Annotated in this window: 35 protein-coding genes, 1 tRNA gene and 1 CRISPR repeat array; of the genes, 12 read left to right on the plus strand and 24 right to left on the minus strand. The window is 39.3% G+C overall.

The features are described 5' to 3' along the window. Positions 1 to 4 precede the first annotated feature (4 nt). A tRNA-Met gene (locus AC4IF5_RS19980) sits at positions 5 to 77 on the minus strand. 101 nt (positions 78 to 178) lie between these two features. Here AC4IF5_RS19980 and AC4IF5_RS19985 point away from each other — a divergent pair. The 7 genes from AC4IF5_RS19985 to AC4IF5_RS20015 all read left to right on the plus strand — a co-directional run bounded on the left by AC4IF5_RS19985 (position 179) and on the right by AC4IF5_RS20015 (position 6,295). Next, entirely contained in the window at positions 179 to 790 is a 612-nt protein-coding gene (locus tag AC4IF5_RS19985) for an L-threonylcarbamoyladenylate synthase (RefSeq protein ID WP_490737645.1), read from the plus strand. Positions 791 to 838: 48 nt separating this feature from the next. Continuing rightward, the gene (locus AC4IF5_RS19990) at positions 839 to 1,540 is read left to right on the plus strand and encodes a CPBP family intramembrane glutamic endopeptidase (RefSeq protein ID WP_490737647.1); all 702 of its coding nucleotides are present in this window, start codon (positions 839 to 841) and stop codon (positions 1,538 to 1,540) included. Positions 1,541 to 1,544: 4 nt separating this feature from the next. Further along, complete coding sequence (yaaA, locus tag AC4IF5_RS19995; protein ID WP_490737649.1) at positions 1,545 to 2,303, plus strand: peroxide stress protein YaaA; 759 nt, start codon at positions 1,545 to 1,547, stop codon at positions 2,301 to 2,303. Continuing rightward, entirely contained in the window at positions 2,304 to 3,161 is an 858-nt protein-coding gene (prmC, locus tag AC4IF5_RS20000; protein ID WP_490737651.1) for a peptide chain release factor N(5)-glutamine methyltransferase, read from the plus strand. It begins immediately after the preceding gene. A 43-nt stretch (positions 3,162 to 3,204) separates the two neighbouring features. After that, positions 3,205 to 3,564: a DUF4180 domain-containing protein gene (locus AC4IF5_RS20005; protein ID WP_490737653.1), complete on the plus strand. Its 360-nt coding sequence runs from the start codon at positions 3,205 to 3,207 to the stop codon at positions 3,562 to 3,564. A gap of 603 nt (positions 3,565 to 4,167) precedes the next feature. Next, positions 4,168 to 4,746 (plus strand): phage tail-like protein, encoded by a 579-nt coding sequence (locus tag AC4IF5_RS20010; RefSeq protein ID WP_490737655.1) that lies wholly within the window; start codon positions 4,168 to 4,170, stop codon positions 4,744 to 4,746. A 7-nt stretch (positions 4,747 to 4,753) separates the two neighbouring features. Next, on the plus strand, positions 4,754 to 6,295 hold the full coding sequence (locus AC4IF5_RS20015; RefSeq protein ID WP_490737657.1) for a hypothetical protein: 1,542 nt from the start codon (positions 4,754 to 4,756) through the stop codon (positions 6,293 to 6,295). Between the two features lie 56 nt (positions 6,296 to 6,351). Here AC4IF5_RS20015 and AC4IF5_RS20020 read toward each other — a convergent pair whose 3' ends face one another. From AC4IF5_RS20020 to AC4IF5_RS20050, 7 genes are all read right to left on the minus strand, one after another. After that, a complete protein-coding gene (locus AC4IF5_RS20020; protein WP_490737659.1) occupies positions 6,352 to 7,323 on the minus strand; it encodes an NAD-dependent epimerase/dehydratase family protein in 972 nt (323 codons plus the stop codon). Continuing rightward, a complete protein-coding gene (locus tag AC4IF5_RS20025; RefSeq protein WP_490737661.1) occupies positions 7,320 to 8,105 on the minus strand; it encodes an SDR family NAD(P)-dependent oxidoreductase in 786 nt (261 codons plus the stop codon). The genes AC4IF5_RS20020 and AC4IF5_RS20025 overlap by 4 nt, the downstream gene beginning before the upstream one ends. A gap of 159 nt (positions 8,106 to 8,264) precedes the next feature. After that, positions 8,265 to 9,353, minus strand: a complete 1,089-nt coding sequence (locus AC4IF5_RS20030; protein WP_490737663.1) for a helix-turn-helix domain-containing protein — start codon at positions 9,351 to 9,353, stop codon at positions 8,265 to 8,267. 32 nt (positions 9,354 to 9,385) lie between these two features. Further along, positions 9,386 to 10,027: a rhomboid family intramembrane serine protease gene (locus AC4IF5_RS20035; RefSeq protein WP_490737665.1), complete on the minus strand. Its 642-nt coding sequence runs from the start codon at positions 10,025 to 10,027 to the stop codon at positions 9,386 to 9,388. 42 nt (positions 10,028 to 10,069) lie between these two features. Beyond that, positions 10,070 to 12,661, minus strand: coding sequence for a DNA gyrase/topoisomerase IV subunit A (locus AC4IF5_RS20040; protein ID WP_490737667.1), 2,592 nt, complete (start codon positions 12,659 to 12,661; stop codon positions 10,070 to 10,072). An 8-nt stretch (positions 12,662 to 12,669) separates the two neighbouring features. Next, a complete protein-coding gene (locus AC4IF5_RS20045) occupies positions 12,670 to 13,146 on the minus strand; it encodes a hypothetical protein (RefSeq protein WP_490737669.1) in 477 nt (158 codons plus the stop codon). A gap of 26 nt (positions 13,147 to 13,172) precedes the next feature. Beyond that, positions 13,173 to 15,059 carry a DNA topoisomerase IV subunit B gene (locus tag AC4IF5_RS20050; protein WP_490737670.1) on the minus strand — a complete coding sequence of 629 codons (1,887 nt, stop codon included), beginning with the start codon at positions 15,057 to 15,059 and terminating at the stop codon, positions 13,173 to 13,175. A 222-nt stretch (positions 15,060 to 15,281) separates the two neighbouring features. Between AC4IF5_RS20050 and AC4IF5_RS20055 the strand changes: the two genes are divergently transcribed. From AC4IF5_RS20055 to AC4IF5_RS20065, 3 genes are all read left to right on the plus strand, one after another. Beyond that, entirely contained in the window at positions 15,282 to 18,140 is a 2,859-nt protein-coding gene (locus AC4IF5_RS20055) for a sensor histidine kinase (RefSeq protein WP_490737672.1), read from the plus strand. Continuing rightward, a complete protein-coding gene (locus AC4IF5_RS20060; RefSeq protein WP_490737674.1) occupies positions 18,109 to 18,834 on the plus strand; it encodes a LytR/AlgR family response regulator transcription factor in 726 nt (241 codons plus the stop codon). Before AC4IF5_RS20055 ends, AC4IF5_RS20060 begins: the two co-directional genes overlap by 32 nt. Before the next feature lie 112 nt (positions 18,835 to 18,946). Then, entirely contained in the window at positions 18,947 to 20,095 is a 1,149-nt protein-coding gene (locus AC4IF5_RS20065; protein ID WP_490737676.1) for a methionine aminotransferase, read from the plus strand. 243 nt (positions 20,096 to 20,338) lie between these two features. On the opposite strand, the gene AC4IF5_RS20070 is transcribed toward AC4IF5_RS20065, so the two are convergent. Continuing rightward, complete coding sequence (locus tag AC4IF5_RS20070; RefSeq protein ID WP_490737677.1) at positions 20,339 to 21,103, minus strand: SDR family NAD(P)-dependent oxidoreductase; 765 nt, start codon at positions 21,101 to 21,103, stop codon at positions 20,339 to 20,341. Between the two features lie 86 nt (positions 21,104 to 21,189). Further along, positions 21,190 to 22,128 (minus strand): helix-turn-helix domain-containing protein, encoded by a 939-nt coding sequence (locus AC4IF5_RS20075; RefSeq protein WP_490737679.1) that lies wholly within the window; start codon positions 22,126 to 22,128, stop codon positions 21,190 to 21,192. 144 nt (positions 22,129 to 22,272) lie between these two features. On the opposite strand from AC4IF5_RS20075, the gene AC4IF5_RS20080 reads away from it, so the two are divergent. Then, positions 22,273 to 22,515 carry a bacteriocin gene (locus AC4IF5_RS20080; RefSeq protein WP_490737681.1) on the plus strand — a complete coding sequence of 81 codons (243 nt, stop codon included), beginning with the start codon at positions 22,273 to 22,275 and terminating at the stop codon, positions 22,513 to 22,515. Between the two features lie 156 nt (positions 22,516 to 22,671). On the opposite strand, the gene ychF is transcribed toward AC4IF5_RS20080, so the two are convergent. From ychF to AC4IF5_RS20125, 9 genes are all read right to left on the minus strand, one after another. Continuing rightward, positions 22,672 to 23,763, minus strand: a complete 1,092-nt coding sequence (gene ychF / locus AC4IF5_RS20085) for a redox-regulated ATPase YchF (protein ID WP_490737683.1) — start codon at positions 23,761 to 23,763, stop codon at positions 22,672 to 22,674. A gap of 188 nt (positions 23,764 to 23,951) precedes the next feature. After that, positions 23,952 to 24,503 (minus strand): ferritin, encoded by a 552-nt coding sequence (locus AC4IF5_RS20090; protein WP_490737685.1) that lies wholly within the window; start codon positions 24,501 to 24,503, stop codon positions 23,952 to 23,954. Positions 24,504 to 24,821: 318 nt separating this feature from the next. Beyond that, positions 24,822 to 26,063, minus strand: a complete 1,242-nt coding sequence (dctA, locus tag AC4IF5_RS20095) for a C4-dicarboxylate transporter DctA (protein ID WP_490737686.1) — start codon at positions 26,061 to 26,063, stop codon at positions 24,822 to 24,824. Between the two features lie 46 nt (positions 26,064 to 26,109). Further along, positions 26,110 to 27,327, minus strand: a complete 1,218-nt coding sequence (locus AC4IF5_RS20100) for a hypothetical protein (protein ID WP_490737688.1) — start codon at positions 27,325 to 27,327, stop codon at positions 26,110 to 26,112. A 4-nt stretch (positions 27,328 to 27,331) separates the two neighbouring features. Further along, positions 27,332 to 28,885 carry a M14 family metallopeptidase gene (locus AC4IF5_RS20105; protein ID WP_490737690.1) on the minus strand — a complete coding sequence of 518 codons (1,554 nt, stop codon included), beginning with the start codon at positions 28,883 to 28,885 and terminating at the stop codon, positions 27,332 to 27,334. Between the two features lie 13 nt (positions 28,886 to 28,898). Further along, positions 28,899 to 30,197, minus strand: coding sequence for a porin (locus AC4IF5_RS20110; RefSeq protein WP_490737691.1), 1,299 nt, complete (start codon positions 30,195 to 30,197; stop codon positions 28,899 to 28,901). 6 nt (positions 30,198 to 30,203) lie between these two features. Further along, positions 30,204 to 31,346, minus strand: coding sequence for a beta-aspartyl-peptidase (iadA, locus tag AC4IF5_RS20115; RefSeq protein WP_490737692.1), 1,143 nt, complete (start codon positions 31,344 to 31,346; stop codon positions 30,204 to 30,206). Positions 31,347 to 31,348: 2 nt separating this feature from the next. Continuing rightward, positions 31,349 to 32,704, minus strand: a complete 1,356-nt coding sequence (dcuC, locus tag AC4IF5_RS20120; RefSeq protein ID WP_490737693.1) for a C4-dicarboxylate transporter DcuC — start codon at positions 32,702 to 32,704, stop codon at positions 31,349 to 31,351. A gap of 9 nt (positions 32,705 to 32,713) precedes the next feature. Further along, positions 32,714 to 33,325: a lamin tail domain-containing protein gene (locus AC4IF5_RS20125; protein WP_490737695.1), complete on the minus strand. Its 612-nt coding sequence runs from the start codon at positions 33,323 to 33,325 to the stop codon at positions 32,714 to 32,716. Positions 33,326 to 33,461: 136 nt separating this feature from the next. Here AC4IF5_RS20125 and pdxR point away from each other — a divergent pair, with 136 nt between their 5' ends. Then, positions 33,462 to 34,961, plus strand: a complete 1,500-nt coding sequence (gene pdxR, locus AC4IF5_RS20130) for a MocR-like pyridoxine biosynthesis transcription factor PdxR (RefSeq protein WP_490737696.1) — start codon at positions 33,462 to 33,464, stop codon at positions 34,959 to 34,961. A 98-nt stretch (positions 34,962 to 35,059) separates the two neighbouring features. Here the strand turns inward: pdxR and AC4IF5_RS20135 are convergent, their stop codons facing one another. The 5 genes from AC4IF5_RS20135 to AC4IF5_RS20155 form a co-directional block, all read right to left on the minus strand. Further along, a complete protein-coding gene (locus tag AC4IF5_RS20135) occupies positions 35,060 to 36,688 on the minus strand; it encodes a glycoside hydrolase family 10-like protein (RefSeq protein WP_490737698.1) in 1,629 nt (542 codons plus the stop codon). Positions 36,689 to 36,818: 130 nt separating this feature from the next. Continuing rightward, positions 36,819 to 38,624: a translational GTPase TypA gene (typA, locus tag AC4IF5_RS20140; protein WP_490737700.1), complete on the minus strand. Its 1,806-nt coding sequence runs from the start codon at positions 38,622 to 38,624 to the stop codon at positions 36,819 to 36,821. A gap of 233 nt (positions 38,625 to 38,857) precedes the next feature. After that, positions 38,858 to 39,112 carry a DUF1294 domain-containing protein gene (locus AC4IF5_RS20145; RefSeq protein WP_490737702.1) on the minus strand — a complete coding sequence of 85 codons (255 nt, stop codon included), beginning with the start codon at positions 39,110 to 39,112 and terminating at the stop codon, positions 38,858 to 38,860. Between the two features lie 98 nt (positions 39,113 to 39,210). Then, complete coding sequence (locus AC4IF5_RS20150; RefSeq protein ID WP_490737704.1) at positions 39,211 to 39,759, minus strand: type 1 glutamine amidotransferase domain-containing protein; 549 nt, start codon at positions 39,757 to 39,759, stop codon at positions 39,211 to 39,213. 148 nt (positions 39,760 to 39,907) lie between these two features. Beyond that, positions 39,908 to 40,585, minus strand: coding sequence for a YceI family protein (locus AC4IF5_RS20155; RefSeq protein WP_490737706.1), 678 nt, complete (start codon positions 40,583 to 40,585; stop codon positions 39,908 to 39,910). Positions 40,586 to 40,904: 319 nt separating this feature from the next. After that, a CRISPR array of direct repeats spans positions 40,905 to 42,746; the repeat unit is 48 nt; unit sequence GTTGTGAATTGCTTTCATTTAATCACTAACTTTGTGATTATACACAAC. Positions 42,747 to 42,748 lie beyond the last annotated feature (2 nt).

A 42,748-nucleotide genomic window follows, 5' to 3' on the forward strand; every position in this document is an offset into this window, starting at 1 on the left:
TTAGTAGCGGGAACCGGACTCGAACCGATGACCTTCGGGTTATGAGCCCGACGAGCTACCTACTGCTCCATCCCGCGATATTGGATTGCAAAGGTACGAATATTTTTCAAAAATCCTAATTTTTCTTTTAAATAAAGGACTTTTATAAAAACTATTTTATTATTTGTATCTTTGTTTTATGGCAAAAATATTGAAAATTTATCCGGACAACCCACAGGAAAATCTTGTGAATGAGGTTATTAAAACATTAAATAACGGCGGGCTGATCATCTATCCTTCAGATACGATCTATGCCCTTGGCTGCAATATTTTTGATATAAAAGCCATGGAAAAGCTGGCTCAACTGAAAAAATTAAAGCTGGAAAAGGCAAAATTCTCAATAATCTGTAATGATCTGAGCCATCTTTCTGACTTTACAAGGCCTATCGAAACTTCGGTTTTCAGATTCCTGAAAAGCCATCTTCCGGGCCCGTTCACCTTTATTCTCGAAGCCAACAAAAGTTTACCTTTAGCTTATAAAGGTCATAAAACAATCGGTATCCGTGTTCCGGATCACCCGATCCCACAGCTTATCGTAGAAAAATTAGGGCATCCTATCGCTTCAACGTCCATCAGGGATGATGATGAGATCATCGAATATTCTACAGACCCTGAGCTCATCGCTGAGAAATATGACCATCTGGTAGACATTGTCATTGATTCAGGATATGGGGATAATATAGCGTCTACCATTGTGGATCTTACTTCAGGAGAACCGGAAGTGATCCGCCAGGGGAAAGGAGTTATTTAATTCAAGGGGATAAAGTTAGAATTTAAAGTACGGAGACGGAATAGGATTATGGAGCTTAATGGGAAATATTCTTTAGGAATTTTACTCACTTTTGTACTTTTGGCTGCAGTGATGCTTTATGCTTTCCCTGTTATCAGCATGATTACCGGTATAAAAAGTATTACCGCCACCAGCTTTTTATTGAGCAGAATTGCTATATGGGCTGTTTTAATCAGTGTTTTTCTCTACAGTCTGCTTATTGAAAAAGGTTCTTTTCTGCTAAAAAAGGAAACTCAGCATTCTTTAGCATTCTATATAAAAGCTACCTTGTGCTTATATCTGATCTGCACTATTGGCGGTGCTTTTCTGAATGCCGTGATCCAGCTTCTGTTTCATGAAAAAATGAGTGGTAAACTTTTTGAACTCACTTCAATTTTTAAAAACAATTATTTTTTAATTATTTTTACATCCTTTACGGCTGGTGCTGTAGAAGAGTTTCTCATGCGGGGTTATATACAGCCCAGAATTGAAAAGGTCTATAACAGTCCGTTTTTAGGAATCGTTATTTCAGCTATTCTGTTCGGAATTCTGCACAGCACTTACGGAACCATAGGTCAGGTAGTGATCCCTTTCTTTATTGGAGTCGTTTTCGCCTTATTTTATAAATTATATTCAAATATTAAAATTCTGATCATCTGTCATTTTATGATCGATTTTATATCGCTGATGGTCATGAATTTTATTGATATTAAACATTTATCTGCATTTTAACATTATGAAAATTATAACATCTCCTGCAAAATTAATGAACGTAGAAAATACAACAGATCTGTTGAAATCTACCACTCCAAAATTCATTGAAGAAGCAGCTTTTATACAATCCTATTTAAAAGAAAAATCCCCGAAATATCTTTCCGAGCTGATGGAAATATCATCCAAACTGGCTGATGAAAACTGGGAAAGAAATCAGAAATGGAAATCCAGGCCTACTGCCAAAGAATCTGCGCCGGCCATGTTTGCTTTTACAGGTGAGGTTTACAGAGGGCTGGATGCCAAAACACTGGATAAAGACGCCGTGGATTATCTGCAGAAAAATTACAGAATGCTTTCCGGACTCTATGGCCTGCTGAAACCGTCTGATAAAGTAATGCTTTACAGGCTGGAAATGGGGCGCCCTTTTCAGTTTGACCAATATAAAAACCTGTATGAATTCTGGAGAGAAAAGATCACGGAACAATTGAACTCTGAAATGAAAAAAGGGGAAATTCTGCTTCATCTTGCCAGCAATGAATATGGAAAAGTCATTGACAGAAAAAAACTGAACCATAAAGTCATTGATTTTGATTTTTACGAGCTCAAAGACGGAAAGCTTAAAACCATTGTTGTTTATACCAAACATGCGAGGGGGCTTGTCGTAAGATTCTGTGCTGAAACGAAGGCAAAAACGCTGGATGACGTGAAAGCCTTCAATTACGAGGGATACAGAATTGACGAAGAAAAATCTACCGATACAAAACTGGTTTTTACAAGATAGATGACGATTTCAGCATTTAAAAAATATTTCAAAACAGAGCTTTCCGGTCTTTATACTGAGTCGGAAAGCGCCTTTTTGTCCTCTTTGCTTGTCCATAAGATCGTAGGATTTGATCATTTTCAGCAAAGAAGGTTTTCTGACCAGGAGCTCCTGACTGATGATGAAAAGCAGCTGGAGCAGCTGGTTTCTGAGCTGAAGACCGGAAGACCTTACCAACAAATTCTGGGTGAGACCGAATTCTATGGAATGAAATTCTTTGTAGATGAAAATGTATTGATCCCCCGTCCGGAAACGGAAGAGCTCCTTGAAATGGCAATCCGGGAAATTAAAAAGGTCCAAAATTCAGGATCTGACGGTCAAGGTTTAAAGATATTGGATATTGGAACCGGAAGCGGAGTAATTCCTTTAGTTTTAAAAAAGCATTTCACTGAGGCTGAAGTTTCTTCCATAGATTTTTCATCAAAAGCACTGGAAACCGCTAAAAGAAATGCGGAATATCATCAGCTGTCCATCAACTTCATTCATGCTGATTATCTTCATTCTGAACTGAAGGAAAAATATGATATCATCATTTCAAATCCGCCATATATAGGAAGAGAGGAAGAGATTGAAATTGCCGATTCTGTGAAAGAATTCGAACCTAAAATGGCTCTTTTCTCCCCTACTTCCGATGCACTGATCTTTTACAGAAAGATTGCTGAAGACGCTAAAAAGCACCTGAATGACGGCGGACTTCTTTTTCTGGAAATTAATCAGAAACTGGGACCTGAAACATTAGATCTGTATAAGCATTTTACCCATGTCCGATTATTGAAGGATCTCTCTGAAAATGACAGGTTTATTTATGGAAGAAAATAGGTGATTTTAACTTCTATAGTGATATCTATAAAAACCATTAACTATGATTATCAAATCACATCATATTGACGATACGAAAATTGCAGAAGTGATTTCCGATGAAATTATCATCCGGTCTGCTCAGGACGGACTGGATCTCATGGGTAACATCTATTATCAGGGATTTGATAAAGTTGTTCTCTACGAAAAAAATATTACTCCCGATTTTTTTGATCTGAAAACAAAAATCGCCGGGGAAATTCTTCAGAAATTTTCAAATTATCGGATCGGATTGGCTATTGTAGGTGATTTCAGCAAATATGAAAGCAAAAGCATGAAGGACTTTATTTTTGAAAGCAATAAAACAAAACATGTCAATTTTGTGGAAATGCTGGAAGATGCCCTAAATATTTTTTCAAAATAAGCTCTTTTTAATGGTTTCTATGAAAGCATTAAAACTAAAAAACATTCTTTTTTAACTATCAGCAGGTCTATCAATCTATTTTTACGGCCTTATTCTCCAAAATTCACTGATTTTCATATCTTATTTTGTTTAAAAATAAACTAATTTATTCATCTAATTAATAAAAATTTAAACCAAAAACAACAATTCGATTAATAAATAAAACCAAATTAAAACTTAATTCCCTCAAAATAAGGAGTTAAGCAAATTATTCGTATATTTGCATCAAACACAAGGATTATGAATTTTACTTATTTAATAGCCATACACCCCATATAATAAGGCTATTTTACTCACCTTATTTTTTTGATTTTTTAGAACAGACATAGAATGCTCCTCTTATGTGGCGCATGCCTGTTATAGCTGCTATTGGCTTTTGGAGCTGAGGATTTCCTTATACCGCTCTATCTAAATAGTACAACTAATCATTCAAATAAATTGTTATAAGCACTTATTTCCTCTGGAATTAAGCTGTACAGAAAATATCCTTTAGAAAGAAACTTAACCATCAAACACAAACTATACAAATGATAAAAACATTATTAACGTACAATAAATTACACTATGATTAAAAATTTTTTCTTACCCATCGTTTTTTTCTTAATAAGTTCTTTTTCGTATGCTCAGGTAGGTATTAACACCCCTACACCAGACCAAAGCTCCGCTCTGGATATTTACAGTCAAAGTAAAGGGATGCTGATTCCGAGACTTACTACTGCTAAAAGAGATGCTATTTCCAATCCGGCCAACTCACTTATGATTTATGACACGGATAAAAAATGTTTAAGCCAGAATATCGGAACCCCTTCCAAGCCGGACTGGCTATGTATCAGTAGTAATACTGTAAAAATGTTTTACATGCCAAGCGTTTCTTTTGATACTTCCAAAAACGCGAATGCTCAAACTAAAGATTTGTATACATTATATAAAAATCAGTTCGGGTCTCCAAAAGCGAAGAGTAACAGCGCTCCTGCGTCGATTCCCTTTTTTCCTTCAAGTCAGGACCTTTATTATTATGTAACTGATGCTGATCCTAATGTATTCAGCAATATTTCTATTTCTGACAATGGGGTAATGACGTATGATGTGAAAGCAGCAGCAACAGATTGCTCTTTTATTAATATTGTTTTTGTTGTCAAATAATTGAGTTATGATAAAAAGTACCCCAATTATACAACACAGAAGATTTCTGTTTATTTTTTCATTGTTTATTTTCTTTCAAAATATCCAGGCACAGAATGAGCAAGGAACCGGCTACCCGTATTTCGTCAACTTTACACAGGGATTACAGCCTCAGGAAGCCTATAAAGTAACGACGAGCGGTGTCCAAAATGATGCAACCTTTACTACAGATGGTTTACGACTTACCCGAAATGTGAATAATATTTCCGGAGGGGTTATACTGGCTGATAAGATATTCAAAAGTGACCAGGGAATTAAGTTTGAGTTCGAATATGCCATCTATGGAGGAGATCCTAACGGAGGAGATGGTATTTCTATATTTTTAGTAGATGGATCTATTCCTAAACAACAGCTCAATCTCGGATACTTTGGTGGTGGATTAGGCTATACTTTTATCCGGGGAAGCCAGAGCATGGAAGGGTTGAGAGGAGCGTATCTGGGAATAGGTCTGGATGAATTCGGAAATTTTAAAACCAGATTTCTCCAGGGAGACAGGATTAGAAATGGAATTTTTGGTGTTTCATTAGCCAATGGCCGAAGCAATGTTACTTTAAGAGGTAAACGCGGAAACCAAAATCTTTCATCAGCTGAGCCGGCAGGATACAATGGTTATCCGTTGCTTTATAGTACGGCTACAAATGCTGCACCTTCCAGTAATAACCGATCCGTTTATTTAGATGTTCAGACAGGGAAGTATGTCGGTATTAAAAATCCGAATCTTAAGCAATTCACGATTGAAAGCGGAGGAAGTACAATTCCTCAGAATGACTCTGATACGAGATTCCGTAAAGCATATGTCACATTGGTACCCAATCCTTCCGGCGGTTACAACATAACCTTGGAAATACAGCATGGGGATGTGAGAGAAAAGGTTATTGACAATTACTATTATCCTACTTCTCTGAGATATACAGAAAACACATTATCCAATAATCCGGTAAGAACCCTGGATACTTCACCTCCTTCTACTTTTAGAATAGGTTTTGCCGCCTCAACCGGGGATGCCAGAAATATACATCTATTAAAAAATTTAGGGGTTACCAAACCTTATGCTGCTGAAGTAACAGATGATCTGTTTGCAGGATGTCCGGGGATAAAGTCTACCTACTCCCCTTTACTGAATGATGTTGCTTATTCATCAATAGGTGGTCAAAACCCTCCGACATCTTCTTATGATAACCTTGACTTCAATTCATTCAGGTTTTTAGACATCAATGGTAATGTGATTCCGAATATTACAAACGGTGTTTATACAAATAATGAGGGAACATGGACCTATTCCTCTTCTACAGGAAGGCTTTCTTTCAAACCGGCCAATGGATTTACCGGAGTTGCCCAAATAAGATATGACATCAAAGGAGGTGGAAGAAATGGTACTGAAAGCCCTTACAATAAGGAAGACTACAGATCAATGCCGGCACTGATACAGGTTAATATTTCAAATTTGAATAACTGCAGCAAGGCTTGTGTTATTTCTAATAAAAATGTAACCCAGAAAATAGAAAAATAAGATGATAAAACCAGCACTAAAAAGCTGGTTTTTCTTATTTCTAACGGTATTGAAGATCAATGCTTATTATTTTTAATAAAATACTGAATAGCATCTTCTATTGCCTTATCAATGGATTGGTACCGGACCCCCAGTTCCTCTGCCGATTTCTGATTGGTATAATAATTACAAACCTGAAGCGCTTTCATATTAGAGGTGCTAAGGTTTGTTTTTATATTCAGCTTTCTTATACCATCTCCTATCCATCCTAAAATGTTCAGAACAGCATTGGGAATCGGGATCATAACAGGTTGTTGACCTGTACTATTATTTATTTTTCTAAAAAAATCTTTATAGCTCAGGTTTTCATGGGCCAAAAGATATTTTTCACCGTTTTTTCCTCTTTTAATAGCCTTCACTACTCCATCGGCAGCATCTTCTGCATGAACAAAGTTTTTACCGCCTTTCGGATAGAAAATCAGTTTCTTTTTCCAAGCCCAGAAAATGATCTTTCCTGAACTGGGTTTATTATCATAAGCTCCAATCATAAAGGTAGGATTAAGGATGATAACATCCATATTTTGATGATGCCGCAAAAGGTAGTTCTCTGCCTCCAGCTTGCTTTGGGCATACATCGATTTTGTAAAAGGATAATGCTGTAGTTTCTTTTCGCTTCCCAGGCTCTCCCCATTTCCATGTCCAAGAGTGTTCGCCGAACTTATAAACAGAAATCTTCTTACCCCGGATATTTCGGCCTGGTTAAATAAACCCAAGACCATGTCATAGTTTACTTTCCTGTACTCTTCATAGCTGAGGAGATCCTGGCGTGTCTCTGCTGCAATATGAATGAAGCTGTCAACGTCTTTAAGAAATGATGAAATATCGGCAGACAAATCACCTTCAATTACCTTCAGATTCTCGCTTTTTTCACCCATATAGCCGCTTTCCTTACGCACCAGAGCAATAACATAATAACCATCTTTTAATAATTTAATAATAACATTAGCACCCAGAAGCCCAGTAGCTCCGGTTACAAAAACTTTTTTCATGCTTCAATTTCTCTTTTTATGGCCTGGGTCATCAGCGGAAGCTTTATCCAGATCGGTAAAATCTTCATCACAAGCCAGCTTATTGGATTCACCATAATTACGGAATCTTTTTTAAATAGCTGGTGAATGCTGTATGATGCTACTTTATCAGGATTTAAAAGGGTTAATTTCCCCCAGAAACCCTGTTTTTCAATCCTTTTACAGACATCGGTATTGGTTTTCATCGCTCCCGGGTTCACAACACTTACAAAAACATTGGTATCCTTCAATTCTTCATGCAGACCTCTGGAAAAAGAATGAATAAATGTTTTGGAGGCCGGATATACCGTTTTGAATCCTATCGGCGAAAATGCCGCCATGCTGGAAACATTCAGAATATAAGCCTTGGGCTGTCTCAAAAGATTGGGTAAAAGCTGGTGGGTAATGAGTGAAGTGGCCGTTACATTGACCTGCAGGATGGCATTGATATAATCCGGTGTCGCTTCTGTAAATTTTTTAGTGCCTCCCAACCCGGCATTATTGATCAGGATATGGACTTCAAAAGACCGGTTAAGCCATTCTGTAAGTTTCATCACATTTTCATTCACAGAAAGATCCACTTCGTAATAATGAGATTTTATGTGATACTTTTCTTTGAGCTCTTCGGAAAGTTCTTTCAGATTCTGACCAGGAAGGCTCACCAGGATAACATTGATATTTTTCTTCGCCAGATGTTCAGCAAACGCTTTTCCCAAACCCTGACTTGCTCCTGTGACCACAGCATATGATTCTTTGGTATCCATAAGATTAAATTTTATGGTACAAAGCTATCATCACAATGCTGTTTTAATGTTCCGTATTATCTGAACGAACCTATTTTGGAACAATGACAGCAGAAACAGCAACAATCTGAAAATAAGCACATTAAAAATTTAAAAAAGTAAAACTTTATAAATCGGAACCTATTTTTTGAATTCAGATGGAGTTTGTCCGGTCAGTTTTTTAAAGGTAGTGTTGAAAGACGTTTTGGAATTGAATCCTGATTCGTAGGCGATCCCCAGAATTGACAGTTTACTGTTGGGCTCCTTAAGAAGTTTTTTGGCGTGCTCAACCCTGAATTCATTAACGTACTGGAAAAAGTTCTTACCAAAACCTGTATTGATCACATAAGACAGATGATGGGTAGAAACCGAGAGCATCTCAGCCAGTTTAATGAGATTCAGCTCACTGTCCAGATAAGGCTTCTGATTTTCCATCATATTTTCCAGATTTGTCCTGATCTTTAGCAATTCCTCATCAGAGATCAGCTTTCTTTTTACCTCTTCCGAATCTGAATCTTCATCAATTGAGATCAATTCTTCCCGCTGTTTTTCTTCCAGAGGATAGATTTCTTTCTGCTTCAGTGAATAATAGCCTACGAAATAAATAACCAGCAAAAAGACCGTATTGATAAAAAAGTTCAGAGATTGGGGATCATAGAACAGGTTGTAGATCACATAGATGATATTTACGATAAAAACAACCAGAATGATATATTCCAGCCAGTTCAGGTCAATGCCTTCTGTATTGGATGAAAACTGCTGGATCTTCCGCTGGTGTTTTCTGATTGTAATATAAGACAGTCCTGTATAGAATAATGCCTGAACCAGGATAAGGATAATACTCAGATATTCGAAAGGGCTATCATACCCCAAAGCAACACAACCCAAACAGATCAGGAAAGCTAACGGAAACAGAAGGAACTTAAGATCGGTAATTCTGAACTTAAAAGATGGATTGGTATAGAATAATACACTGAAATAAAAGAAAAGCGGTGTCAGAAACTGTACAAAGCGGACAGCAGATAAAGAATGAAATTCTACCTCTGAACCTGTAATTAAAAACAGAACCTCATCCATCCAGAATGTAGACCACAGGAACAGAAAGATCCCAAACCAGAAATTGGCCTTTCTGTTTACCTTTAAAGGGTTGGCCAGCTTCAGCAGAGACAGCAAAACCAATGAACCATAGATAAGTATCACGATGAAACTGTTGAATTCTGATGTGTTCATTGGTTTTGATATTTCATTAAAAATAGTCTTTTTTATCCTATCCGTTTCCTGACAAAGATCTGATATCCCAGATAGATCAGCGGAAGTGACATAATGCCCAGGAAAAGCATATTGCTCATCGCCTGTTGCGGATGCATAGCAATGGAATAAACAAGCCCAAAGAACGCTCCTCCCAGGTGAGCAGCATGCCCAAGGTTATCCCATTGTTTCGGGTTCAGCATCATATAAACGGAATACCCGAAATATAATGTCCCAAAAAGCCATCCCGGCAAAAAGTTGACACTGATCTCATTCGGTGCCATGGCTATGGAAGCAAAAATGATTCCTGAGACAGCTCCAGATGCCCCGATAGCGGAATACCAGGGCTGATTCTTATAGATCTGTAAGCTGAACAAATTCCCCAGGATCATCGATCCGAAATAAATGATCAGAAAGCCTGTTTCTCCAAAAAAGCCAATGACCACTCCCTGAAAAAAGTACAGGGAAAGCATGTTAAAGAACAGGTGCATAAAGTCTGCATGTAAAAATGCGGAACTGATAAGCCTTACATATTCTTTACGGTTTATAATGGAACCTACATTGAATTTATATTTTTCAAATAATGCCGTATTGTTGAAACCCATGTAACTAAAAATACAGGTAACCGCAATGATGATCAAAACAACTATATTCATCTAATATTTTTTATTTTTATTCTTTATCAGATATTTCAGGATCTATTCGGTTTCGTTACTTCCGTCACCCTGGAACAAATCTCCGATAATGCCTCCGTCCTCATCCGCTTCTCCGGTTGGCTCCGGATCTTCATATGCTTCAGGCTCCTCTTCTACAGGTTCAGGAATGGTAATATTGATCGCTTTTACCTTAAATTTCGTAAACTGATTACCGATCGCTTTTATCCCTTTTACAGCTATGAATTCATCAATATTCACCGTTTCAGGCTCACGTTCTTTTCCTTTATCCTTGGCAAAAATGATTTCTGCTGTAGCCTCATTGGCAACAATCACATTTTCAATGAATGACTTCGGATGCTCGGATGGCATGAACGTCTGTACATTGACGGTATTTTCCAGCAGGAATCTCTTGATAAAGTAGATATCTTTCTCGCCGTCATAGTAGATGCAGGTGATCGGCTGTGCGGGTTTCCATTTTTCCAATATCAGATATTCATCATCAAAACGGTTGCCCAGATCAAACGAAACCAGCTTCACCTCTCCATTGGTATTAATGGTCAGAATCTTGTCATCTCCCTTAAAGCTTCCCAGTAATGTACCTCTGCCATCAGCATTCAGTCTTCTTACCGTATCATCAAACCAGATTTTTCTTGGAGCCAGCGTAGAAACACCTTCTTCTTTCAGATCTACCTTTTTCACGGCATATTTGGTCACCAGGTTTCCCTTGGAATCACGTCCTTTGATCGCAAGATCAGAGAAACTGATCTCCATTTTATTCTTTCTGATTCTCGGATTAGGTTTTAAAAGCACGGTTACTGTTTCAGCTTCTCCATTGGGGTTTGCTGAAAAATATAATGTTTCTGAACCTTTTTTATCTGAAGCCAGCGGATAATCGGTATTTCTTGTCACCCCTGTTACAGAAAAACGCTTCATATAGTATGGACCTTCCCTGCCTTCTCGATAGATCATATTATAGACCGTTCTTTTATCATTCTTCTTCCATACGGCAACGTGAAGGATATCTTTTCCGATAAACGTTTTCGCCTCCACTTTTACGACTTTCATACTTCCGTCTTTCCTGAAAGTAATGATATCATCAATATCTGAACAGTCAAACAGGTACTGGTCTTTCTTCAGTGAGGTTCCGATAAAGCCTTCTTCAAAATTCGCATAGAACTTCTCATTGGCTACAGCAACTTTCGTAGCATCAATGGTATCAAAAATTCTAAGCTCTGTTTTTCTCTGCTTGTCTTTTCCGTATTTTTTCTGGATATTTAAATAATAATCGATCGCATAAGCTATCAGATTGGCCAGATGGTGCTTCACCTGTTCTATTTTACCTTCCAGTGCGGCAATATTTTCTTTGAATTTATCAAGGTCGAATCTTGAAATTCTCTTGATCCTGATCTCCGTCAGCTTTAAAATATCTTCTTCCGTTACAGCTCTTAAAAGATGTCCGGTGTGAGGCTTCAATCCTTCATCGATCGTTTTCAGGACATCTTCCCAGGTTTTTACCTCTTCTATATCGTGATAGATCCTGTTTTCGATAAAGATCCTTTCCAGCGAAGAAAAATGCCAGCTTTCCTGAAGCTCATGAAGCTCGATCTCCAATTCTTTTTTCAGCAATGAAACGGTATGGTCGGTATTCATTTTCAGAATATCGGAAACATTCATGAACATTGGCTTATCTCCTACGATCACACAGGCATTCGGGGAAATTGTCACCTGACAGTCTGTGAATGCATACAGCGCATCAATGGTCTTGTCAGGAGAAACATCATTATGAATATGGATCAGGATCTCCACTTTATCTGAAGTATTATCTTCGATCTTTTTGATCTTGATCTTCCCTTTTTCGTTTGCTTTTAATATGGAATCGATAAGGTCACTGGTAGTCTTCGAATACGGGAGTTCCGAAATAACCAATGTATGTTTATCGGTCTGGGTAATTCTGGCTCTTGCTCTTACTTTACCTCCTCTGTGACCGTCATTATATTCTGAAACGTCCAGATAGCCCGCCGTCAGGAAGTCCGGATACAACTCAAACTTTTTTCCTTTCAAATAAGCTACTGAAGCATTGATCAGCTCATTGAAATTATGAGGAAGTATTTTGGTAGAAAGCCCTACCCCGATACCTTCCACTCCCTGTGCCAGAAGCAAAGGAAATTTTACAGGCAGGTCGATCGGCTCATTATTTCTTCCGTCATAAGATTTTGTCCACTCCGTAGTTTTAGGATTGAAGACTACTTCCAGGGCAAAAGGAGTAAGTCTGGCTTCGATATACCTTGCAGCAGCAGCAGAATCTCCCGTATAGATGTTTCCCCAGTTTCCCTGAGTGTCTATCAGCAATTCTTTCTGTCCTATCTGCACCATCGCATCTGTAATGGAAGCATCCCCGTGAGGGTGATATTTCATGGTATTTCCCACGATATTGGCCACCTTATTGTAACGGCCGTCTTCCAGCTCCCGCATAGAGTGCATGATTCTTCGCTGAACGGGCTTTAACCCATCATATACCGAAGGAATAGCTCTATCCAAAATTACATAGGAGGCATAATCCAGAAACCAGTCTTTATAGAGACCGGAAACTTTCTTCAGGCTTTCCCCCTCATGCGAATATTCTTCTGTCGTCATCTGTTCTTTTAATCTTTTTTCTCTTTATTAGCTTTCACTACTTTGTTCAGAGAGAGTTTTAAATCGTTTACTTCTTTTCTGGTCAAATAAGAGATCTGGTACTTCAGCATAGTAGAACCATTATTCTTACTTGAAACGGTAATATATAGTCTTTTGATAAAGAAAATACTGATTATCTCATATTTTATCAGCTTATATTTTGGAAACTCGTCATGGAGCGGCTTGCTTAAAAAAGGAATGATATTCCTGTTTTTAAAGTTCAGCGCTTCACCATCACTGTCATACTCAAAGATCTGTCTTCCGTTGAGATAAAAGATCACCAGCAGCAGAACAGGGATAATAATCAGCAGATAGCTTTCTATCCCTAATGCCTTGAATCTGTATTCATTGACTACAAATCCGACTGTTCCGAACACTACCAACATCAGAAGGAGTGTACTTAAGGAATTATAAACTGAGGTTTTATTACGGTTACTTAGTCTCATTTAATTCTTTTGTTAACATCAGTTTATTACCCTTCTACTTCATCCAGGATTTCCTTTTTGTCAATATCCGTATCGTCTTCCACTACCAGATTCTCAAGAATGAATGTCTGTCTGTCCGGAGTATTTTTCCCCATATAAAATTCCAGAAGCTGGTCTATTGTCTGATCTTTTCCTACCACTACAGGCTCCAGACGGATATCTTTACCGATAAAGTGCTTGAATTCGTCAGGAGAGATCTCTCCTAACCCCTTAAATCGGGTGATCTCAGGATTTTTACCCAGTTCGTTCAATGCTTTTACCCTTTCTGCTTCTGAATAGCAGTATCTCGTTTCTTTTTTATTTCTAACCCTGAATAACGGAGTCTGAAGAATATAAAGGTGACCGTTCTTGATCAGATCCGGGAAGAACTGCAGGAAGAATGTGATCATCAACAGACGGATATGCATCCCGTCGACATCGGCATCGGTTGCAATAATGACCTGGTTGTATCTCAGGTCCTCCAGACTTTCTTCAATATTCAATGCTGCCTGAAGAAGGTTGAATTCCTCGTTTTCATATACTACTTTCTTAGTAAGGCCATAACAGTTCAGAGGTTTCCCCTTCAGAGAGAATACAGCCTGTGTTTCTACATCCCTGGATTTTGTAATAGATCCTGATGCGGAGTCTCCCTCGGTAATAAAGATTTGGGTATCTCCTTTTCTTTCCGCTTTCTGATCGTTATAATGCTGCCTGCAGTCACGAAGTTTTTTGTTGTGAAGGGATACTTTTTTGGCTCTTTCTCTGGCCAGCTTCTGAATTCCGGAAAGTTCTTTTCTTTCTCTTTCAGAAATTAATATTTTTCGCTGAATGGCTTCTGCGATTTCCGGATTCCTGTGTAAGAAATTATCCAGTTTACTTTTAAGAAAGTCAATGATAAAGGTCCTTACGGTAGGTCCGTTAGGTCCCATATCGTTAGATCCCAGCTTTGTTTTGGTCTGTGACTCGAAAACGGGTTCTTCAACATTGATGGAAATTGCGGCTATGATAGACTTTCTGATGTCGGAAGCATCAAAATTCTTATTAAAAAACTCACGAACCGTTTTCACATAAGCCTCACGGAATGCATTAAGGTGGGTACCTCCCTGCGTTGTATTCTGCCCGTTTACGAATGAAAAATAGGTTTCTGTCTGCGATTTGTCTGAATGGGTGATCGCTACTTCAATATCATCATCCTTCAAATGAATGATCGGATACAGGATATCGCCTTCCAGCTCTTCTTCCAGGAGATCTTTAAGACCGTTTTCAGAGAAATAGGTTTCTCCGTTGAAAAGGATTTTCAGTCCCGGATTCAGGTATGCATAGTTGCGGAGCATTCTTTCGATATACTCTTTTCTGTATTTGAAGTGCAGGAATATCTCTCCATCCGGAATAAAGGAAATCTCTGTCCCATTTCTGTCAGAAGTATCTTTTTCTTCAAAGTTTTCTTTGATGATACCTCGGGAGAATTCTGCAGCCTTCATCTTCCCGTCACGGAAAGATCGCACCCTGAAATAATCGGAAAGTGCATTCACCGCTTTGGTACCGACCCCGTTCAATCCCACAGATTTTTTGAACGCCTTACTGTCGTACTTACCTCCGGTATTCATTTTGGATACGGCATCCACGACTTTTCCCAAAGGGATTCCACGTCCAAAGTCACGGATGGTAACTTTACCGTCGTCAAGTTTTATTTCAATTCTTTTACCTGCTCTCATCCTGAACTCATCAATAGAGTTATCCAGGATTTCTTTAAGCAGAATATAAATACCGTCATCAGCAGAAGACCCGTCACCAAGCTTCCCGATGTACATGCCGGGACGCAGACGGATATGTTCCTGCCAATCGAGGGTTCTGATATTATCTTCTGAGTAGGTTGGATTTATTTCTTGTGACATATATGATTTCAGCAAACATACAAAAGTACGAAATTGTATAAAATTATCCGAATTTTTTCGATCTGTTTTTTAAAACATTTTCCCGGAAATATTGCAGTATTATCAACCAAATTCTATATTTACATAATTATTCTAATAAACGTGAAAAAAATAACATCCTTCTGTTTATTTTCCTTCATATCATTATTATCTGTTTCATTTTTCTATGCACAAATTCCCGGAATGGTACATTATAATGAAGGAGATGGGCTGAACAGTGCCTATACCTACGGGCTGAGCCAGGATGAGGATGGATTCATCTATGTAGGAAGCGACAATGGCTTTTTCAGGTTCGACGGTACGGAATTCAAGCAGTTTGGGAGCAAAAACGGGTTGAAAAACATTGAAATCCTGTATTTTTCTCCAATTCCCGGTGGTGGAATGTTTATCATTTCCTTTCTGAACGATTTCTCTTATCTGAAAAAAGGAAAGATCATCAATTCGGATCATAATCCTGGATTAAAAAAAATAAAATTCACCTATGCTTCAACCGGTTATATCCATGGGAAAACCCTCTATCTGTATGAAGGCGATACTCCCCAAAACATCACAGTTTACAAAAATGAAAAGATCAGTACAATACCGCTTTCGTACAGCAATAATGCTTCAGATCGTTATTATGCTTTCGGACTGAACATGGATAACGGGCTTCTTTATCTCTCTCATAAAAACAAAAATAAGAACATTGAAGCATACAATATTTTTACTCAAAAGAAGACCCTGTGCAACATTTCAGTTAAAGAAAACTCAACAATAATAAGAAAAGGAGATTTCTTTATTATTAACAGCAGAAACCGGATTGATGTGTACAAGATCCACCATCAATTTTATTTCAAAAAGATCCATTCTTACACCACTCAGGAAAATATACACCGCCTGGCCATTGACAAAAATTCACGGATCTGGGCTTGTCTGGAAAATGGGGGTGCCCTGTACTTCGGAAATCCTTTCATGGAAGAAAACGGGTTATCAGATCCTGTCAGATTGATGAACGGCTATATCATCCACGATGTACTGACAGATAAGGACAACAATCTTTGGTTTTCTACCCGGAACAACGGTCTTTTCTTTATTTCAGACCTGTTTTTCAGAAACTATATTCATTTGCCTGTTAAAAATAATTCATCCTACATCACCGCTATTGCCAAAAACAGAAACCGGATTTACCTGGGCTATAATGAGGCAAAAGGAGGAATGTATCATAACGGAGCTATCAAAGACTTCGTACTGGAGGGAAACTCCAAAATGGAAAACAAAGCTATTTTTTCCGAAGACAATACCATCATCTTCGGACTCACCAAAGATCCGGTTCTGTATAACACGGTGACAGGGAAAAAACATATCCTGCAGAGAAATTCTCTTAAAAACATTGTGCCTTACATCCCCGGGTCTGCGCTCTTATGTACTCTGGAAGGTCTTATTGCTTATGATTACCATACAGGAGTTTACAAAAAGCTTCTCACAGATGACCGGATTTATACAGCGCTGCCCTACGCCAGAGACAGTATCTTTGCAGGAACATTCAAAGACCTGTATAAGCTGAACACCGTTACACGGAAGAAAAAACTATTCCTGGAAGGGTATTATTTCACAGATATAAAAAAGCTCAGCCATAACCTCTATGCAGGAGCTACCAATCTTAACGGGATCATCCTGTTCAATAATTCAGGGATCATCAAAAAAATTTCTGAAAACAATGGTCTTTCAACAAGACAGATAAAAAAAATAGAAATAGAGAACGAGAAAGTATTCTGGGCAGCTACAAACTATGGGCTCAGCAGAATAGAGATCAGCGGTGACGCATTAAAGATCAACAATTTTACCCGTATGGACGGTCTTCCATCCAATGTTGTAGCGGGTTGCATTATTTCCGGAGACACCATCTATGCAGGAACCTCAAAAGGTTTGGGAATTCTTTCTGTTAAAAGTCTGCTCAGCCAGCAGAAAGCCATTCATAAAAAAGTGATCATTAATTCTGTAAAGATCGGAAATAAGATTTTTTTTGACCCCGATACCCCGTTAGAAGGTAAGACTCCCGATAACAGCCTGACCTTTAATGTCAGTTTTCCGGATTTTGCTTCGGAGGGAAAAATAAGCTATCAATACATGGTCGAAGGGCTGAGCGAAGGATGGCAGACCGGCAGTTCACCGAATATTACTTTCAATTCTATCCCACCGGGAAATTATACTTTTAAAGTTTTCGGGCTGGGCTATAACGGAAGAAAGTCTTATGTTTCTACTGATCTGGGTTTTGAGATCAAACCTGCATTCTGGCAGACCTGGTGGTTCAAATTCCTGTTGCTCTTCATTGGAGCTTCCGTGCTATCTATCCTGATCATATTTTACTTCCAGAAAAAAAGAAATAAAAAACTGGAAACCCTGTATTATGAGAAGAAGATTGCCGAGCTGGAACTTCAGGCCATCAAAGCGCAGATCAATCCACATTTTATCTATAACTGCCTAAACTCTATACATTTTCTTCTCTATAAAAAAGATTATGAAGAAGCAGAGAATTACCTTGATACCTTTTCCCGGATGATCCGGAAAACCCTGCATTATTCTGAAAAAACCTTCATGCCAATAAAAGAAGAAGCGGAATATCTGTCATTGTACCTGAATATGGAAAAGCTGCGCCTGAAAGATCTTTTTGATTATAAGATCATCATTTCTGAAAATGTCAATGAAAACTGGACTGTTCCTTCACTGCTGATCCAGCCTTTCGTAGAGAATGCCATAAAACATGGTGTCGCGAATCTTCAGGACAGAAAAGGATACATCGAAGTACTGGTTCAGCATACCGGAAATGCTCTCTGTATTATCGTTGAAGATAATGGTACTGGCATTGGGAAAAAGCGTCATTCCAAAGAGGATTCTTTCGGTGTAAAATTATCTGAAAAGAGAATTGAAACATTCAGGCAGCTTTTTGAGACTAATATCATATTAGAAATAACCGATCTTCAGGAGAAAGAAAAAAGACCGGGAACCCAGATCAAACTTTATATAACCCCCTATGAAAACCAAAATACAAGCCTGCATCATTGATGATGAGCAAGACGGAAGAGATTACATCTCCCTCCTGCTGGAGAATGAATTTCCAGAAATCCAGAATGTACACCAGGCAGCCAGTGTAGAGGAAGCCTATATTTATCTTTCCAGGAATTCACCTGACATTCTGTTTCTGGATATTCAGCTGAAGGACGGCACAGCATTCGATCTTCTTTCAAAGTTCAGAGAGGTTGATTCCAGGATTATTTTCATCACTGCTTTCGAGAATTTTGCGATACAGGCCATTAAGAACGGGGCTGCCGATTACCTGTTGAAACCTATTAAAAAGATGGATTTTATTATTGCAGTCAACAAAGTTCTGGACACCATCAGAAAAAATAAAAATACGGCAATTCTTCAGAACAATAAGATCAGTCTTCCGACGCTTCAGGGATTCAGGCTTACAGACATCAACGACATTATTCGCTGTGAAGCAGATTCCAGCTATACCACATTTTATCTTACAGATAAGACCAAGATCATTGTTTCCAAAACCCTTCACGAGTTTGAGGAACAGCTTTCAAAATACAGTTTTTTCAGAATCCACCATAAGCACCTGATCAATCTGTCTCACCTTAAAGAATATATCAAGGGAAAAGGTGGCCAGGTAGTCATGGCAGACCATTCTGTATTGGATGTTTCTGTTCGCAAAAAGATTGACTTCCTGCATAGGATAGATGATCTGGATTAAAAAAAGGGGTTTTTTGTATAGTCTTAATCTTTGTCTCAGCCTAATTTTTATTCCTGCCGCTTCAAATCTTTTAAATATTTCATTAAATTCGGACAAACAAAAAATTTTCCGCATGATACAGCTTCCTTTGTCTAAACTTTCCAATGTAGGAACTACTATTTTCAGCCAGATGACCCAACTTGCCAATGAGAATGAGGCCATCAATCTTTCGCAGGGATTTCCGGACTTTATGCCGGATGAGGAACTGCTGAACCACGTAGATCATTTTATTAAAAAAGGATTTAACCAATATGCTCCGTTAGGGGGAATGATCAGCCTGAAGGAAGAGATCGCAAGGAAAATTGAAAGCAGCCATCAGGCTGTTTACCATCCGGATTCGGAAATTACGGTAACTGCAGGAGGTACCCAGGCCATATTTACGGCTATTGCCGCTTTTGTAAAAAAAGATGATGAGGTCATTATTTTTGAACCTGCTTATGATTGCTATGAACCCACTGTGGAACTTTTCGGGGGTATTGTAAGACGTTTTGAAATGAAAGCTCCGGATTATGAAATCGACTGGAAGGCTGTAAAAAACCTTGTGACCGGAAATACCAAAATGATCATTCTCAATAATCCGAACAATCCGTCAGGAAGGATCCTGAAAGAAGAAGATATACAGGAGCTTATTCAATTGGTAAAAGGAACTTCCATCCTTATCTTAAGTGATGAGGTATATGAAAATATTGTTTTTGACGGGAAAAAGCATTTAAGCATCTGTAAATATCCTGAGCTTAAAGAGAGAAGCCTTTTGGTAGCTTCTTTCGGAAAGCTCTTCCATGTCACAGGCTGGAAAGTCGGTTACTGCGCCGCACCCAAAAACTTAACGGATGAATTCAGAAAGGTACATCAGTTTAATGTCTTCTGCGTCAACACTCCCATTCAGCTCGCCCTGGCCGAATACATGAAAAATGATTCACATTATACGCATCTGAACCAGTTTTTCCAGGAAAAAAGAGATTTTCTGAGAAACGGACTATCAGGAACCTCTTTTGAGCTGCTGGATTGTGAAGGAACTTATTTTCAGGCTGTAAAATATGATAAGATCTCAGATAAAAATGATTTTGATTTCGCTACAGAACTGACGGTCGGTCATAAAGTGGCTAGTGTCCCTTTCTCTTCATTTTACAAGAACAAGCTGAATGAAAATGTGATCAGGCTGTGTTTTGCCAAGAAGCAGGAAACATTGGAGCGAGCGATCGAAAACCTTTCAAAAATTTAAGGCTTTAAGATTAGGGTTTATTCTTAATATAGCTCCTATCTATAAGGTCTCTTTGCAGGATAAATCCCATCAGTAATTAAAACTATAATATATGGGCCCGGGCTGTGCGGAACCTGAATGCCAGCTTCCGATTCCTGTTGATCCTATTGATTAAACCGAAAAATAAAAAGAACCAACCGGATAGATTCCAGTGGTTCTTTTTAGTTTAATAGGCAACAGAGTCGTTTTTATGAATCTGAGCAATTATAAAAACATGCCTCCGGAAACTTCGATCCTCTGGCCATTGATCCAGCCCGCATCTTTGGTACACAGGAAAGCGACTACTCCACCTATATCATCCGGCAGCCCAACTCTTCCTAAAGCTGTAGCCCCTGCCACCATTGCATTGATCTCTTCATTATCCCTTACTTTTCCACCTCCAAAATCAGTTTCCACAGCTCCCGGAGCAATAACATTGGCTTTGATTCTTCTTGGCCCCAGTTCTTTCGCCATATATTTTGTGAGCATTTCCACCCCAGCCTTTATAGATCCGTATACCGATGATCCCGGCGTTGTAAATCTGGCTAAACCTGAAGATACATTGATGATCCCTCCTCCATCATTGATGAAAGGCAGCAATTTTTGGGTCAGGAAGAAAACGCCTTTGAAATGGATGTCTACCACATCATCAAGCTGCTCTTCAGTCACTTCCGTAATGGGTGAATAGAGAGCTGTTCCGGCATTATTGACAAGGTAATCAATCTCAGGGCTTCCGGTATTTTTCAACACGTGTTCTGTCACTTCTTTTACAAAAGCATCAAAACTTTTAATATCCTTTGTATCTAACTGAAAAGCAACAGCGTTTCTTCCCATAGCTTTGATTTCACTTACTACTGCCTCCGCTTCTTCTTTGTTGCTTCGGTAAGTAATAATTACATCTAATCCTTTTTGAGCGATTTTAAGGGCTGCATTCTTTCCCAAACCACGGCTTCCTCCGGTTACCAGTGCAATATTTGTTTTTGTATTCATTTTTGTTTTGATTTAATGATACAAAATTGGTACATTTTCCTGGTGATCTGTTTGCCCGAATCAATCTGAAATTTGCAAAATTCAAATCACGATCGAAATTCTAAAGGAGTAAAGGAGGTTTTCCTTTTGAAGAAGTTTGAAAAATGGGCTATTTCCTCAAAGCCCAAAGCGTAAGATATTTCAGAAACGTTCCATTTCGTTTGTTTTAAAAGTATTTTTGCTTCCTGAACAACACGGTCTGAGATAAGTTCTGTGGTGGTTTTTCCCGTACTTTCTTTTAATCTTTTGTTTAAATAATTGACATGAACGGCTAATCTTTCGGCATAGTCCTTTGCTGTTTTCAGCTGCAGCCGCTGTTCCCATGATTCAATAGGAAACTGCCTCTCCAGCAATTCTATAAACAAAGAAACTACTCTCATGGAAGCATCGTTCGAAGTGGAGATTTTAGTTGCAGGCTGCAGCTTCTGCCCATAATGGATCAGCTCCAGTACATAATTCCGGATCAGGTCATATTTAAAGATATAATCTGAATCGATCTCTTTTTTTATTTTATTAAAAAGCGTCTCTATTTCATCTGCCAACTCTTCATCAATTTCAAATACAGGAACTCCTCCCGGCTGAAAAATAGGAAGATTGGCAAGACTGGTATAGGATTTATCTTTAGGAAAAAAATCTTCTGTAAATACACAAAAGCTACCAGACTGCTCAGAGTCTTCAGGAATCCAGTGATAAGGTACTTTTGGAGTGGCAAACAACAGGGCATTCTTTTTTATCGAAATTATCTTATCTGCATATTCAGCTCTGTTCCTTCCTCTGATAAAGCTTATCTTATAATACTTTCTCCTGTTATAGGGCATCTCGGAAGTCGCTTTTGATTTTTCTATAGTCTGTGCAATATCGAACACATTGAAATGTCCGATATCTTTATGAAGACCTTTCGGGAAAATACTTTCGAGATCTTTACCCAGTTTGGCCGCCATCTCTCTGTAGAAATCTTCAAGTGAAGCATGGGCCATCTTTTCCATAGCAGATGATTTGTAAAATTCAAATATACAAAGTTGTTCCTTAATAAAAACAAAATAATTTTCTATTTTTTTTCTAACTTAAGTGATATATTATGATTATTTTGCAATATATTAGTAAAAACTAAACCATTAAAAATCAAAAAAATGAAAAATCAAAACCTAAACAAAGGAAAAAAACTTAGCAAAAAAGAATTAAAAACCATTGCCGGTGGAAAGAAGATCTGCTCTTATAATGGCGGATGCGTTCAGATTCATCCTACCTGTGCAGAGTTGGAATGCCGCCCCGGAGCTACAGAGATATGTCTGAATCCTGCCGGCCCGGACACCTGTCTGAAGATCTCTTTAACCTGTGAAGAGTTTATGTGCAGGCCGCAGATAGAATTTTAATCACATGATAAACTAAAATCGCTTCCTTATGGGAAGCGATTTTTTATGCAGATCATATCATAGCTATTGTATTTAAAAATCGCTCAAGAATGCAAAAAACGCTCCCAAATACATGGAAGCGTTTTTCTATTACAAACTAACTTTAATATTTTTCTTTTATACGTTGAATCTGAAGTGCATGATGTCGCCATCCTGAACTACATATTCTTTACCTTCTACAGAAAGTTTTCCGGCTTCTTTTACCTTTACTTCTGAGCCGTAATTGATATAATCATTATACTTGATCACCTCAGCACGGATAAATCCTTTTTCGAAATCCGTGTGGATCACACCTGCTGCCTGTGGAGCTGTCCATCCCTGTCCGATAGTCCATGCTCTTACTTCTTTTACTCCGGCAGTAAAGTAGGTTTGAAGCTTTAACAGGTCATACGCTTTTCTGATCAGACGGTTAACTCCCGGTTCTGTAAGACCCAGCTCATCAAGAAAAATTTCTCTTTCTTCGAAAGTTTCCAACTCGTTGATATCAGCCTCGATCTGAGCGGCCAAAACAACAACCTCAGCCCCTTCATTTTTAGCCATCTCCTCAATCTTTCCAATCCACTCATTTCCGTTTTTGATAGAATTTTCATTTACATTACAAACGTAAAGTACCGGTTTGTTTGTCAGTAACTGCACTTCGCTGATAATGGATCTCGTAAGATCATCTACTGCAAATTCTCTTGCATTTTTTCCATCTTCAAGGAATTTTTGCAGGTTTTGAAGTGTTTCATAGGTAAGGATGTCTTCCTTCTTCCCTGATTTGATGAATTTTTTAGCTTTTTCAACTGCTTTTCCTACTGTTTCAAGGTCTTTCAGCTGTAGCTCGATATCAATAATTTCTTTATCTCTTAGCGGATCTACCGAACCTTCAACGTGAACAATGTTTCCGTTATCAAAACATCTTAAAACATGGATGATCGCCTCACACTCACGGATATTCGCCAGGAACTGGTTCCCCAATCCCTCTCCTTTGCTGGCTCCTTTTACAAGACCTGCAATATCAACGATTTCAACTACAGCCGGTAAAACTCTCTCAGGCTTTACGATTTTCTCCAGTTCAAACAATCTCTGATCCGGTACGGAAACCGTTCCAAGGTTCGGTTCAATCGTACAGAAAGGATAGTTGGCCGACTGGGCTTTTGCGTTGCTCAGACAGTTAAAAAGAGTTGATTTACCTACATTCGGCAGGCCTACGATTCCACATTTCATATTGTAAAATTCAAGTTTAAGGTTTAGGGTTTAAAGTTCAGTGTTTAAGGGATAAAGTTGTATTCCTTATGGTTGAACCTTGAACTTTCAGCGTGCAAAGATAGTGATTTTTAGAAGAGTTTCATAATAAAAAAATCTGTCAGCATTCTGACAGATTTTTAAAAGGTTTTGTGTGACCTGATATATTTTTATGGATTGTCTCCGGTAGCATCCTGAGCCAGCGGAACATCATTAGGGGCTTCCTGCATGACCCTATCGAGTGTAAATAATGATTCGTCTGTAGCACGGTCACCACCCGCAATTTTTAATTTATCGATCAGGTTCTGAGCCAGTGTTTCTTCCTCGATCTGCTCCTGTACAAACCACTGCATAAAATTCCAGGTTGCCCAGTCTTTTTCTTCCAGAGACAGGTCTACAATTTTATAGATCGCCGTCGTATTGTCAACTTCATGCTTGAAAACACCATCAAAGCATGCAGATAAGGATTCCGGATCGGCCGGAGGAGCTGGGATAGCGTTTACTTTTGGTTTTCCACCCCTGTTTAAAATATATTCCATGAATTTGATCGAATGGTTTCTTTCTTCCTGGGCATGTCTGTACAGGAAATTGGCAATTCCCTGATAGCCTTTGTCATCCGCCCAGATTCCATACGACAGAAAAACGTGTGATGCATGAATTTCCTTGTTCATCTGGTCACTCAATACTTTTTCCATGTTCGTGGAAAGTCTGTTGGTATTCATAATGTTATATTTTGGTGATTATGGGATTCATCATGCAAAAATGGTTCCGATAAACTATACATTTTAAATAAAACCAGACAAAACGCATTTGTATTCAGTTGAATTTCAAAACTTTAAACTAATAATTTATAGTTATTCTAAAATATGATGCAAGGAAGAGGGAAGTTACTGAAGTCTGAAAAAACAGCTGAAGCTCAATTTTATTCATATTTTAAGGCATGCTTAATCAAATTTTACTCTAAGTTTATACAATACAACTTCCAGCTTCCCTCTTCCAGCTTCCTGACTTAACCCTTCGTTTTCTTATCCGAACTCAGACTATTTCAGCTTTTTAAACAAAATGGTCTGATCCAGGTTTTTTTCAAATTTCGCAACGATGATTGTCGCAGCTGTATTTCCTACTACATTGGTCAAAGCTCTGGCCTCACTCATAAAGCGGTCTATCCCCAAGATCAGAGCTACCGACTCTACCGGAACATGTCCTACAACAGGCAAAGTAGCCGCCAGCGTGACAAATCCGCTTCCTGTAACGCCTGCCGCCCCTTTGGAAGTAAGAAGAAGCACCAACAGCAGAGTGATCTCCTGCTGCAGTGTGAGATGCATATCCAAAGCCTGGGAAATGAATACGGCTGCCATGGTCAGATAAATGCACGTCCCGTCCAGATTAAAGGAATAGCCTGTAGGAATCACCAGTCCCACAACAGGTTTGGAACAGCCTGCCTGCTCAAGCTTCTGCATGATAGCCGGCAATACCGACTCGGAAGAAGATGTTCCCAATACAATGAACAGTTCCTCCTTTATGTATTTAAGAAGCTGAAAGATGCTGATCTTAGCATAGAAATAGAGAATCCCACCAATCACAAAGACAACAAAGAATATACAGGTAAGATAAAAACTCACCATAAGCAGTCCCAAAGAAGACAGGGATTCCCACCCATATTTACCGATTGTAAAGCCCATCGCACCCATAGCGCCCAACGGAGCCAGATACATGATCATTTTAATAATGGCAAACAGACCTTTCAGAAAAGATTGAAGCACATTAATAACGGGGGCTGCATTTTTCTCTCCTATTTTCGTAAGGGCAACCCCAAAAATTACAGCAAAAAAGAGCGCCTGAAGCAGGTTGTCGGAAGCTATTACATTTTCAGGAATAATATCCAGCAGCCATTCAACCGTACTTTTGGTATGTTCAGACTGTTTGATATAAGAAGAAACGGATGAACCGTCCAGACTTTCCGGTTTTATGTGCATTCCGTCGCCCGGTTTGATCCAGTTCACAAAAACAAGACCTATAAACAGGGCAATACTTGTCATGATTTCAAAATAAATGATGGAAGTAAGTCCTATTTTCCCTACTTTTTTGATGTCCTGCATGCCTGCAATCCCTATAACAATAGAGCTGAAGATCAGCGGAGCAATCACCATTTTGATCAGCTTGATAAACCCATCTCCCAAAGGTTTGAGCTTTACAGCTAAATCGGGGTAAAATATACCCAGTACAATTCCTGTCAGGATACCTATGATAACCTGAAAATATAAACTTTTTATGATTTTCATTGCTTAAAGATAAATGGCTGCCAAAAACAACCGTAAGAAGTCAATTTTAAAAAACGATCTGGAAAACAAGGTCAGCTCTTAGCTCATCAATATCTCCCTTATACTCCATTTTGGAAACGGCTGCCTGTATTTTTAGATTATTTCCTTTAATATATTTGGTCAGACCCAGGGTATATGCCGAAACATCCTTCATCACGGAATTTTCAAAATCTTTAAACTCCGGAGACATTCTGGAATAGCGAAGATCTGCTCCCCAGCCGTTTAGCGTAACATATCCCAACTGAACATTATATGCATTTCCCAATACCAGATACGAGCTGATTTGCTGCGGCTGCAACAGATCCGTAGCAGCAGGATTGGTATAAATTCCGTTCAGGCGTGTAGCATTCGTATTCGCATATTCTCCCAACAAAGAAAATCCCTGGTATTTAAGAAGAAGATCAGCATAAAACTTACGGTAATCCGGATATTTCAGCTTTTGTTCACTGTCATAGAGACTAAAATCTCCATGACCTTCTCCCACCTGGCTGCTCACTCCTTTATTATAGGATGCTGCCGCTCCTGCCGCTATTTTGAGGCTTGGCTCATGAAGCAAATCTGCAATCGCTTCTTCATTGCCTTTACTGAAAAAGCCCAGCGGATATAGATCCAGCCTTGCTCCGTATTTAAGGTCTCCCCGGTCCGTATCCCTCGAATTGCTTCCAAAAGAGTTCCTTCCGTCTCCTGAGGTCACAGCCAGCTGTGGAGCTAATCCGAAGCCTCCCACCAGGAATCTTCCATCCGCAAACAATCCGAATTCTCTTCCGGTATTGGTCAGTGAGGTGCTTAAAATGCTTCTCTCCGTAAACTGGAACTGGCTCTCATTGATATTCATCTCTTTATTATTCAGCGGAGTTCTTTTCTGTCCTGCCGTAATGGATATGGTTTCGGTAGGATGATACGCCAGCCATGCATCCAGCAAAGGTTGGCTCAGGCTAAAATCCGTCTGGATAAAGAAGCTTACCTTTTCTTTTACAGCTTTTCCACTTAGTGAAAAGTAAGCCCTCCGCACATTAAGCTCATTGGTTCCTTTCTTATTTGTCATTTTACTGTAACCGTATGACGGCTGCAGAAGCCCTCCCATATTAAACTGGTAGTTATTGTTTTCAAAGCTGAAATTGAGTCCGGAACCCAATTCAAAGTTCGCTGTATTCTCAGCTTTCTTTTTCTGTGCATCTACGGTGCAAAAGAAAATCAGAGCTATATAGATTGCTATTTTCTTCATTTCATTAGTTTGATAAAAGTTGTGAGTTCATGTAACGATACACAGGAAGCTCTTCTCCTAAAGCTGCTTTCAGCACTCCATAGGCGGCAAAGCCGTTAGCTGCTTCCGGTTCTACAGTTTCGAAGATCAGTCCTTTATTTTTCTGGTTGGTATAGATGATATAAGTTCCTGCAGGGAAATCTTTTGTTACAGGATGATTTTCCGTACTCAGGGTCTGCCCGAACGTTCCTTCATATTTTACCGTTGCTTTCCTGTACCGGGTAACAATATAGTTTTCCACTTCCAGCTTTTCAGGCTGCCGGGTTTGTGAAACTTTTACGCCCAGCACCTTCAGCTTTTCGATGATGTTTTTTTCAGACGGCAGGATAAGGTAAGCAGTTGGCATCGGACGGGTCAAAGTAGGTTTGGAACGTAGGGCATTGCGAACACTTACTTCTTCTTTTACCTTTTCATTGGTTGAAAGATCAATAAATTCCAGTTCTTTTTGGGATGATTTCCTGGATGATTTAATGACAACATTTTTATTTTCCTGCTCAGCCTCTTTTAAAACCGCTCTTAGCCGTTCTTTCTCTTTTATAGCCGTCTGCATATAGGAAACAGCTATAAAAAAAGTAGTAGAGATTCTCCTTTTAAATGATGTTTTCCCTATATCAATTCCTCTTACCTCGATCAGGGAGGAGACACAATTGCTCAATGCATAGGAGGTGGCACTTGCCCGTGCGTTGATAGATCCCAGATTGAATACCGTATACCCGTCATCTTTGGACGTGGTGAAATAATCATGGGCTGAAAGCTTATGCTCTGCCAAAAACTGTTCTGCATTTTTCACAAATGTATTTTCTGTAAGCTCTCTTAACGATCCGGGTACGTTCAGATTCCCGGAATACAGGAACATGACATCATAAGGAACCGTATAGCCCGCCTTACCCATTTGCAGGTAGTCTGCCCTGAACGGATGAAATTCATGGAAATCCAAAGCAACCTCTGCATTAAAATCGCTGAAAGCCTGCTTCAGATACACACTTTCCGGAACGGTGAGCTTGGTCTGATCCCTGTTCAGGTCCATTCCGTTGGCAGCAGTTCTCTCCTGTACTTCGTATCCGTCTATATTGGCCATAGGAATGATCCCGATCTCCAGCTGATCCAGCAGTTCTGAATATTCAGGGTTCTCAAGCAGTTGCTGAATGAGATACAATACTCCTTCCGTACTTGCGGGTTCGTTACCGTGGATTCCGCCCTGTATCCATACCCTTATCTTGTCTTCAGCTGCTGACGCTTTATTCAGGACAACCAAAGGGATCTTTTTTCCTTTCTGGCTTTCTCCTACAAAAGACAGCTTCACTATATTCTGATGCTTCTTTTCCAGAGCCTGTAAAAAAGGCATCATTTCTTCATATTTTGTAAAGCCTTTTTTCTTCTGGAAAGCAGGCGTTTTAATTTCCTGATGAAATTCCGGGAAAAATTTTTCCGTCACCTTTTTACTCTGAGGATTAAATACCTGGGCTAAACCCATTCCCGGAAATGCCAGTATCATTGAATATTTGATTATCGTTTTCATTGTCTGTTCTTTGTTAAAATCCTATTGTAAATACCAGCGTACCGATCCACTCGTGTCCGTTGATCAGAACTCCATCATTATCTGTTGCTGTGGGATCAGCATCTACATAGGTAGCGGCCAGCTGAATTTTTGCACCATAATTTCTTCCCAGATATTTTGTGATCCCGAATGTGTAATAATTGGGGCGGGCATAGAAAGCCGCGTTATTCAGGTATGAGTATTTATCTGCTTTCAAATGCGTATATCTGGCATCTACTGACCACAGGTTTTTAAAGATATAACCTGCCTGCAGGTTCAGCCCTGTTCCCAGCATCATCCTGTTTCTAATATAATTTCCTGGATCCTGAACTCCGTCTATTCCGAAATCCGGGGTTACCGATCCGTCATTACGGACCCTCTGTGCGATATCATTTCCCACACGGGCATTAGCTTTCACATATTCTCCCAATAAAGAAAATCCCTGATACTTGAACAGCATATCTATTCCAAATTTTTCATAATCCGGCAGTGCCTCGTTCCCATCTGCATCAAGATATAGAATGCTTCCCGTTTCCCTTCCCCTTCTGTCACTGATTCCGTTATTATAGCTGTAAGTAAGTCCTATCAACAGCTTAGGCGTAAGCTCTCTCATCATATCCCCCTGCCTGAACTGCCCGAAATTTCTAAAAAGTCCTAACGGAAGAATATTGACCCTTCCTCCATATTTAAGACCTCCTCTGTCTTTTTTGAAGACATTCATCCCGTCTCCATTGGTGACAGCAAGTGACGGCTTGATATGCACATCAGTTCCCCTGATCTTATATGAAGCATCGACGAACAGCCCAAATTCCCGGATAGACGAAAAGGAAGAGGTTACCCTGCTCCGCTCCGGCAGCTGAAGGGTCTGTGAGCTCATGCCAAGTTCCAGGTTATCTGTAGGGGTGGCTTTCTGCCCGAAGGTTATGGTATAATGATCATTAATATCATAGCTTACAAAGCCATCGAGAAGCATGGTATTTCCGCCCTCGTCGACATCCGCTTCCGTAGAGCCGCTAAGGTCTACCTGAAGCCTGTATTTGAATTTTTCATTTTCAGAGGTCCCGGATAATCGCATCCTGAAACGGCGCATCCTGAACCTGTTGTAAAGCTCATCGCTATTGGAAAACTTCCTGGTTTCCAGATAGGGTTGAATGTAGCCGTCCAGCTGCATCCTGTACCCGCTGTCACCGGTAAACTGAAGCCCTTCCCCGAAATTGTATTTTTCTAAACGGACCTGTGCAGAAATACCGGCTGCAAGAAGTACTGTAAGCGTAAAAGTTAAGAACCTTTTCATATCAGGTTATTCAAAATTACCTTTTACAATGATCTTTCCATCCGACATCATCCGCTTTCCTCTTGCCATAACATCCGTGAGCTGTAAATCCTGATCCATAAAACAGAAATCCGCATCGCAGCCGATTTCTATTCTGCCTTTATTCTTTAAGGCCAGATTTTTTGCAGGATTTGTGGTAATGAGCTTAACAGCTTCCTGAAGTGCCAGATTCCCGTCTTTAACCAAAGCTTTAAACTGCTCATAATTAAGATGAACCGGAGCTTTTCTGAAGCCTATCATTTTTTTATTTTCATCCAGCTTTGCCAGACCGGCATTCCCATCACTGCTGAAGGTGAGCTGATCTATGGAAATCCCCTGCTCCAATGCATACAGCACAGATTTATAAGGTTCTGTGTATTTCGTTCCGCCTGTTGTAATATCGATCATTCCTCCTAATGCCGCAAATTTCAGGGACTGGTCGAAAAGTTCCCTGGTTCTGGCAACGTGTGTAGGGGAAATATGCTCAATCGGGTATTCATATTTCTCTACGATCTCCAGCAAAACATCAATCTGTGAAGACATTCTCCCAAGGTGGATATGAAGAATTCCTTTTTTACCTGAAATCATTCCTCCCACACTTACTTCACGAAGGTGCTTCAGAAGCTCTCTTGCAGTGGGATAAGAAGACCTCTCGTCGCTTATAGCCACTTTACAGCCCAATACTTTGTCGATAAAGATCATATCATCCTGAATGTTGGATGTAATGGTAACAGGATCTATACTGAAATAGCTGGTATACATATAAGCACTGATTCCTTCATCTGTAAGGGATTTTGCTTTGGCATAAAGCGTTTTTACGCTCCTTGCCGTTCCGTCTGTTCCCAACAGTCCTACTACCGTTGTGGTACCGCATGCAATCAGCTCGCTAAGCATAATTTCAGGGGTCATGGAAGCGTATCCGTATTTACCTCCGGCTCCTATGATGTGAACATGCTGGTCAATAAAGCCCGGTGTCACGATCCTGCCTGAAGCGTCAATTATTTCTGAGAATGCCGGATGGGGATCAATACGGTCTTCTATCGCTACGATCTTTTCTGACCCGATAAGAATATCTTTTGTTCCTAAATGCTGAGGAGCATATACATCCGCATTTTTTATAAGTGTAAGCATATTTAAATAAATTGATAGATTAACATGATGATTAAGGTGACAACAACCGGAATGATATTCCTTTTCACAAGACCTATTACGGAAACTTTAGCTACTTCAGCCGCTGCAATGAGTATTCCTGAAACCGGTGAAACCGTTCTTCCCAACGTAGCTGAAAACTGCATCGGCAACAGGATGGAAACTGTTTTTATTCCAAGCTTGCCTGCCAGCCCCGGAATCAGCGGACCAAAGGCAAAAAATGCCGCATTGCCGCTTCCCATAAGCATCGCGGCAAGAAAGATCATGACAGCCATCACCACTCCTATTCCTATTGCCCCGAATCCCAAATGCTGGGTAAGATCAATAAGCCCGTCAATAAAACCAAGATGGATCAGTCCCTGTGCAAAAATATCCGCGGCAATGATCAGCGTAACTACTGTTTTAAAGATATCTCCCATCCCTGACCAGAAAACGCTCATTGTCTTAAAGGCTTCCTTAACTGACCTTTTCCTGATGGCTTCAAGAATGATCGCAGTAAAGAGGCTTACAAACATGGCTGCCGTAGTTCCGATACTTATTTTAGTCCCGAAAAAATCAAATATATCTGAAAACAGGATCAGTAAAATCATTGGCAGCACCGGTATCAACGCATAATATAATGGAGCGGTGAGCTCTATATTTCCCGAATGACCTTCTTTTTCTGTCAAACCTTCTTTTTTATCAAAGTACCTGTTGACAAAGTAATACACCACCACCATAACGATCGTAAGAGGGATCACCAGCGGAATCTGCTCATGCACAAAATAGCTGACTGGGTCCATCTGCAAAATGGAAGTGGAGCTTACTGTGGTAGGTGAAGCCGGCCCGAGACATAAGGCTGTGCTGGCTGTAATTACGGAAACAGCAGACATACGGCTCACTCCCAGATTAACAAGAATAGGAAACACCGAAGCCATCAGCAGAAGCCCCAATCCTGCCGCTGAAGGAATGCAGACAAACAGCATCTGCCCGATCGGAATGGTAAGCGAAGCAGCAATATAAGGATACTTCCTGAACAGCCTCAGCGGTTTCATGGCAATATACACTAAAGAAGTTGATGCCCCGATCTTGTCGATATAGGCCACAAAGCCTCCGATCGCCATAATCATAAGGCCTACATCCGTATTGGTCTTTACAAATGAATCTTTTACCGCCACAAAGGCATCAAAACCGATGAACCCGCTTGATTTCGGAAAAGGGTTATGCCCCGGAATATAATAAGCTATAAACAGCATCAGCATTCCTGCCGTTAATAAAACAGCATGCGGATAGTATTTTTTCAGCAGCAATACTGCTACAATAATTATAAATACGATGGAAATAATAGGTCCTGAATACATAATCTGTGTTTAAAAATTAGACCCGTCATTCTTTTGCCCCGGAGAGAAAAGGCGGGTATTGATCGAACTATGCTGCACAAAGCTTCCTTTTATATCAGGATTTCTGGTATAAGATTCGTTAGGATTATTTGAAAGCGGACCGATATCAAAGGTTACCACGGTATCACCGGCTTCGTCCGTTACCGTTATAAAGTCAGCTTCATTATTCAGGCTGAGGTTTCCTGTAGTGGATGTCTGCACTACTGCTCCGCCAAAGCTTCCTGAGGGAGTTCCTCCTCCAAAGACAACCAATGCTTTGTGAGGCTGTACTATACTTCCGGAAGGAAAAATGTGAACAGGAATATTGTTAGCAAGTCCTGTTGCATCGAAAATCTTGTATCCGCTCAGATCCAATGGCTTATTGGTTGTATTAAAAAATTCAATAAACTCATCCTGTTCCTGGCTGTATTTCCCGTCTCCATTAGCATCACCATCAAGTCCTACATTGGAAGGGTCATACAGAACTTCATTAATAATAAGCGGATCTGATTCGATAGGATCATCCAACATTACATCATCCGTTTTACAGGCGGTGAGCAGAAGACCTAAAAAACCAAGAAATAAAGGTATAGTCGTTTTCATGATGATTGCTTTATTTTTTGCTTCAACGGACAGGTGGTCATAAATGGTCCACCCTATCTGTGATTTGTTAACTTTTATTTAATAAAACAAAAATGAAGAAAGTTTTCAGTAACTTGTACATACCAATACAGACTATATGAGCATACCAGTTATACATATTACCAATTTTATAAGGCCTGACACTTTTTATAAAAAATATAAAAAAAACCAGCCTAAATATTTAATCATTAAGGAAGTTTTAAGGGATATTATTGAACAGAACAAAATTCTAACCGGCACAAAAATGCCGTCCAGCCGTGGCCTGGCGGAGCTTTTAAAGGTATCCAGAAGTTCCGTTATCAAAGCTTATGAACTGCTTATTTTTGAAGGACTGATAGAGGCGAAAAAAGGCTCAGGGTATATTATTCTGGAAAGAATAAGGGAAGAAGTCAATATAAAAGATAAGATAGATCCTGAGGTAAAATATCCTTCTATCTCTGATACGGGGAAAAGCTTTCAGTCGAATGTCCATATCATGAATACCACCTCTGATCAGTATATCGCTTTCAGGCCGGGACTTCCTCCATTGGATATTTTCCCGGTCAACCAATGGAAAAACCTCTATAACCTGTACTGGCGTAATGTAAAGGCTTCTTCTTTAAATTATTCCAATGTATCCGGCATCATCAATTTTAAAAAAAATATTGTCGAATATCTCTATTCAATGCGTGGTATCAGGTGTGATTACGAGCAGATCATCATTGTATCCGGTTCACTTCAGTCCTTATTTTTAGTAGGGTCCGCATTGATCAATCCGGGTGATCCTGTAGTGATGGAAAATCCTACTTTTCCCAATGTACATTCCATTTTTAAAAGCCTGAATGCAGAACTGCATGCCATAGCAATTGATGAGGAAGGGATCAATGTCAGCCTCTTTCCTAAAGAAATCCAGCCAAAGATCATCCACGTTACCCCTTCCAATCATTATCCTACAGGGATTAAAATGAGCCGGAAAAGGAAGCTGGAACTCCTGAAATGGGCCAAAGTAAACGGATCCATCATTATTGAAAACGATTATGATCATGAAATCAGCAACTGGGGAATCAAAGATCCTTCTTTATTTGAAATGGATCATAATGACAGGGTTGTTTATCTGGGTACATTCAACAGGCTGCTGCACCCTTCGATCAGATTGGGCTACATGATTGTCCCCTATTATCTTTTAGATGTCGTAAAGGCATTGCAAAAGCATTCCCACCGATTTGTATCGCCCTCCAACCAGATCGTAATGAGTGAGTTTATAAAGCGGAACTATCTGTTCAATCATGTTAAAAATGTAATTGAAGCAGCGGAAGAACGGGAACAGATATTTACCAGAATACTGAATGAAAATATTCATAAATCTTTCCGGCTGCACAGCTCCCCTACCCGGAGCTTACATCTTTTAGGGGAAATAGATAAATCTATTAATGACAGAAAGCTTGTAGATTCCCTTAAAGATCATCAGATCATTGCGCATGCCTATAGTAAATGCTTCATATCTTCCGAGCAACATGGAATTATTCTGGGACATACAGCCGTGAGAAAACACCTGATGCAAAATAAGATCATGGAGATCGCCCAGGTCTATAATCAATTTATAAAAAACACATGGTAACCAGATATTTACAAAAAGAGGACATTCAAATATGAATATCCTCTTTTTTACCAATGAAATTGACTGGCATATGTATGATATAACTGAATTCAGACCGGTCATTTAATCTTCTTCGCCATATAATCGCTTTCATTTCCTAGTCTGTCAATAGCTTTAATGGCAACACCATTCAGTTTTTTACCGTCTTTAAATTTCGGGATATCTTTTGACAGGTTCTCCAATGTTAAGATTTCTGTTTCCCATACTCCGTTATACTGTGTAAAAAGCACCCATTGAAAAACGTCTGCAATATTTTTGGTACTCCAGCTTGCCTGTGCGAAACTTCCGTTATCAGTGACAAACAAAGTCGGAGTCTGCAAAGGAACAGCTTTTATCCATGGGGTCTTCGGTACCAATGCTTTTTCACTGTACGGGCCGTTTTTCAGGGCAGGCAGCATATTGGGATTTCTGGTAAGTCCGGCAATGCTCCAATGAATTTCCCCGGCATCCTTTTTCAGAATATTTCTTGAAATTTCGATCTGGTTTTTAATTTCTGTCGGACGGTCTGATACTTTGATCTCTACGGTATTCAATCCCGGCCATAAGTGACGGTTCATTGTGTTTTCAGACTGCCACCAGCCCAGCAAAGCTTCAAAGCTTTGTCCTTTTGAGTCTATCGGCCAGTACAGCTGTGGGGAGAAATAATCTACCCAGCCTTTGTTCAGCCATAATTTGGCATCTGCATACAGCTCATCATATTGTGAAGATCCAAAAACGCCTGCCGGATATCCGGGTTTCCAGATCCCGAACGGGCTGATCCCGAATCTTACATGGTTCTTTTCAGCATGAATTTCTTTATAGATACGTTCTACAAATTTATTCACATTATCTCTTCTCCAGTCTGCTCTGGATAAGGTTCCTCCACTGCTTACATAAGCATTCCAGCTTGCATTATCGGGGAAATCCGCTCCTTTATTATAAGTGGCATAAGGATAAAAGTAATCATCGAAATGAACCGCATCGATATCATATCTTTTCACAATATCTTTTACCACATTGGAAACGTGCCCCTGGGTTTTTGGATTAGCCGGATCAAACCAGTACATTCCGTTCTTTAGCCTTACTACGATATCAGAAAGCTTATTAGCCATTGAAAGGCTGTTCACCGAACCTCCGTTGGTATGGTGCGCACGGTAAGGATTCAGCCAGACATGAAGCTCCAGCCCTCTTTTATGGGATTCTTCTATCCAAAACTGCAGCGGATCGTAATTGGGATAAGGTGCTCTTCCGGTTTCTCCGGTCAAAAAGTAGGACCAGGGCTCAATATTGCTTGTATAAAGGGCATCCGCAGAAGGTCTGATCTGGAAGATCACTGCATTGAAATTGTTATTTTTCAGCATGTCAAGCATATTGATCGCTTCTGCTTTCTGCTGATCCGGTGTAAGGTCATTTCTTGAAGGCCAGTTGATATTGGCAACACTGGCGATCCATGCACCACGGAATTCTCTTTTGATCTCGGGCAGGTTTGTTCTGAAGATTTCTTCCGGTTGTGTCGCTGAAGTTCCTGTTGTAGGTTTTGTTGCTGTTACAGGAGGTTTTGGCGGATTGGTATTGGTGTTGGTATTAGGTTTTGTTGTTGTATTTTTAGCGGGAGGTGTCTTCGAAACATTGCTCTGGGTAGAGCATGAGGTACTGTACGATGCAAGAACTCCCAGTAAAACAATAAGTTTTAATTTATTCATTTTCATAGCCGCAGAACTACTTTAAATTATATTTCAATATTTTGGATATTCTTTTGAAAAAATAAACAATTTCTATGATACATTAGAAAAAAAGCCCCGAAAAATCGAGGCTTTGATTTTATATGTAAGAGTTTTATTACGCTTTCGCTGATCTTTCCACTCTTTTTCTTTCTTCTTCAGAAAGGATCTTCTTTCTCATTCTGATAAAGTTAGGAGTTACCTCGATCGCTTCGTCACCCTGGATATATTCCATACATTCTTCAAGAGAGAATAAGATTTTTGGAGCAACACCGGTATCTTTATCTTTTCCTGCTGCACGCATGTTATTCAGCTGTTTTGCTTCTACAATGTTTACAACCAGATCTCCCGGTTTATTTTGTTCACCGATGATCATCCCAGTATAGATTTCCTCACCCGGATCAACGAAGAACTTACCTCTGTCCTGTAACTTGGCAATAGAGTATTCTGTAGCCGGACCGGTAGTTTTGCTGATCAGTACTCCATTGTTTCTTCCGGGAATAGCTCCTTTGAAAGGCTTGTATTCTGTGAAACGGTGTGCCATAATAGCTTCACCCGCAGTCGCTGTCAACATCTGGGAACGCAATCCGATCAATCCTCTTGAAGGAATTTCGAATTCCATGTGCTGCATCTCCCCTTTGGTTTCCATAATGTGAAGGTCTCCTTTTCTCTGAGTTGCAAGGTCAATAACTCTTGAAGCATATTCTTCAGGAACATCAACAACCAAAGATTCGTAAGGTTCACATTTTTCTCCGTCGATTTCTCTTAAGATTACCTGTGGCTGCCCGATAGTCATTTCATATCCTTCTCTTCTCATGGTTTCGATCAAAACGGATAAGTGAAGAATACCTCTACCGAATACAAGGAAAGTATTGGCATCATCAGTCTGCTGAACTCTTAATGCCAGGTTTTTCTCTAATTCTTTTGTCAATCTCTCTTTCAGGTGATTAGAGGTAACGTATTTACCGTCTTTACCGAAGAAAGGTGAATTGTTGATAGAGAATGTCATGTTCAGGGTAGGTTCATCAATTGCCGTTCTTTCCAATGGTTCAGGGTTTTCAAGATCTACGAAAGAATCACCGATCTGGAATGCATCGAATCCTACTACAGCACAGATATCTCCTGCCTGTACTTCGGTTACTTTTTTCTTTCCTAATCCTTCGAAAACGTACAATTCTTTTACTTTTCCTTTTACGATTTTACCTTCTGCCTGAGCAAGACCGATCCACTGGGATTCTTTGATCTCACCTCTTGTCACTTTCCCGATCGCAATTCTCCCTAAGAAAGAAGAGTAATCAAGAGAAGTAATCTGCATCTGAAGGTTTCCTTCTTCTACTTTCGGAGCAGGAACATGTTGTAAAATCCCGTCTAATAATGGTAAAATATCTTCAGTCTGTTCTAATGAAGTGTTGAACCAACCTTGTTTGGAAGATCCGTAGAACGTAGGGAAATCCAACTGCTCTTCAGTCGCTTCAAGGTTGAAGAATAGATCAAATACCTGATCGTGAACTTCATCCGGACGGCAGTTTGGCTTATCTACCTTATTGATAACAACCAATGGTCTCAGCCCCAGTTCCAAAGCTTTCTGAAGCACGAATCTTGTCTGTGGCATCGGTCCTTCGAACGCATCCACCAACAAAATAACTCCGTCAGCCATTTTCAGTACTCTTTCTACTTCCCCACCAAAATCCGCGTGACCAGGAGTATCAATTACGTTAATTTTTGTGTCTTTATAAGTAACAGAAATATTCTTGGATAAGATCGTGATCCCTCTTTCTCTTTCAAGATCATTGTTATCCATAATTAATTCCCCGCTCTCCTGATTTTCTCTGAAAATGTTGGTAGCGTGAATGATTTTGTCAACCAAAGTCGTCTTCCCGTGGTCAACGTGTGCGATAATCGCAATATTTCTAATGTTTTGCATATAGGATTTTTACGGGTGCAAAAATAGTGATTTTAAATGAATTAATTAAAAAGTTTATGCAATATTTAACAATTTCATAATGAGAATTTTAGATCAATCTTCTTTGAAATTCCCGGAAAACGATGATGTATCAGGGTTCTGACAGGACTCCGGTTTATCTTCATTCCGACAAAATTTCCCTCAGGCATATAAAGCATTCATTATTAATTCGTAAAACAATAAGTCTTGTTTTTTCAGTGTCTTATCAGCCGGTAAAGCAATACAAGGTCAATTAAAACCACTATGATAAACTTTACGAGGAATGATTTTTTGGAAACTTTATGATTAAACAGGATCATTCCGGAAGCGGCACCCAATATTCCTCCTGCCAGCGAGAGTCCTAAAAGGATATTTTCAGAAATCCGCCGTTGGTGTTTTTTGGCCTGCAGTTTATCAAAACCAAACACCCCAAACGTAATAAGATTAGCAATCAGCAGAAAAGGAATCATCTGTAAAATTAATTTACCGCAAAAATAAAGTTTAATTTATAATACGGAAAAAGCCCGGAATTTAAAATTCCGGGCTTCGTATACATTTTTTGAAGGAGCTATACTCCCTGCTCTTCATGCTTTCCTTCTTTAATCTCTTCTATCATTTTAGCATTAAAGGCAAGCAAGTCTTTTGGAGTTCTGCTCGTTACCAGTCCGCTGTCCACCACGACCTCGCTATCTTCCCACTGAGCTCCCGCGTTCTTCAGGTCCTTACTGATGGAATCTACAGAAGTCATATTTCTGCCATCGACCACCTCGGCATTGATTAAAATCTGCGGACCGTGGCATATCGCCGCAACGGGCTTATGCTGTCCGAAGAAGCCTTTTACAAATGCCAACGCCTCTTCATTTGTTCTTAACTGATCCGGATTGATCACTCCACCGGGAAGCACCAGCGCATCATAATCGGAAGCAGTAACTTCATTAAGCGTTTTATCTACCGGATACTCACTTCCCCAGTCTTTTTCCGCCCATGCTTTGATGGTGCCTGATTTCGGGCTCACAATATGTGCTGTCCATCCCTGCTGCTCCAAATGCTCTTTGGGTGATTGTAATTCACTTTCCTCAAAGCCGTCCGTGGCCAGAATTGCAATTTTCTTTGACATGATTGTATGATTTTAGGTGTTATACCGAATCAAAGAGAAAAAATAATGCCGTCCCTATGTTATAGGATTATAAAAAAAGTTAAAGGTACAGATACAAAAAAGCTGCTTTTTAGAAAAGCAGCCCGTTTTATCATTTATTCTGATACAATTATTTTTTAGCTTTTACATCGATCGCAATTTCGATGTCCTTGCTGATCATCCATTCTGCAGGATCTGCTTCTGAAGTCCCGAATTTGATTCCCCAGTCAGCTCTGTTTACTGTAAATTTAGCCTGAATAGATGCTGAGTTTTCAACTACATCTACTTTAGCAGGGAAAGTCACATTAAGGGTCTTTCCTAATAATGTAAGGTTCCCGCTCACTGTTTTATTAGCTCCTGCAACAGCTTCAGCAGGTGCTTCTTTCAAATCTGTAACACTTGTAATTTTGAAATCTGAGGTAGGGTTTTTCGCAGTGTCAAAGAAATCAGGGTTCTTTAAATGCGCTTCCAGATCTGCCGGTTTTTTATCTTTTTCTGTTACTGAAGCCGGATCAACCTTGATAGAGTTCATATCGATCACAAAGTTTCCTGCAGAAACCTGACCTTCATCAACGCTTATATCTCCTGATTGTACAGTAAGCGTTCCCCAACGTGGAGCCATCCCTCCTTTATGAAATGCTTTCCAGTTTACTACAGAAGCTACCGTATCTACTGCCAATACTTCTCCTTTGCTTTCTGCTACGGTCTGTTCCTGAGCTGTTGCTGCAGTATCTGCAGATTTTTCTTTATTACACGATGCTGTCAGCAATCCTACGCCTACTAATGCAATTACACTAAGTTTTTTCATATTATTCATTGTTTAAAAAAATTTGCTATTCTTTGAGGTTCCAAAAATAGGAAAATTCTCATTGCCGTCATCTTACCATACATCAAGAAATGGAAATTTTTCATTTTTACTTGGAGCATTCTCATATATTAATTAATTGAGAGCTGTTATTTATTCAGTCTTTTTTATGGTGGTTCTCATTAAAATTTACTAACTTTGTGATTACACACAACCTCTTGCAGAATTGATTGACCGTGATTTCAGTTGTGAATTGCTTTCGTAAATCACTAACTTTGTGATTACACACAACTTTACTATTTCTTTTAAAGTAGACCTGCCAGTTGTGAATTGCTTTCATTAAATCACTAACTTTGTGATTATACACAACTTTCCTATATTTGTCATGTCAAACATATACGTTGTGAATTGCTTTCATTTAATCACTAACTTTGTGATTATACACAACCCTTCATGAACACTGGACTTTCACAGCAACGTTGTGAATTGCTTTCATTTAATCACTAACTTTGTGATTATACACAACTCATTATGATTTTTTGCTACAGAGAACTTCGTTGTGAATTGCTTTCATTTAATCACTAACTTTGTGATTATACACAACTTCAGATCTGCATCATATTGAGACTGGCTGGTTGTGAATTGCTTTCATTTAATCACTAACTTTGTGATTATACACAACGCTGATCTTTGTGCTGTCCTTTTGAGTCTAGTTGTGAATTGCTTTCATTTAATCACTAACTTTGTGATTATACACAACAAGTTAATACTATCTACGTCAAAGTTAGTGGTTGTGAATTGCTTTCATTTAATCACTAACTTTGTGATTATACACAACGTATTAAGGAACTGCAAAACGCGGGGCTATGTTGTGAATTGCTTTCATTTAATCACTAACTTTGTGATTATACACAACCGATACGGGCGATAATTTTAACGTTCGATTGTTGTGAATTGCTTTCATTTAATCACTAACTTTGTGATTATACACAACCCATAACCGGATTGTACATCTCCGGTAGAAGTTGTGAATTGCTTTCATTTAATCACTAACTTTGTGATTATACACAACTAATCATATCCACATCACAACACTTCACTTGTTGTGAATTGCTTTCATTTAATCACTAACTTTGTGATTATACACAACGTTTTTTGATTTCCATATCTAATTCTTCCTGTTGTGAATTGCTTTCATTTAATCACTAACTTTGTGATTATACACAACCAAAGCAGGAAAAGGGAATATAAGCGGAATGTTGTGAATTGCTTTCATTTAATCACTAACTTTGTGATTATACACAACTGAAAATAAGAATAAGAAAAGGCGAAAGCCGTTGTGAATTGCTTTCATTTAATCACTAACTTTGTGATTATACACAACGCATACGGAGCCACTTCCATCAGCAGTCCCGTTGTGAATTGCTTTCATTTAATCACTAACTTTGTGATTATACACAACTTCCATCCCGGAGGCATTCTCCCTGCTTAAGTTGTGAATTGCTTTCATTTAATCACTAACTTTGTGATTATACACAACTCGATGAAAAAAGAAATGAGCTGAGAAGTAGTTGTGAATTGCTTTCATTTAATCACTAACTTTGTGATTATACACAACGAAACGGGATTTAATTCTGAAGAACCAGGAGTTGTGAATTGCTTTCATTTAATCACTAACTTTGTGATTATACACAACAAAGTCTGAAAGATGGCGAGATTCTAATTGGTTGTGAATTGCTTTCATTTAATCACTAACTTTGTGATTATACACAACAACATAGTTCTCATTTCGTGAAGTTCTGTGGTTGTGAATTGCTTTCATTTAATCACTAACTTTGTGATTATACACAACTCAGCCACTGTAAGTGCTGTATTATACTTAGTTGTGAATTGCTTTCATTTAATCACTAACTTTGTGATTATACACAACACGCTACCGCAACGGCCGCCGCAACATATAGTTGTGAATTGCTTTCATTTAATCACTAACTTTGTGATTATACACAACTCGCGTAGATGAGTTCGACCGTATGGCCGCGTTGTGAATTGCTTTCATTTAATCACTAACTTTGTGATTATACACAACGGTAATGAAGTTTTCCCAGTTATCCCAAAGGTTGTGAATTGCTTTCATTTAATCACTAACTTTGTGATTATACACAACTC

It is taken from the genome of Chryseobacterium sp. UF-290 (assembly GCF_058245615.1).

Excerpts from the sequence above, each read along its gene's own strand:
- AC4IF5_RS20040 (WP_490737667.1), bottom strand. The coding sequence starts at position 12,661 with ATGACGACAGAAGAATATTCGCATGAGGGGGAAAGCCTGAAGAAAGTT.
- iadA (WP_490737692.1), bottom strand. The coding sequence starts at position 31,346 with ATGCTTACACTTATAAAAAATGCGGATGTATATGCTCCTCAGCATTTA.
- AC4IF5_RS20110 (WP_490737691.1), bottom strand. The coding sequence starts at position 30,197 with ATGAAAAGGTTCTTAACTTTTACGCTTACAGTACTTCTTGCAGCCGGT.
- AC4IF5_RS20125 (WP_490737695.1), bottom strand. The coding sequence starts at position 33,325 with ATGAAAACGACTATACCTTTATTTCTTGGTTTTTTAGGTCTTCTGCTC.
- AC4IF5_RS20065 (WP_490737676.1), top strand. The coding sequence starts at position 18,947 with ATGATACAGCTTCCTTTGTCTAAACTTTCCAATGTAGGAACTACTATT.
- AC4IF5_RS20145 (WP_490737702.1), bottom strand. The coding sequence starts at position 39,112 with ATGATTCCTTTTCTGCTGATTGCTAATCTTATTACGTTTGGGGTGTTT.
- dctA (WP_490737686.1), bottom strand. The coding sequence starts at position 26,063 with ATGAAAATCATAAAAAGTTTATATTTTCAGGTTATCATAGGTATCCTG.
- prmC (WP_490737651.1), top strand. The coding sequence starts at position 2,304 with ATGACGATTTCAGCATTTAAAAAATATTTCAAAACAGAGCTTTCCGGT.
- yaaA (WP_490737649.1), top strand. The coding sequence starts at position 1,545 with ATGAAAATTATAACATCTCCTGCAAAATTAATGAACGTAGAAAATACA.
- AC4IF5_RS20060 (WP_490737674.1), top strand. The coding sequence starts at position 18,109 with ATGAAAACCAAAATACAAGCCTGCATCATTGATGATGAGCAAGACGGA.
- AC4IF5_RS20005 (WP_490737653.1), top strand. The coding sequence starts at position 3,205 with ATGATTATCAAATCACATCATATTGACGATACGAAAATTGCAGAAGTG.
- typA (WP_490737700.1), bottom strand. The coding sequence starts at position 38,624 with ATGCAAAACATTAGAAATATTGCGATTATCGCACACGTTGACCACGGG.
- AC4IF5_RS20070 (WP_490737677.1), bottom strand. The coding sequence starts at position 21,103 with ATGAATACAAAAACAAATATTGCACTGGTAACCGGAGGAAGCCGTGGT.
- AC4IF5_RS20150 (WP_490737704.1), bottom strand. The coding sequence starts at position 39,759 with ATGTCAAAGAAAATTGCAATTCTGGCCACGGACGGCTTTGAGGAAAGT.
- AC4IF5_RS20030 (WP_490737663.1), bottom strand. The coding sequence starts at position 9,353 with ATGAACACATCAGAATTCAACAGTTTCATCGTGATACTTATCTATGGT.
- ychF (WP_490737683.1), bottom strand. The coding sequence starts at position 23,763 with ATGAAATGTGGAATCGTAGGCCTGCCGAATGTAGGTAAATCAACTCTT.
- AC4IF5_RS20045 (WP_490737669.1), bottom strand. The coding sequence starts at position 13,146 with ATGAGACTAAGTAACCGTAATAAAACCTCAGTTTATAATTCCTTAAGT.
- AC4IF5_RS20135 (WP_490737698.1), bottom strand. The coding sequence starts at position 36,688 with ATGAAAATGAATAAATTAAAACTTATTGTTTTACTGGGAGTTCTTGCA.
- AC4IF5_RS20105 (WP_490737690.1), bottom strand. The coding sequence starts at position 28,885 with ATGAAAACGATAATCAAATATTCAATGATACTGGCATTTCCGGGAATG.
- AC4IF5_RS19990 (WP_490737647.1), top strand. The coding sequence starts at position 839 with ATGGAGCTTAATGGGAAATATTCTTTAGGAATTTTACTCACTTTTGTA.
- AC4IF5_RS20075 (WP_490737679.1), bottom strand. The coding sequence starts at position 22,128 with ATGGAAAAGATGGCCCATGCTTCACTTGAAGATTTCTACAGAGAGATG.
- pdxR (WP_490737696.1), top strand. The coding sequence starts at position 33,462 with ATGAGCATACCAGTTATACATATTACCAATTTTATAAGGCCTGACACT.
- AC4IF5_RS20055 (WP_490737672.1), top strand. The coding sequence starts at position 15,282 with ATGGTACATTATAATGAAGGAGATGGGCTGAACAGTGCCTATACCTAC.
- AC4IF5_RS20035 (WP_490737665.1), bottom strand. The coding sequence starts at position 10,027 with ATGAATATAGTTGTTTTGATCATCATTGCGGTTACCTGTATTTTTAGT.
- AC4IF5_RS19985 (WP_490737645.1), top strand. The coding sequence starts at position 179 with ATGGCAAAAATATTGAAAATTTATCCGGACAACCCACAGGAAAATCTT.
- dcuC (WP_490737693.1), bottom strand. The coding sequence starts at position 32,704 with ATGTATTCAGGACCTATTATTTCCATCGTATTTATAATTATTGTAGCA.
- AC4IF5_RS20080 (WP_490737681.1), top strand. The coding sequence starts at position 22,273 with ATGAAAAATCAAAACCTAAACAAAGGAAAAAAACTTAGCAAAAAAGAA.
- AC4IF5_RS20100 (WP_490737688.1), bottom strand. The coding sequence starts at position 27,327 with ATGAAGAAAATAGCAATCTATATAGCTCTGATTTTCTTTTGCACCGTA.
- AC4IF5_RS20025 (WP_490737661.1), bottom strand. The coding sequence starts at position 8,105 with ATGGATACCAAAGAATCATATGCTGTGGTCACAGGAGCAAGTCAGGGT.
- AC4IF5_RS20155 (WP_490737706.1), bottom strand. The coding sequence starts at position 40,585 with ATGAAAAAACTTAGTGTAATTGCATTAGTAGGCGTAGGATTGCTGACA.
- AC4IF5_RS20050 (WP_490737670.1), bottom strand. The coding sequence starts at position 15,059 with ATGTCACAAGAAATAAATCCAACCTACTCAGAAGATAATATCAGAACC.
- AC4IF5_RS20020 (WP_490737659.1), bottom strand. The coding sequence starts at position 7,323 with ATGAAAAAAGTTTTTGTAACCGGAGCTACTGGGCTTCTGGGTGCTAAT.
- AC4IF5_RS20015 (WP_490737657.1), top strand. The coding sequence starts at position 4,754 with ATGATAAAAAGTACCCCAATTATACAACACAGAAGATTTCTGTTTATT.
- AC4IF5_RS20090 (WP_490737685.1), bottom strand. The coding sequence starts at position 24,503 with ATGAATACCAACAGACTTTCCACGAACATGGAAAAAGTATTGAGTGAC.
- AC4IF5_RS20010 (WP_490737655.1), top strand. The coding sequence starts at position 4,168 with ATGATTAAAAATTTTTTCTTACCCATCGTTTTTTTCTTAATAAGTTCT.